The sequence below is a fragment of the Streptomyces sp. NPDC056987 genome, assembly GCF_042673865.1.
Taxonomy (GTDB): Bacteria; Actinomycetota; Actinomycetes; order Streptomycetales; family Streptomycetaceae; genus Streptomyces.
In genome coordinates, this window is record NZ_JBHURV010000022.1 from 1 (window position 1) to 56136 (window position 56136).

The window sequence follows — 56136 nt, forward strand, 5'->3', positions numbered from 1 at the left end:
CCCCGCCAACTGACCGGGCACCGCCCCTCCCCCGGGCGGCGCGGAGCCCGTTCAGCCGTGGCCGGCCGCCGGATCAGCCGGTCTGCACCTCGGAACGGTCGCCGCCCCACAGCGTGTGGAACGAGCCCTCGCGGTCCGTGCGCCGGTAGGTGTGCGCGCCGAAGAAGTCGCGCTGGCCCTGGGTCAGCGCGGCGGGCAGCCGCTCGGCGCGCAGCGCGTCGTAGTACGAGAGCGCCGCCGCGAAGCCCGGCGTGGGGACGCCCTGGTGCACGGCGGCGGCGACCACCGCGCGCCAGTCCTCCTGGGCCGCGCCGATCTCCTCGGCGAACTGCTTGTCGGAGAGGAGGCTCGGCAGGTCGGCCCGGGTGTCGTACGCCTCGCGGATCCGGTCGAGGAACGCGGCGCGGATGATGCACCCCTCACGCCAGATCGCCGAGATCGCACCGAGGTCGAGGTCCCAGCCGTACTCCGCGCTGCCCGCCTGGAGCTGGTGGAAGCCCTGCGTGTACGACACGATCTTCGACGCGTAGAGCGCCTGCTCGACCTGGTCCGCGAAGCGGGCCGCCTCGGCCTCGCCCAGCGGCGCCGCCGCCGGGCCCGGCAGCGTCTGCGACGCGTCCCGCAGCCCCGCGTGGCCGGAGAGCGAACGGGCGAAGACCGCCTCGGCGATGCCGGAGACCGGGACGCCCAGGTCGAGGGCGATCTGCACGGTCCAGCGGCCGGTGCCCTTCTGCTCGGCCTGGTCGGTCACGATGTCCACGAACGCCTTGCCGGTGGCCTCATCCGTATGGGCCAGCACCTCGGCCGTGATCTCGATCAGGTACGAGTCGAGGCGGCCGGTGTTCCACGACTTGAAGGTCTCCGCGATCTTCGCGGGGGAGTAGCCGGCGACGGCGCGCAGCAGGTGGTACGCCTCGGCGATGAGCTGCATGTCGGCGTACTCGATGCCGTTGTGCACCATCTTGACGAAGTGTCCCGCGCCGTCCGGGCCGATGTGGGTGCAGCAGGGCGTGCCGTCCTTCGCCTTGCCGGAGATCTTCTCCAGCAGCGGGCCGAGGGAGGCGTACGACTCCTTGGAGCCGCCCGGCATGATGCTCGGCCCGTGCAGGGCGCCCTCCTCGCCGCCGGAGATACCGACACCGACGAAGTGGATGCCGCGCTCGCGCAGCTCCTTCTCGCGCCGCCGGGTGTCCGCGAAGTGGGCGTTGCCGCCGTCGATGATGACGTCGCCCTCCTCCAGCAGCGGGGCGAACTCCTCGATGACGGCGTCCGTCGGGTCACCGGCCTTCACCATGATGACCAGCCGGCGCGGCCGCTCCAGGGCCGCGACGAACTCCTCCGCCGACTCCGCGGGGACGAACGAGCCCTCGTCACCGAACTCGTCCACCAGGGCACGGGTCTTCGACGCGGTGCGGTTGTGCAGCGCGACGGTGAATCCGTTGCGGGCGAAGTTCCGAGCGAGATTGCGGCCCATCACCGCGAGCCCCGTGACACCGATCTGGGCTGTACCACTCATGCGTGTGCTCCTGGATATCCGTCGAATTGTGCCGTGCCCCGACAGTAAAGACCCCCGCACCCGGGCGCGCCAAGAAAGACCTGCGGGTACCGGGCCGGCCGGACGGGGCCGCCGGGGAGGGATACGTACCGCCGAACACGGCCGTTCACCCCGTTCGGCGCCGCCCGCTCCTGCCCGCAAACGGGCTCCGTTTCCGGTGCCGACCACGGCCGCACCGGGCACCGAACGGGCACCGAAGTGACTCCATTCGGGCAGTGATCCGTGCAACACCGACCCCACCGGCCGGTCTGACCAGGGCAGACGCGGTTGGTCGAACGGGCAGACTCGGACTCACTCAACGCTGTGAAGAGCCTGGTCGCAGCGGGTTGCCTGCTTGTAAAAACGACGCACGAGCCCGAACGGGTGCTGAGCCGCAGTAAAAGCAGGGAAGTGTGTGGTCGTGGACACCGACGAGCGCCGACGAGAAATCCTTGAGATCGCCCGGAGCAACGGGTCAGTGGAGGTCACCGCACTGGCCGGGAGGCTCCAGGTCGCCAAGGAGACCGTACGGCGAGACCTGCACGCCCTGGAAGGACACGGACTGGTACGGCGCACCCACGGCGGCGCCTATCCCGTGGAGAGCGCCGGATTCGAGACGACCCTCGCGGTACGGACCACCCGGCTCGTACCCCAGAAGTCCCGGATCGCGGCGGCCGCCGCCGACCTGCTCGGTGACGCCGAGACGGTCTTCGTCGACGAGGGGTTCACCCCCCAGCTCGTCGCCGAGGCGCTGCCCCGCGACCGGCCGCTGACCGTGGTCACCGCCTCCCTCGCCGTGGCGACCGCCCTCGCGGACGCCGAGAAGATCGCCGTACTGCTGCTCGGCGGCCGGGTGCGCGGCTCCACCATGGCCACCGTCGACCACTGGACCACCCGGATGCTCTCCGAGTTCGTCATCGACCTCGCGTACGTCGGGGCCAACGGCATCTCGCGCGAGTACGGGCTCACCACCCCCGACCCCGCCGTCAGCGAGGTGAAGGCCCAGGCGATGCGGAGCGCCCGCCGCCGGGTCTTCGCCGGGATCCACACCAAGTTCGGCGCGGTGAGCTTCTGCCGCTTCGCCGAGGTCGGTGACTTCGAGTCCATCGTCACGGACTCCGGACTGCCCTCGGCCGAGGCCCAGCGGTACTCGCTGCTGGGACCGCAGGTCATCCGCGTCTGACGGCGGTCCCCCTCCGCCCGAACGGGCACGCCCGTCTTCTCCGTTCCGCCGACCGACCCGACCCCGCGCCCCGCAGGCCACCCCGGCGCACCGTCCCCTCGTCCCACCAACCCCCACTCACCACCCCGAATGATCAGGAGATCTCTCATGCCACTGCAACAACGACGTCGTGGAATCCGCATGCGTGTGGGCGCGAGTGTGGCCTTGACCGCGCTTCTCGCGGGGTGCAGTGGCGCGGGTGGCGGCTCCTCCGCCGGCGGCGACGACACGCTCAACGTGCTCATGGTGAACAACCCGCAGATGGTCGACCTGCAGAAGCTGACCGCGGACAACTTCACCAAGGAAACCGGCATCAAGGTGAACTTCACCGTCCTGCCGGAGAACGACGTCCGGGACAAGATCACCCAGGACTTCTCGAACCAGGCCGGCCAGTACGACGTCGCCACCATCAGCAACTTCGAGGTCCCGTTCTTCGCGAAGAACGGCTGGCTGCACTCGCTCGACGAGTACACCGAGAAGGACAAGGCGTTCGACCAGGGCGACATACTCAAGCCCCTCTCGGACTCCCTCACCGCGGAGGACGGCAAGCTCTACGGCCAGCCCTTCTACGGCGAGTCGTCCTTCCTGATGTACCGCAAGGACGTCTTCGAGGCGAAGAAACTGACGATGCCCGACAAGCCCACCTGGCAGCAGGTCGCGGACCTCGCCGCCAAGGCGGACGGCGCGGAGAAGGGCATGCGCGGCATCTGCCTGCGCGGGCTGCCCGGCTGGGGCGAGGTCATCGCGCCGCTGACGACCGTGGTCAACACCATGGGCGGCACCTGGTTCACCAAGGACTGGGAGGCCCAGCTCGACTCGCCCGAGTTCACCAAGGCCACGCAGTTCTACGTCGACCTGGTGCGCGAGCACGGCGAGGCGGGCGCCCCGCAGGCCGGTTACGCCGAGTGCCTCAACAACATGACGCAGGGCAAGTCGGCCATGTGGTACGACGCCACCGCCGGCGCCGGCTCGCTGGAGGCCAAGGGATCCCCGGTCAAGGGCAAGATCGGCTACGTGCCGGCCCCGGTCGACAAGACGGAGAGCTCCGGCTGGCTCTACACCTGGGCCTGGGGCATGCAGAAGGCGTCCAGCAAGACGGAGAGCGCCTGGAAGTTCATCTCCTGGGCGTCCAGCAAGGAGTACGAGACCCTCGCCGGTGAGAAGGCCGGCTGGTCGAACGTCCCGGCCGGCAAGCGCGCCTCGACGTACGAGAACCCGCAGTACCTGAAGGAAGCCGCCGCGTTCGCCGAGGTGACCAAGAACGCCATCGCCACGGCCAACCCGACCGACCCGGGCGTCCAGCCCCGTCCCACCGTCGGCATCCAGTTCGTCGACATCCCGGAGTTCACCGACCTCGGCACCAAGGTCTCGCAGGAGATCAGTGCCGCCATCGCCGGCAAGAAGACCGTGGCCGAAGCGCTGAAGAACTCGCAGGCGCTGGCCGAAAAGGTGGGCAAGGACCAGAAGTGAGTACCTCCGTCAGCACACCCCCACTCACCCCGGCCGGGGGGCCGCGGCCCGCCGCGTCGCACCAGGCCGGCCGGGGCGGCACCCGGGCCCGCGCGTGGGCCACCCGGGCACCGCTGCTGCCCGCCCTGGTCTTCCTCGTCGCGGTCACCCAACTGCCCTTCGTGGCAACCCTGTTGATCTCGCTCTTCGACTGGAACTCGCTCGCGCCCGACGAGCGCAGCTTCGCCGGACTCGCCAACTACGGCTCGGTGTTCACGGATGCGAGCCTGCGCGAATCGGTGTTCACCACCGTGCTGCTCACCGCGACCGTGGTGATCGCCAGCGTGGTCCTCGGGCTGCTCCTCGCGCTGCTCCTCGACCGCAAGTTCATCGGCCGCGGCTTTGTCCGCACCCTGCTGATCACACCGTTCCTGCTGGTCCCGGTCTCGGCCGCGCTCATGTGGAAGCACGTCCTCTACAACCCCGAGTACGGGCTCCTCAACGGCGGCTGGGCCTGGTTCACCGGGCTCTTCGGGGTGGAGAACCCCACCCAGCCCGACTGGATCTCCGACATGCCGCTGCTCGCGGTCGAGGCCGCGCTGATCTGGCAGTGGACGCCGTTCATGATGCTCATCCTGCTCGCCGGACTCCAGAGCAGGCCCGCCGAGATCATGGAGGCCGCCAAGCTGGACGGCGCGACCGGATGGCAGATGTTCGGCTACCTCACCCTGCCCCACCTGCGCCGCTACCTCGAACTGGGCATCCTGCTCGGCTCGATCTACATCGTGCAGAACTTCGACGCGGTGTTCACCCTCACCTCCGGGGGCCTCGGCACCGCCAACCTCCCGTACACCATCTACCAGACCTTCTACCAGGCTCACGAGTACGGACTGGCCTCGGCCGCCGGCGTCGTGGTCGTGATCGGCACCATCGTGATCGCGACCTTCGCCCTGCGCGTCGTCTCGTCCCTCTTCAGTGAGGAGGCGAACCGCGCATGAGCACCCTCTCCGTGACCGGCACCCGCGCGAGCGCCCGGCCGCACGTCGACAAGTACGCCCCCGCCGCCCGGCGGGCCAGGCGGCGCTCCGCCGGACTCGGCCTGCTGGCCTGGATCGTCGGCATCGTCTTCTGCCTGCCGGCGCTCTGGATGCTGCTGACCTCCTTCCACACGGAGGCCGACGCGGCGACCAACCCGCCCTCGCTCACCGCCGGACTCACCCTCGACAGCTACCGGGTGTTCTTCGGCGAGGGCGGCGGCGCGAGCCCCTGGCCGCCGCTGATCAACTCCGTGACCGCGTCGTTCTTCTCCACGCTCTTCGTGCTCCTGCTGGCCCTGCCGGCGGCGTACGCGCTCTCCATCAAGCGCGTGGAGAAGTGGACGGACGTCATGTTCTTCTTCCTCTCCACGAAGATGCTGCCGGTGGTGGCCGGGCTGCTGCCCGTCTACCTCTTCGCGAAGAACGTCGGCATGCTGGACAACATCTGGCTGCTGGTCATCCTCTACACCTCGATGAACCTGCCGATCGCGGTGTGGATGATGCAGTCCTTCCTCGCCGACGTGCCGGTCTCCATCATCGAGGCCGCGCAGGTGGACGGGGCCCGGCTGCCGACCGTCCTGCTGCGCGTGGTCGCGCCGGTCGCCGCGCCCGGGATCGCGGCGACGTCGCTGATCTGCTTCATCTTCAGTTGGAACGAACTGCTCTTCGCCCGGGTCCTCACCGGAGTGACGGCGCAGACCGCCCCCGTGTTCCTGACGGGCTTCGTCACCAGCCAGGGGCTCTTCCTCGCCCAACTGTGCGCGGCGTCCGTCGTTGTGTCCCTGCCGGTGCTCGCCGCAGGATTCGCCGCCCAGGACAAGCTGGTCCAGGGCCTTTCTCTTGGAGCTGTGAAGTAATGAGGGCAGCGATCGTCGAAGCCGTCGGCAAGGTCTCCGTCACGACGGTTCCCGACCCCACCCCCGGCCCTCGCGACGTGGTCGTCTCCGTCGCCGCATGCGGACTGTGCGGTACGGATCTGCACATCCTGCAAGGTGAGTTCGCGCCCACCCTGCCGATCGTTCCGGGACATGAGTTCGCCGGTGAGATCGTCGGGATCGGCACCGACGTCACCGAACTGGCGATCGGCGACAAGGTCGCCGTCGACCCGTCCCTGTACTGCAACGAATGCCGCTACTGCCGCACCGGACGGGGCAACCTGTGCGACCGGTGGAACGCGATCGGGGTCAGCAAGCCGGGCGGGGCCGCGGAGTTCGCCGTCGCGCCCGTGGCCAACTGCGTCAAACTGCCCGACCACGTCGACGTCAAGGACGCGGCGCTGATCGAGCCGCTCTCCTGCGCCGTACGCGGGTACGACGTGCTCAGGTCGACCCTCGGCGCCGAGGTGCTGATCTACGGCTCGGGCACCATGGGCCTGATGATGCTGGAGCTCGCCAAGCGCACCGGCGCCTCCTCCGTCGACATGCTCGACATCAACCCGGAGCGGCTGGCGACCGCCGGCAAGCTCGGCTGCTCGCGCTCCGGTTCCTCGGCCGACGAGTTCGACCGGCCCACCGGCTGGGACGTCGTCATCGACGCCACCGGCAACGCGGGCGCCATCCAGGACGGCCTGGGCCGGGTCGCCAAGGGCGGTACGTTCCTCCAGTTCGGGGTCGCCGACTACGCGACGACCGCTGTCATCGAGCCGTACCGGATCTACAACCAGGAGATCACCATCACCGGGTCCATGGCGGTGCTGCACAGCTACGAGCGGGCCGCCGCGCTCTTCGCCTCCGGGGTGCTCGACCCGGCCGTCTTCATCAGCGACCGGCTGCCGCTGGAGCAGTACCCGCAGGCCATCGAGAAGTTCAAGGCGGGCCAGGGACGCAAGATCGTGGTCCAGCCGTGACCGAGGTGGGCCCCGGCGCCGTGCTCGTGACGGGCGAGGCGCTCATCGACCTCGTCCCGGTGCCGGACGATCCGCAGACGTACCGGGCCCAGCCCGGCGGCGCGCCCGCCAACGTCGCGGCCGGCCTCGCCCGGCTCGGTACGCCGAGCTGGTTCGCCGGGGCGCTCGGCGGCGACGGCTTCGCCCGCGTGATCGAGCAGCGGCTGGTCTCCGCCGGTACGGAACTCGGCCTCTGCGCACGCTCGGAGCTGCCCACGACGCTCGCGGTCGCCGACCCGGGTCCGGACGGCACCGGCTACCACTTCCACATCGGCGACACGGCGACCTTCCGGCTGCCGGACCACTCCGCGCGGACCGACCGGTTCGCCGCCGTGTACGTGGGCGGGGTCGCCGCCGTCGTGGAGCCCGCGGCCGAGGCGGTCGCGGCCACCGCCCGCGCGGGCGCCGCGCGTTCGCTGCTGGTGGTGGACCCGAACGTGCGCGAGGACCGCACGATCGACCCGGAGCAGGCGGTCCGGCGGCTGCGCGAGCTGTGCGCGCTCGCCCATGTCGTCAAGGCGAGCGACGAGGACCTGGCCCGGCTCTGGCCCGGCACGGACCCCGACGAGAGCTGCCGGAAGCTGGCCGGGGAGGGGCGCCTCGTGGTGCTCACCCGGGGCGCCCGGGGCGCCACGGCGTTCGCGGGGGGCGCGGAGCCGGTCTCCGTGCCCGCCGTACCCGTCGAGGTGGTCAACACCATCGGCGCCGGTGACGCCTTCATGGCCGGCGTCCTCAACTGGCTGACCGCGCCCGGCGCGGACCGGTCCGGCGGCGTCGCCGGGCTCTCCCGCGACGAGGTGACGGAGATGCTGGGCTTCGCGTCCCGGGTGGCCGCCTCGGTCTGCGCCCAGACCGGTACGGAGCCGACGAGACCGCCGGACGCCTGACCCCCCGGGGGACTTCCTCCCCTGATCCCCTGGGGTTCCCTCCCGGACGGGGCGCGCGGGCACGTGCCCGGGTTCGGGCGGGCGAATTTCCCGCTCCCCGGGACACCACGGGCTCCGGGATGGCACGCTGTGTGCCGGTACGCGGCCGTCCGGCGACCGGGACGCGACGGTGAGCTCTTGTCACGGTCCTTGCCCAGCCTTTACGTTGGCCGCTGCGACGTGTCCTACAGCCAGTGGGGGAGCTACATCATGGCCGCAACCGGTCGGCACCGCAGATATCAGCCGAGCCGTATCAACCGTGCGTCGCTCACCGTCACGGCGGGCGGGGCGGGCATGGCCCTGCCGCTCCTCGCCGCGGCGACCGCGCAGGCGGCCCCGGTGGACGTCTGGGAGAAGGTCGCGGCCTGCGAGTCGACCAACAACTGGCAGATCAACACCGGTAACGGCTACTACGGCGGGCTCCAGTTCACCCAGTCCACCTGGGAGGCGTACGGCGGCACCCGCTACGCCCCGCGCGCCGATCTCGCCACCCGGGACCAGCAGATCGCCGTCGCCGAGAAGGTGCTCAAGGGCCAGGGCCCCGGCGCCTGGCCCGCCTGCTCGGTCCGGGCCGGACTGACCCGGGGCGGCGACGCGCCCGACATCACCCCGGCGCAGGGCACCGGCACCGTGGAGCGGGCCCAGGCCAAGAGCGCCCCCGCGCGGACCGGGACCACCGAGACGACCGGGACCACGGCGAAGGCCGAGCGGACGAAGGCCGCCTCGCCCACCTCCGTACCGACCCAGCGCGAGGGGTACACGGTCGCCCGGGGCGACTCGCTCTCGCGGATCGCCGTCGAGGAGTCCGTCAAGGGCGGCTGGCAGCGGCTGTACGAGGAGAACCGCCAGGTCATCGGCAGCGACCCCGACCTGATCTTCCCGGGGCAGAAGCTCGTGCTCCAGGCGCCCTCGAAGGGCACCGCCACCCGGCCGGAGAAGACGGCGCGGCCCGCCCCCGCCGAGAAGCCGAAGGCGACGGCCGAGCCCGAGCGCCGGGTGGAGAAGAAGCAGGAGAAGCCCCAGCAGGAACAGAAGCAGGAGCAGAAGAAGGAACAGGCGCCCAAGCAGGAGGAGAAGCGGCAGGTCAAGGCCGAAGCCCCGGCCGCCAAGCCGAAGACGGGCGGCATGTCCGCGCCGGTCGCCGCCTCCACCGGCACCCAGTACCGCCAGGCCGGCTCCTGGGCCAGCGGCTACCACACGGGTGTCGACTTCCCCGTCCCCACCGGCACCTCGGTGAAGGCGGTCGCCGCCGGCCGCGTGGTCTCCGCCGGGTGGGCCGGGTCCTACGGCTACCAGGTCGTCATCCGGCACACCGACGGCAAGTACAGCCAGTACGCGCACCTCTCCGCGCTCACCGTGCGCGAGGGCCAGAACGTCGGCGGCGGCCAGCGGATCGCCCGCTCAGGATCGACCGGTAACAGCACGGGACCGCATCTCCACTTCGAGATGCGCACGGGGCCCGGCTACGGCTCCGACATCGACCCCCTCGCCTACCTGCGCGCGGGCGGTGTCCGGCTCTGACCCCCGCTCCGGAGGCCGGGCCGCCGGGACCGATGACCCGGCGCCGCCCCGCGTCGCGGCCCGCGCGGCCCGCGACGCGGCGGCCGACCGCTCCACGGTGAGCAGGATCAGCCCGCCCGCCGCCACGGCACCCGAGGCCAGCGCCAGCGCCGTACCGAGCGTCCCGTACCGGAAGTCCTCGCCGAACAGCGTCAGTCCCACGGCCGCCGCCACCACCGGGTTCACGACCGTGACCGTGGCCAGCGGGGCGGCCAGCCCCGCGCCCCGGTAGGACGCCTGCGACAGCAGCAGCCCGCCCGCCGCGAGGACCGCGATCACCACCAGGCTCGACGCCTGCACGGTGGGCCGGTCCGCGGTCCAGTCCACGGCGACCGTCTTGGTGAAGACAGAGGCGATGCCGAACGCGATCCCGGCCGCGGCCGCCAGCAGCATGCTCCGTACGGCGGGCCGCCCCACGAGCTGCGCGGCCAGGAAGACCACCCCCACCGCGCCGAACGTCGCGGCGGCCAGGACCAGCCGCTCCGTGCCGTCCAGCGCGCGGGTGTCCGTCCCCTCCGTGAGGGCGAGCAGCCCCGCCAGCCCCACGGACGCCATGAGCGCGCCCCGCCACGCCGTGCGCCCGGCCCTGCGCCCCACGAAGAGCGCCGCCATGGGCAGCGCGAAGACGATGGTGAGCGCGCCGAGCGGCTGGACGACGCTGAGCGGCCCGTACGCCAGCGCGACGACGTGCAGCGCCGCCCCGAGCCCGTTGAGGGCCACCGCGGCCCACCACAGCCCGTGGTGCAGCGGTGCGTACGGGCGGGCGGGGGTGTCCGTCGCGACATGCTCCTGAAGGATGGCCCCGGACGCGTAGGCGACCGCGGAGACCAGCGACAGGAGAACGGACAGGGCGAGTGCACTCATGTCTTCACGATCTCTCGCCGGGGACGGCTCCCGCGTCGTCCTGTAGAGGTCAATCCGGCGTACTGCTGTAGTAGTACGAATCCGGGCCGGTTTCCACCCGTGGAGGGGTAGCCCCAGGTCAGCGCCGTGCTCGGGCCCCCTCCACGGGCGCCGCCCGAGCGGCCCGGATCCGGGCCCGCGCCGCCGCCCGTACCGGCCCTCACAGCGGAGCGTGACCGCCCGGGTGTGCCCGGTTCCGGCCGGGCGACGCAGCGGTCTTCCGCCCGGACGGTTTCCGGGTGACCATGACAGGGCCGCGCGGTCGCCGGGCGAGGACGGGGGTACGGCGTGAAGGTCGGTCTGCTCACCCGCGAATATCCGCCGGAGGTCTACGGCGGCGCGGGCGTCCACGTGGAGTTCCTGGCCGACGGGCTCCGCCCGCTGACCGACCTCGAAGTGCACTGCTGGACCGGGAGCGACGCCGCGTCGCTCCCCGCGCCGGGGACCGACGCCGGGACCGTGGTACGGCACCGGGCCGCCCCCGGTCTCGCGGACGCCAACGACGCCCTGCGCGCCTTCTCCGCGGACCTGTCGATGGCCGCCGCGCTCGGCGGCCGCGACCTGGTCCACTCGCACACCTGGTACGCCCACCTCGCCGGCCATCTCGCCAAGCTGCTCCACGGCGTCCCGCACGTGGTGACGGCGCACTCCCTCGAACCCCTGCGCCCCTGGAAGGCCGAGCAGCTCGGCGGCGGCTACGCGCTGTCCCGCTGGGCCGAGCGCACCGCCTTCGAGGCGGCGGACGCCGTCATCGCGGTCTCCCGGGGGATGCGCGCCGACCTCCTCGCGTGCTACCCCGCGCTCGACCCCGGGCGGGTGCGCGTCGTCCACAACGGCATCGACACCCGGCTCTACCGCCCCGACCCCGGCACCGGTGTCCTGGAGCGGATCGGCCTCGACCCGGAGCGACCGTATGTGCTCTTCGTCGGCCGGGTCACCCGCCAGAAGGGCGTCCCACACCTGCTGCGCGCGGCCCGCGCCCTCGACCCGCAGGCTCAGCTGGTGCTCTGCGCGGGCGCCCCGGACACCCCGGAGACCGGCGCCGAATTCCGCGCCCTGGTGGACGAGCTGGTCCGGACCCGGGACGGGGTGCACTGGATCCCCGACATGCTGCCGCGCCCCGAGGTGATCCAACTCCTCAGCCACGCGGCGGTGTTCGTCTGCCCCTCGGTGTACGAGCCGCTCGGCATCGTCAATCTGGAGGCGATGGCGTGCGGCACCGCCGTGGTCGCCTCGGCGGTCGGCGGCATCCCGGAGGTCGTCGACGACGGCGGTACGGGACTGCTCGTACCGTACGACGAACGCCACCCGGAGGACTTCGAGTCGGGGCTCACCGAAGCGGTCAACCGGGTGCTCGACGACCCCGAGTCGGCCGCCCGGATGGGGGCCGCCGGACGGCGGCGTGCCGTACGGGAGTTCGGCTGGGACCAGGTGGCCCGGCGTACGTACGACGTGTACCGGGAGCTTCTCAGGAACCGGTAGGAACCCAGTCATAGGGAGCGGCCATGCGTGGTGGACCTTCGGTGCTCGGGATCGTGCTGGCGGGCGGGGAGGGCAAGCGCCTGCTGCCGCTCACCGCGGACCGGGCCAAACCGGCGGTGACGTTCGGCGGTACGTACCGGCTCGTCGACTTCGTCCTGTCGAACCTGGTGAACGGCGACATCCTGCGCATGTGCGTGCTGACCCAGTACAAGTCGCACTCGCTGGACCGCCATGTCAGCACCACCTGGCGGATGTCGAGCCTGCTCGGCAACTATGTGACCCCGGTGCCCGCCCAGCAGCGGCTCGGGCCGCGCTGGTACCTGGGGAGCGCCGACGCGATCCTCCAGTCCCTCAACCTGGTCCACGACGAACGCCCCGACTACATCGCGGTGTTCGGCGCGGACCACGTCTACCGGATGGACCCGCGCCAGATGCTCGCCCAGCACGTGGAGAACGGCGCGGGCGTCACCGTCGCGGGCATCAGGGTGCCGCGTACGGAGGCGTCGTCGTTCGGGGTCATCACCCCGGGCGCCGACGGAGTCCAGGTCGAACGGTTCCTGGAGAAGCCGGCCGATCCGCCGGGGCTGCCGGGCGATCCCGAGCGGGTCTTCGCCTCGATGGGCAACTACCTCTTCACCACGAAGGTCCTCGTCGACGCGCTGCACCGGGACGCCGAGGACGAGAACTCCGTGCACGACATGGGCGGTTCCATCCTGCCGATGCTCACCGAGCGGGGCATGGCCCAGGTCTACGACTTCCAGGAGAACCACGTCCCCGGCGAGTCGGCGCGGGAGCACGGCTACTGGCGTGACGTCGGCACCCTCGACTCGTACTACGACGCGCACATGGACCTGATCTCGCCCGAGCCGGAGTTCGGCCTCGACAACCGCCGCTGGCCCATCTACACCCACCCCGGCCAGCTGCCCCCGGCGCGCTTCGTGGCGGGCGGCATCGCCACCGACTCCATCGTGAGCCCCGGCTGTGTGATCCGGGGCCAGGTGAGCCGGTCGGTGCTCTCCCCGGGCGTGGTGGTGGCCGAGGGCGCGATGGTGCAGGGCTCGGTGCTGCACGACAACGTACGGGTGGGACGCGGGGCGGTGGTGCGCGGCTCCATACTCGACAAGAACGTGGACGTGCCGCCCGGGGCGACGATCGGCGTCAACCCCGGGCGCGACCAGGAGCTGTACACCGTCTCGAAGAACGGCGTCATCGCCCTGGGCAAGGGGCAGCCGGTGGTCTGACCCGGCCGGCGGCGCCCTGCGTCACAGCATCCGGCGCCGCCTCCCCAGCCAGGTCTGGGCGATCACCACGACCGCCAGGAAGGCGCCGCTGACGACCTGCTGGTAGGCGGAGTCCAGCGAACCGATCTGGTTGATGACGTTCTGGATGACCTTCAGCAGCAGCACCCCGACGAGCGAGCCGCTGAGGAAGCCGAAGCCGCCGGTGAGCAGGGTGCCCCCGATGACGACGGCGGAGATCGCCTCCAGCTCCATCCCCGTACCGAGAATGGTCACCCCGGAGACCAGCCAGGCCGCGTTGAGCGCCCCGGCGAGCCCCGCGCAGAGCCCCGAGAGGGTGTAGACGGCGATCTTCGTACGGGCCACCGGGGCGCCCATCAGCGCCGCCGCGTCCTCGTTGCCGCCGACCGCGTACACGTACTGGCCGAAGCGGCTGCGGCGCAGCACCACCGCGCCCAGCACGAAGAGCGCCGCCGTGATCCACACCGGCAGGCCGATCCCGAACAGGCTGTCCTGGCCGAGCCGGGCGAAGAAGGACGTCCCGTCCACCAGATAGGTGTTCGCGCCCTCGTCGGTGACCGACAGCAGCACCCCGCGCGCCAGCAGCATCGCGGCCAGCGTCACGATGAACGGGGCCAGCCGCGCCCGCGCGATCAGCAGACCGTTGACCAGGCCGATCAGCCCGCACACCGCGAGCGGCAGCAGCAGCGCCACCGCCGTGCCGTACCGCGAGCCCCAGGCCGCGAGCACCCCGCCGAGCGCGAAGAGCGAACCCACCGACAGATCGATCCCGCCGGTGATGATCACGAAGGTCATGCCGAGGGCGACGACGGCGAGGAACGCCGACGAGACCGCCATGTTGGCCAGGTTGTCGCCGGTCGCGAAGGTGTCGAAGCCGACGGAGGCGGCGACGGCCACCACGGCGAGCGTGACCAGCGCCCCATGCTGCTGGGCGAAGGCGCTGAGCCGCTCGGCCCGGCTCGCGCCGGGGGCCTCCGCCTCGTCCGCGGGGGAGTGGGCCTCCCTGGTCTCCACCGTGGTCACCGCTTCCCCCGTTCCCGTGCCGCGTAGACCGCGAGCACGATCACCACGGCCTGGGCGATCTGGGTCCAGGACGGCGGCAGGTCGTGTTTGATGAGTGTGGCGGTGAGGAGCTGGATGAGTACGGCGCCCGCCACGGTCCCGCCGATCCGGATCCGGCCACCGCTCAGCGGCGTACCGCCCACCACCACGGCGGTGATGGCCGACAGCTCCATCAGGGTCCCGAGCGAGGTCGGGTCGCTCGCCTGGAGCCGGGCGGTGGCCAGCACCCCCGCGACCGCGGCCAGCACACCCGAGGCGACGTAGACGAGAATCAGCACCCGGCGCACCGGCAGCCCCGCGAGCCGGGCCGCCGGCCGGCTGTCCCCGATCGCGAGGAGCTGCCGGCCGAACGTGGTGCGCCGTACGGTGAAGCCCACCGCCAGCGCCAGCGCGCCGGCGATCAGCACCAGGTACGGGACGCCCAGCAGATCGCCGGAGCCCAGCGCGGCGAGCCCCGGGTCCCGGACGTCCTTGAGCTGCGGGAGCAGGACCAGCGCGAGACCCCGCCCGGCGACCATCAGCGCGAGCGTCGCCACGATGGGCTGCACCCCGATGAACGCGACCAGCGACCCGTTGGCGAGCCCCACGGCCGCCCCGCCCACCACGGCGGCGAGCAGCGCGATCCACGGCCCGTACCCGAGGTAGAGGGAGAGCAGGGAGGTGGCGAGCGCCATCACCGCGCCGACGGAGAGGTCCACGCCCTCGCTGCCGATGGCCAGCGCCATGCCGAGCGCCACGATGATGACGGGCGCCACCTGCACGGCCTGGGTACGGAAGTTCTCGGCCGACAGGAAGTGCGGGGTGAGCAGGACATTGGCGACCAGCAGGACGGCCACGCCCGCGTAGACGCCGTACTCCTGGAGGAGCGTCAGCAGGCGCCCCCGGTCGGCCCGGTTCAGGGGCAGGCGCCGCAGCGCCGCGAGATCAGTCATGCGGGGACCCTCCGTCCTCCCCGGGTGCGGAACCGGCCACGATGGCGCCCAGCAGCCGGTCCTCGGTCACCTCGGCACCCGTCAGCTCCGCCACCACCGCACCGTCCTTGAGGACCACGACCCGGTCGGAGCCCTCGATCAGCTCCTCCATGTCGGAGGAGATCAGCACCACCCCGAGCCCCTCGCCCGCGAGTTCGTCGATCAGCGCCTGCACCTCGGCCTTGGCGCCGACGTCGATGCCGCGCGTGGGCTCGTCCAGGAGCAGCACCTTGGGCCGCATCGCCAGCCAGCGGGCGAGCAGCACCTTCTGCTGATTGCCCCCGGACAGCTCACCGACCTTCTGGTGGGGACCCGCCGCCTTGATGCGCAGCCGCTTCATGAAGGTGTCGACCAGCCGGTCGATCCTGGCGTCGTCGACCAGCCCGAAGCGGGCCAGCCCCGGCAGCGCGGCCAGCGCGATGTTCTCCCGTACGGAGAGCCCGGGGACGATCCCCTCGGCCTTGCGGTCCTCGGGCAGCAGGCTGATGCCCGCCCGGATCGCGGCGGGCGTGGACCCGGTCCGTACGGGCGCCCCCGCCACGACCACCCGGCCCGAGTCGGGCGGCAGCGCGCCCGCGACGGCCTTCACGGTCTCGCTGCGGCCGGAGCCGAGCAGCCCGCCGAGCCCCACCACCTCGCCGGGCCGCACCCGTACCGACACCCCGTGGAGTACTTGACGCAACGTCAGGTCATTTGCCTCCAGCACCGGTTCGCCGCCCGTGTCGTGCCCGCCGGAGAATTTGGTAAGCCCCTCGCCGCGCACCTCGCCCATCTCGCGCCCCAGCATCAGCGAGACCAGCCGCAGCCGCTCCAGCCCGGCGATGGGGCCCGCGTGGACCCGGCGGCCGTCGCGCAGCACGGTGACGGTGTCGCAGATCTCGTACAGCTCGTCGAGCCGGTGACTGACGTAGATCACCGCGATCCCGCGCTCCGTGAGCATCCTGATCACCCCGAACAGGGTGCGGACCTCGCGTGGTTCGAGCGACGAGGTGGGCTCGTCCATGACGACGACCCGCGCGTCGACCGAGACCGCCCGCGCCAGCGCCACCATCTGCTGGGCGCCGACCCCCAGCGAGCGCAGCGGCCGGCGGACGTCGACGCGCAGCCCGAGACCGCGCAGCGCCTCGTCCGCGGCCCGGTGCATCCGCCCGAAGTCGATCAGTCCGAGGCGGCCGCGCGGCTCGCGCCCCAGGAAGAGATTGCGGGCCACACTCATCAGGGGGACGAGGTTGACCTCCTGGTAGATGGTGGAGATCCCGGCGTGCTGCGCCTCCAGCGGGGTGGCGAACCGTACCGGCTCGCCCCGCAGGAGGATCTCGCCCGCGTCGGGCCGGTACACCCCCGTGAGTACCTTGATGAGCGTGGACTTGCCCGCGCCGTTCTCGCCGATCAGCGCGTGGACCTCGCCGGGGCCGACGGTGAGGTCCACCCCGTCGAGCGCCCGCGCGCCGGGGAAGGACTTGGTCAGCCCGGTGACCGACAGCAGCGGCGGCCGTACGGCGTTCTCCGGCGCCTCTTGTACCTCTTGCGGCTCCGGTGCTCTCTGTGGCTCCGGCGTTTCCGGCGGCACGTCAGTAGGCCTTGCCGAGATCGGCCTTCGCGTTCTCGGGGGTGTAGGCGCTGTCCTGGATGACGACGTCCTGCGAGACCTTCTCGCCCCGGGTGAAGGTGTCGAGCGTCTCGAAGGCCAGCGGCCCGAAGCGCGGATTCGACTCGATGACACCGGAGATCCAGCCGTCCACGATGCCGCGCACCGCGTTGCGCGTGCCGTCGACCGTCACGATCTTGACGTCGCCCGCCTTCTTGCCCGCGCTCTTGAGGGCGTTGACGGCGCCGAGGCCCATCTCGTCGTTCTCGGCGTAGATCCCGGTGATGTCCGGGTTGGACTGGATGAGCTGCTCGGTGACCTGCTGGCCCTTCTCCCGGGCGAACTCGCCGGTCTGTTCGAACGCCACCTGGAGCCCCGGGGCCTCGGCGGCGATCCGGTCCTTGAACCCCTTGGTGCGTTCCGTGGTGACGTTGTTCCCGGCGGTGCCGAGCAGAATGGCGACCTTGCCCTTGCCGCCGGTGGCCTCGATCATCCGGTCCGCCGCGCGCTTGCCCTGCTCGATGAAGTCCGAGCCGATGAAGCTCACGTAGTCCTTGCAGGCCGTCGCGTTGATCTTCCGGTCGATGGTGACGATCGGGATCTTCTTCGCCGCCGCCGAACGCAGCACCGGGCCCCAGCCGTCCGAGTTGAGCGGGGCGATGACCAGCAGGTCCGCGCCCTTGGCGATCAGGTCCTGGACATCGCTGATCTGCTTGGAGAACTGCGACTGGGCGTTGGCCGTGAGGAGCTTCACCCCCCGGTCGGCCGCCTCCGCCTCGATGGAGGCAGTCTCCGCGATCCGGAAGGGGTTGGCCTCCTTCTCGGACTGGGAGAAGCCGACGGTCGCGCCCGAGAGGTCCAGCTTCTCGCCGCCGAACTGTTCGAGGGTGCAGGTCTTGTCGGCCCCGGCGCCGGGGGAGGCGACCACCTGGTCGCCGCCTCCGGCGGCGGTCGCCGTCGCGCTGTCACCGGCGGCGTCCTCCTCCGACTTGGCGCAGCCCGTCAGGGCGAGTGCGGCGACGAGGCTCGCGGCGAGGACGGTCGTGGTGGTGGAGCGGGCGGAGGACTTCATGGCGGAACCCCATCTCGGCACGGCCCCGGCGCGCGAACACCGCCCGGGAGATCGGCTCGTACGGTCTGCTGGTCTGCACGGTCTGCTGCGCTCGTTCGGAAGGGTTTTTACATCGTTGTACGGATCCTGTAAACCCTTCGCGCGAGAACGGCGCCACCCGGGCCCGCTACCGCTCCGTACGGGCACATCACGCTCTGCCCAGCGTGGACTCTCGCTCCACCAGCCGGAATTCGGCCCGCAGTTCCCGCGCCCGCGGGCCGTCGCCGACCTCGTCACCGGCGCCTTCCCTGGCTCCCTCCAGCCGCTCCACGAGCGAGCGCACCGCGAGCCGGGCGATGGTGTGCTTCGCGGGGGAGACCGTGGTCAGGGTGACCGTCCCGTACCGGCCCTCCGCGACATCGTCGAAGCCCACCACCGCCACGTCCTCCGGAACCCGCAGCCCCCGCTCGGAGAGCACCCGCATCGCGCCGATGGCGATCAGGTCGTTGTACGCGAAGACCGCGTCCGGCAGCTCCCCCGAGTCCAGCAGCCGGGCCATCGCCGCCGCCCCGTCGGCGTGTGCCCAGCCGCCCGTCGGCGCGACCAGCGCGTCCGGCGCGGGCACCCCCGCCGCCGTCAGCTCCGCCCGCCAGCCGCGCAGCCGCAGCTGCGAGGGCTCGTTGAACCGGTCGGTGCGGGCCCCGAGGAACGCGATCCGCGACCGGCCGAGCGCGAGCAGATGGCGTACGGCCGTCCTGGCCGCCGCGACGTTGTCGATCGCGATGTGGTCGTACGGCAGGTCGTACTCCCGCTCGCCGAGCAGCACCAGCGGCGCGTCCTGGTCCCGGCCGCGCAGGTCCTCCGCCTCCAGCTCGATCGGGCTCAGGATCAGCCCGTCGATCACCCGCGCCCGGAACCCCTGGCTGACCAGGATCTCCCGCTCCCGGCTGCCCCCGGTGTGGTCGAGCAGCACGGTGTACTCGTGCTCGGCGGCGGCGTCGATGACCGCGCCCGCCAGCTCCGCGAAGTACGGGTTGCCCAGCTCGGGCACGGCCAGCGCGAGGATGCCGGTGCGGCCCTTGCGGAGGTGTCTGGCCGTCAAGTTCGGTACGTACCCCAGCTCGTCGATGGCCCGCTGCACGCGGGACCGCATCGACGGTGTGACGTGCCGGTAGTTGTTGACCACGTTCGACACGGTCTTGATCGAGACGCCCGCGCGCTCCGCGACGTCCTTGAGGCTGACGGTCACCGATACCTTCTCCCCGGGTCTGGACAGTGCAGGATTTGGCGTGCTGTCATGCCAACTGCCGTTCCTTCCAACGTTGTACAGACTGACGCAACGAGCCGCCACCCTCTCTTCGCAAGGAGGATTCGTGCGCATCCGAAGAAAACTGGCCCTCCTGCTCGCCGCCGTCCTCGGCGTCGCCGGACTCACCGCGGCGCCCGCCGCCTCGGCCGCGGACGACCCGGTCGAGGTGCATGGACTCAAGGGTGAGTACTACACCCAGTCCGCTCCCGGCGCCTTCGATTTCCACGAGCTGAAGGCCACCGTGTTCGACCCGGCCATCGACTTCGCCAATCTGGAGCCGCGGCTGGCCGCCACCACCGGACGCTCCGACGACGTCTCCGTGCGCTGGACCGGGAAGGTCGTCCCGGCCACCTCCGGCGCGCACACGTTCTCGATGACCGGTGACAACGGCTTCCGGCTCTGGGTCGACGGCCGCCTCGCCATCGACCACTGGGTCGACGACTGGGACAAGGAACAGACCGCCCAGCCCGTCGACCTGACGAAGGGTCAGGCCTACGACATCAAGGTGGAGTACTTCGAGCACTACGGTGGCTCGAACCTGCGCCTGCGGTGGACCGAGCCCGGCGGTACCAAGGTGCCCGTCCCCGCCTCCGCCTTCCGGCTGCCCGACGGCTTCGCGTACGACGGCGCCCTCGCCGCCACCGTCCTGCCCGACGGCCGCAGCCTGCGCCTGGACTTCGCGCAGCAGCTCGCCGCCCCGCCCGCCGGTCTGGCCGGCCACCTCAGCGCGGTCATCGGCGGCGCCCAGTGGCCGCTCGGCACCGTCAAGAAGGACCCGAAGGACGCCCGGCGGCTGCTGGTCACCCTCAAGGAACCGGTCGTCGGCCAGGGCGGCAGCGCCGATGTGCGCTACGACGGGGCCGGCGGCCTCGCCGCCCGCGAGGGCAAGCCCGTCGACGCCTTCTGGAGCAGCGGGCCCAACACCTCCGAGTACCAGCTCTCCACCCCCTGGGCCAAGGAGGTCGGGCCGCGCAACGCCCTGCCCGAGTACCCCAGGCCGCAGCTGACCCGCGGCGACTGGCAGAACCTCAACGGGCAGTGGCAGTTCGCCGCCGCGACGAAGGGCGAGAGCCCGCCGGTCGGCAAGAACCTCCGCGAGAAGATCCTCGTCCCGTACCCCGTGGAGTCCCAGCTCTCCGGGGTCGAACGGCACGAGGACCGGATGTGGTACCGCCGTACCTTCACCGTGCCGTCCGACTGGCAGGTGGGCCAGGGCAAGCGGCTCAACCTCAACTTCGACGCCGTGGACTGGCAGGCCGAGGTCTACGTCAACGGCACCAAGGTCACCGAGCACAAGGGCGGTTACGACCGCTTCACCGCCGATGTCACCGACGCGCTGAAGCCCGGCCGCACCCAGGAACTGATCGTCGGCGTCTACGACCCCACCGACTCCAGGGACGGCGAGAACCCGCCGATGGGCAAGCAGCGCCTGGACCCCAGCGGCATCTGGTACACGCCGTCCTCCGGGATCTGGCAGACGGTGTGGATGGAGCCGGTCGCGGCCGACCACATCGGCTCCCTGAAGCTCACCCCCGACGTCGCCGGTGAGAAGCTCGCCGTCGAGGTGCGCGGCATCCGGGACGGGGTCCCGGTCACGGCCACCGCGTACGACGGCCGGCGCAAGGTCGGCAGTGTCACGGGCCGCAGCGGCACCGCGCTCAGCGTGCCCGTCCGCGACCCGCGCCTCTGGTCGCCGGACGATCCCCACCTCTACCGGCTGGAGGTGACGGCCGGCAAGGACCGCGTCGGCAGCTACTTCGGGATGCGCTCGCTCACGGTCGAGAAGGTCGACGGCACCCCCAGGACCGTCCTCAACGGCAAGCCCACCTTCCTGATGGCCACCCTCGACCAGGGCTTCTGGCCGGACGGGCTGCACACCGCGCCGACCGACGAGGCCCTCGCCTACGACCTCAAGGCGCACAAGAAGCTCGGCTACAACTCGGTGCGCAAGCACATCAAGGTCGAGCCCGACCGGTGGTTCTACTGGGCGGACCGGCTCGGGCTGCTGGTCTGGCAGGACATGCCCGCGATGAACACCATCAACCCGAACGCGGCGTCCCGTACCCAGTACGAGCACGAGATGAAGCGGATGATCGACCAGCACAGCAGCAGTCCCTCGGTGATCATGTGGGTCACCTTCAACGAGGGCTGGGGCCAGTACGACCAGGCGCGCGTCGCCGACCAGGCCAAGTCCTGGGACCCGAGCCGGCTGATCAACAACATGAGCGGGGTGAACTGCTGCGGCGCGGTCGACGGCCGTAACGGGGACATCGCCGACGCCCACGGCTATCCGAGCGCCCAGTTGCCCGCGCCGGACGGGAAACGGGCTCTGGTCAGCGGTGAGTACGGCGGCCTCGGCCTCGCCGTGCCCGGCCACGCCTGGCCGGTGCAGCACACCTACGTGGGGGTGGACCAGGCCGCGTACACCGACTCGTACCTGGCCGAACTCGCCAAGGTGCGCGCACTCGCCTGCCAGGGGAGCAACGGCGCGGTCTACACCCAGATCACCGATGTGGAGGGCGAGCTGAACGGTCTGCTCACCTACGACCGCAAGGTGCTGAAGCCCGACGCCGAGCGGGTCAGGGCGGCGCACGAGTCGCTGATCCGCGACGCCGAGAACCCGGCCGCCATGGAGTGCACCTCCTGACGGCCTGACGTCCTGACCTCCTGACGTCCGAGGGACGCCGGAGACGGCCCCGGTCCGCCCCCGCCAGGGGCGGGCCGGGGCCTCCGCGCGCCCGGCGGCTCAGCCGCGGTGCGAACCCCGGGTGGCCGGGTGTCCGGGGCGCCGGAATAGCCTGCCACCTGTCCGCATTACACGGTGGTGTTGCCCCAGGGGGCGACCGACCCACTGGTTCAGATGGAGGATCCGCGCCCATGCCGTACGCCGCCGCGCCGGACGGCCCCGTGCCGCCGCACCCGCTCGACAACCCCGCGCGCGCGGCGCTCACGGGGCCGCACGCGCACCTCGCCGAGCGGTACGGCAGGCTGCTGCGCTACCCGGCCGACATGGCGCCGTGGCTGGCGCTGCCCGACGACCCGGGCGAGAGCGACTGGGCCGACGCCGCCGTGTTCGCCGGGCCCGGCGGCTCCCTCGCGACCGCCGGGTTCGCGGGGCCGCCGCCCGCCGGCTGGGAGATCACCTTCCACGCCGACGGCGTCCAGATGGTCGCCACCGGACTCCCCGGCGGGCGGGACACCGGCGGGGACGCGATCGTGCCCCTCGGCCCCGCCGACGTGCCGGAGATCCTCGACCTGGTCGAGCGCACCCGGCCCGGGCCCTTCCTGGCCCGTACCGTCGAGCTCGGCACCTATCTGGGCATCCGCCGGGGCGGCGCGCTCGTCGCGATGGCGGGGGAGCGGATGCACCCGCCCGGCTGGACCGAGATCAGCGCCGTCTGCACCGACCCGGAATTCCGCGGCCGGGGACTGGCGGCCCGGCTCGTCCTGGCCGTCGCCGACGGGATCCGGGCCCGTGGCGAGACGCCCTTCCTGCATGCCGCAGCCGACAACACCGGCGCCGTACGGCTCTACGAGTCGCTCGGATTCGAGGTGCGCCGGGCCACGCGGTTCCTCGGCGTGCGCGCACCGGTCGGGGCGCCGGTCGGGACCGGATAAAATGATGGGATTTTGTTGGCACCCGTGCCGTCGGTACTCTCCTGACCTGCGGTGACGATCTCGGCAGCCAGCGGACCCAGTGATCAGTGAGCAGTGTTCGACGAATGGCAGCGACAATGACGGTGACAGAGGACAGCCCGGCCCGCGGCGAGAGCCCGGCGACCCCGGCCGACCGGGCCGCGACCGGCATCCCGGAGCCCCGGGACGGCAGCCCGGAGTCCGGTCCCGACAGCCCCGAGCCCGGTCCCGGCGGTCCGGAGTCCGGTCCCGGCATCGACCCCGAGCGGATGGCCGTCTGCCTGAGCGTGCTGGACGAACTCGACCGGCTGGACGTCGACCACCCCGACGCCATCGCGGTCCGGCGCGCCACCGCCGGGATCTACCGGACGGTGAAGCAGCGCCGCCGCCAGGAGCGCAGGGCCGCCAAGACCGCCCACGACAAGGCCGTCACCGAGGCCACCGCCACCGGCTCCGCCGAGCGCATCGACGACGAGACCCAGGGACTGCTGCCGTCGTCCTCGGCCGCCGGCGAGATCGCGGGCATCCTCCAGCGCCCCCGCTCCTGCTACATCTGCAAGGCCCGCTACACCGAGGTCGACGCGTTCTACCACCAGCTCTGCCAGTCGTGCGCGGCGGAGAACCGGGCCCGCCGCGACGCCCGTACGGACCTGACCGGCCGCCGCGCGCTGCTCACCGGCGGCCGGGCCAAGATCGGCATGTACATCGCGCTGCGGCTGCTGCGCGACGGCGCCCACACCACCATCACCACCCGGTTCCCCGCCGACGCGGTCCGCCGTTTCAAGGCCATGCCGGACAGCGACGACTGGATCCACCGGCTCAAGATCGTCGGCATCGACCTGCGGGACCCGGCGCAGGTGGTCGCCCTCGCCGACTCCGTCGCCGCCGAGGGCCCGCTGGACATCCTGATCAACAACGCCGCGCAGACGGTGCGCCGCTCCCCGCAGGCGTACAGCGAGCTGCTCGCGGCCGAGTCCGCGCCCCTGCCCGCGGGCGAGCTGCCCGCCTCGCAGGTCATCGGAGCGTTCGGCAGCGGTTCCCAGGCCGTGCTCTCCGCCGGCGGCGCCGAGGCCCTGAGCGCGTCCGACGTCACCGGGCTCGCGCTGGTCGGCGGCTCGGCCACGCTCGCCAGGATCGAGGCCGGTACGGCGATCGACGCCGGCGGGCTCGTACCCGACCTGCACGACACCAACAGCTGGGTGCAGACGGTCTCCGAGGTCGACGCGGTCGAGCTGCTCGAAGTGCAACTGTGCAACTCCACCGCGCCGTTCATCCTCATCAGCAGGCTGCGCCCGGCGATGGCACGGGCCGCCGCGGCCCGCGCGTACGTCGTCAACGTCTCCGCGATGGAAGGGGTGTTCAGCCGTGGCTACAAGGGCGCGGGACACCCGCACACGAACATGGCCAAGGCCGCGCTGAACATGCTCACCCGCACCAGCGCGCAGGAGATGTTCGAGTCCGACCAGATCCTGATGACGGCCGTCGACACCGGCTGGATCACCGACGAGCGCCCGCATCCGGACAAGATGCGCCTCGCCGACGAGGGCTTCCACGCCCCGCTCGACCTGATCGACGGCGCCGCCCGGGTGTACGACCCGATCGTGCGGGGCGAGAGCGGCGAGGATCTGTACGGCTGCTTCCTCAAGGACTACGCGCCCGCCAACTGGTGACGCCCCGGGCGACCGGAACGGGGCCGGTTGGCCGGAAGTTCACCCGAAAGCCATCCCTATAGAGCGGGCCGGCGCTCATCTGGTTACCCTGGTGCGCACGGACGGCCGAGCGGGGGACACACCATCCCCATGGCCGTGCTGGGACAGGCCCCCTACCACGGCCGCGGTCCCGTCCGACAACACGACGCCACCGCGACGGAGCCACCCTGTCCCAGAGTTACCCGACACAGAGGAGTGCGCGGTGACACCAGATCTGAAGCAGCACGAACCACAACGTCCGGCGGAGTCCGCCGAGCGGAGCCGCAGGCCCGAGAAGATCGGCAACCTGGAGGTGTGGGCCAGATCGGCCCCGATCCGCCTCGCGGGCTACGAGGACGACCTCGCCGAGCCGCACATCCTGCCCGGGGTCGACTGACCGGTCCGCGGAGCGCTCCCGTACCCCCTGTATTCCGGGGTACGGGACCGCACGCCGGACGGCCCGCGCGGCGACGGCTACCCGCCTGCCGCGATCCGGGCCAGGTTGCGGCCCAGCCACCGGGCGTACGCGCGCTGGAGCACCGGCACCAGCGGGCCCGCGAGCCGCGTGTACCAACGCGCCGGACGGCTGAAGGCCCTGACGGTGAACCAGACGGAGCCGTCCTCCCCCAGCTCGACCACGAAGGACTCCTCGCCGCACTCCGGATGCCCGGTCAGGGTGCCGTATGCGAAGCCGGCGCGGTCCTTCTCGTACACGCTCCACACCACCTCGCACGGGACGCCGATCCGCAGCGGTCCCACGCCCAGCGAGACGCGGACGCCGGTGCCCCGCTCCGCCCGGGCCGTGGTGGCCGTGACACGGGCGCCCGCCCGCCGGTGCAGGGCCCAGGTGGTGACGGCCGCGCCCGCCGTCTCGAACGCCGGGCGGCCCCGGCCGATCCTGGTCCGGTGGTGGAGATGGTGGTAGCCGTCCGGCAGCGGTCCGAGCCGGGTCGCGCCCACCTCGCGGTAGGTGAAGGTGCCACCGTTCATACGCCGGTCTCCTTGAGTCGTCGCCAGGACAGGATCGAGCAGAGTGCGAAGCCGAGGGCGTTGCCGAGGCCGTGCGTGGCCGCCATCCAGGTGAGGGTGGGGTGCGGGAGCCCGGTGGCCTCGCCGAGCGCCCAGCTCAGGGCGAGGACCATGGTCGCCGCCAGCACGCCGGACGAGACGGCGAGCAGGGCGCGCGTGAACCGGTCCCGTGCGCCGGGCCTGATGTCGCGCCAGGTCAGCACCGCGACCGTCCACATGCCCGCGGTCAGGATCACCGCCCCCGCCAGCTCGATCGCCTCGCCGGTGAAGTAGCCGGTCAGGACGGTCAGGGTGCCGAGCGGAACGCTCAGCGCCGCGAACCGGCCCGCGGGACCCGGCACCGCGCGGCAGACCAGACCGGCCGTCAGCGCCGCGGCGAACCCGGCGAAGTGGAAGTGCGCGACCGTCAGCCGCAGGATCGTCGGCCCGAAGCCGAACAGTTGATGTCCCCACCGCTCGGCGACCAGGGCGACCGCCGCGATCGACGGGGTCGCCAGCGCGGTGAGTGCCGCTACCTCGGCGGGGCCGGGGACGAGGGGCCGGTTCCGCGCGACCCGCACGACAGCCCCCAGGGCCATCAGTGCCAGGGCGAAGGCGGCGAGGGCGTAGCAGGCGGCGAGTGCGGCGGCCGGGGCGCCGCGGGGCAGCCAGAGGGAGACGGCGCCCAGCAGGCCCGGCAGGGGCCACCGGCGGCGTAGCGCGCGCAGAGCGGTGGTGCCGGGCCGCTCCGGCGTCTCCAGCAGACGCAGGCCCAGCGGCACGATCACCGTCATGCCCACCGTCACGATCAGGCTGACCAGCACGGACATCCCCGCCACCCCCAGACTTGAACGCGTTCAAATACCCGCCGCATGAGCGTAAGTTGTTCATTGAACGCGTTCAAGTCTCGGGTGCGTCGCGACCGTCCGGCTTGCGGGGTGCACAGAGTTCGGGCAAGACATAGGGGGATATTCACGGAGGAAGAGGCGGGAGATTGTGGTGCGCTCAGCCATCGGTCGACGGGGTGCCGTGCTCGCGGTGCTGTCCGTGGGCGTTCTGATCACTGCGGGCTGCGGGTGGAGTGGTGGCCAAGGCGGTGATGGCCAGGGCGGTGGTGGCCGAGGCGGCGATGCTGTCCGTGGTGCCGGCGAGAGCGTGCCGAGCGCCGAGGATCTGCACTTCCAGCCCGTCGCGGCCCCGGGGCCCGACCCCTTCACCTCCTCGACCGCGGCCCCGCCCGTTCCGGCGGCGCCGGCGGAGCGGAAACCGGGGAGCGCCGGGAGTCCGGGCGCCCCGCGGGGCCCCCGCGACGGGGACGCGCGGGGGGCGGCCACGGGCGCCCGGACACCGCGCGCCCTGCCCGGCTCCACCCCCGGCCTCTACGGCGGTTCCCCGTCGGCCAGTTGCGATGTGGAGCGGCAGGTCGCCCTGCTCGCCGGGGACCCGGCGAAGGCCCGCGCCTTCGCGCAGGGCGCCGCGCTCGGCCGGCGCTCCGTCCCCGACTTCCTGCGCGGGCTGACCCCCGTCGTGGTGCGGGCCGACGTCCGGGTCACGGCCCACGGCTACCGCGGCGGAACGGCCACCGACTTCCAGTCCGTGCTCCAGACGGGCACCGCCGTCATGGTCGACGAGTACGGCATGCCCAGGGTGCGCTGCGCCGGGGGCAGCCCGCTGGGCGCGCCGATCGCCGCCCAGGGCTCCGTGAGCTACCGGGGAGAGCCCTGGCGGGGGTACGCCGCCGACCGGGTCGTCGTCATCACCCGCGCCCCGCGTCCGCTCGACGCCCTGGTCATCGTGGACCTGCTCGACCGTGCCTGGGTCGAGCGGCGGATCGGTACCGACGGCGGTGAGGACAAGGCCCCCGGGACGCCGCCCCCGTACGCCCCGGACGCGGACATCACCGATCCCGAGGCGGTGAAGGCGCCGGGAGTGGTCGTTCCGGACGCCGCCCCCGGGGGCGGGCGGTCCGCGCCCCCGGGCCCCGCCGTGCCGTCGGGCGCCCCGGCTCGCGAGGGCCGGCCGGCCGTACCGGAGCAGTCGCCGCTCCCCGCCGACGAGGTGGTGCCCCTGCCGGAGGACGCCCCCGGTGGCGGGCCGGGCGGGCTGCCCGGCGACGACCTCGCCCCGCCCGTGGACGACCTGTTCCCGCCGGAGCCGGACGGACCGGTCCTGCCGGACGAGCCGGCCCCGTCCGACGGCCCGGTCCTGCCCGACGGGCCGGCCGGCACCGGCGCCGCCACCTTCCGGGGCTGACCGGGCCGACCGGGCGGCCGGGCGGCCGTGCGGACCGGGCGGCCGGGCGGCCGTGCGGACCGGGCGGCCGGGCGGCCCGGCACCGACGCTTTCCAGGGGCGGCCGGGCTGATCGGGCTGATCGGGCCGACGGTCCCGCCGTACGGTCCCGGGTTCCCGGGATCACTCGAAGAATCCGACAAATGATGACAGAGTGTCCACATGGTTGAACGGGCAGCGGGTCCCCTGTCGCTCCCCGACGACTGGCCCGCCCACGCCGACACCAGCCTCTCCCTCAACCGGATGGGCACCTTCGACTGGGACCTCGACGCCGGGCGGCTCCACCTCGACGCCCCGGCCCTCGACGTCTTCGACCTCTGCGCCGGCGAGTACGACGGCCGCCCCGAGCAGTTGGAGGTCCGGGTTCCGCCCGCCGAGTCCATCCGGCTGGACGAACTGGTGGCCAGGGCGCTGCGGGACGGCAGCGAGGCGTTCGGTGCCTACTTCCGGGTCCGGCGCCGGGACGGAAGCCTGCGCTGGACCCACACCCAGGGCGTCATCCGCCGCGACGCCGCCGGGCGGGCCCGCCGGGTGATCGGTCTCGTCCGCGACGCGGCGCAGGAGCTCGCCGACTCGGCCGCGCGTCACGAGCTGGGCGTCCTGCGCCGGGTGGGCGCCGACGTGGTCGAGGGCACCACCGCCGCGCTCGCCCACGCCAGGACCGTCCAGGACGTCATCGACGTCCTCAAGCAGTCCCACGGTCTCGCCCACCTCGGTGCCGGCAGCCTGGTCATGGGGCTGGTCGACGCGGGCCGCATCCATCTCGTCGCCGAGGGCCCCGAGGGCTCGTACGTACCGGGCACCCGGGTCACCCGTACCGACGAGGCGTACCCGATGAGCGAGGTGGTGCGCACCTTGATGCCCCGCTTCATCGAATCGGCCCAGGAGTTCGCGGAGAGCTACCCCATGCTCTGGCCGTACATCAACGACCTCGGGATCAACGCGGCCGCCTATCTGCCGCTGATCGCCCAGGCGCGGCCCATCGGGGCGCTCGGGCTGCTCTACCGCGACAAGAGCGGCTTCACCGCCGAGGACCGCAACCTCCTCGTCGCGCTCGGCAGCAGCATCGCCCAGAGCCTCCAGCGCGCGGTGCTCTTCGAGCAGGAGCACGACCTCGCGGAGGGGCTCCAGCAGGCGATGCTGCCGCGCCGGATCCCCGCCGTGCCGGGGGCCGAGATCGCCGTGCGCTACCGCTCCGCGCGGCTCGGCCGGGACATCGGCGGCGACTGGTACGACGTGATCCCGCTCCCCGGCGGCCGGGTCGGGACCGTCATCGGGGACGTCCAGGGCCATGACACCCACGCCGCCGCCGTGATGGGGCAGCTCAGGATCGTGCTGCGGGCGTACGCGGCCGAGGGGCACGAGCCGGCCACGGTGATGGCCCGTGCCTCGATCTTCCTCTACGAGCTGGACACCGAACGCTTCGCGACCTGCACCTACGCCGAGGCCGACCTGACCACCGGGGTCGTCCAGCTGGTCCGGGCCGGCCATGTCGACCCGCTGCTCAGGGACACCGACGGAACCTGCCGCAGGCTGCCGCTGCCCGGCGGGATGCCGCTCGGGCTCTCCGCCGCCTTCGGCGGGCTCGACTACCCGGTCGAGACCGTCGAACTGGACCCCGGACAGACCCTGCTGCTCTACACCGACGGCCTCGTGGAGCAGCCGGGCACCGATCTCGACGACGGGATGCGGGCGCTGGCCACGCTGGTACGGGACGGGCCGCGCGATCTCCAGCACCTCGCCGACCGGCTCTGCGAGGTCGTGGACGCGCGCGGCGGCGAGGACGACGTGGCGGTCCTGCTGCTGCGCCGCGGCGGCACCCGCGCCCCGCGCTCCGGCGGCAGGCTCTACCAGCAGGTCGCGCAGGGCGACGCCGAGGGGCTGGCCACCGCGCGCCACATGATCCGGGCCGCGGTCACCGCGTGGGGCGCGGGGGAACGCTCCGACGCGATCGAACTGGCCGCCGACGAGCTGATCACCAACGCCCTGCTGCACACCGGCGGCGGCGCCGCCGTGGTCGTCCGGGTGGTGCCGCGCCCGGAGGGGCGGGGGCCGGGGCGGCCGGGGGCGGAGCCGCCGGACACCGGGCGGCCGGTGCCCGGGCGGTCCGGGGCGGGGGCGGGCCGCCGGCTGCGGGTGGAGGTCGAGGACGGGTCCAGCGCGCTGCCGCACCGCCGAGACCCCGGGGAGTCCGGGGTCTCGGGGCGCGGGCTGCTGCTCGTGGACGAACTGGCGGACGACTGGGGTGTGGAGTCACGCGGCAGCGGCAAGTGCGTATGGTGCGAATTCGTCGTCCCGGACCGGCCCGCGCGCTGAGCGGGGCCCGCCACGGCGGATATGTCCGTCGCCGTATGTCCGTCGCGTATGTCTGTCGCGCCGGATGGACCGGCCTCGCCGGATAGATCGGACAGGTCGGGCCGGAAAAATCTCCCCAGGCTGCCTCAGAGGTGTTGACGTCCTCAGTCATCCGATGAATATTCGGGGGGTGATCGACGACGGACCGACGTCGACGGACGGATGCCGGCACACGGGCGCCGCCACACGCACGTCGGCCGGCACACGGGAGGCGGCAGCGGCATGCGGCACACCACGCTCGGGACCAGCGGTACGGTCCGGGTGACCGGACTGTCCTTCGGGGCCGCCGGGATCGGCAATCTCTACACCCCGGTCGGCGCCGGGCAGGCTCGGGAAGCCGTCGACGCCGCCTGGGACGCGCGCATCCGGTACTTCGACACCGCGCCCCACTACGGCCTCGGCCTCTCCGAACGGCGGCTCGGCGAGGCGCTGCGGGAGCGGCCGCGGAGCGCGTACACGCTCTCCACCAAGGTCGGCCGGATCCTCGAACCCGTCCCCGGTGACGCCGCCACCGAGCGCGACGACCTCGCCCACGGCTTCGCCGTACCGGCCACGCACCGCAGGGTGTGGGACTTCAGCGCCGACGGCGTACGCCGCTCGATCGAGGACAGCCTGACCCGGCTCGGGCTGGACCGGATCGACATCGTCTACCTGCACGACCCCGACGACCACGCCGAGGAAGCCTTCACCCAGGCCTACCCCGCGCTGGAGCGGCTGCGCGCCGAGGGCACCGTCGGCGCCATCGGCGCCGGCATGAACCAGACCGCGATGCTCACCCGTTTCCTGTGCGACACCGACACCGATGTGGTGCTCTGCGCGGGCCGCTTCACCCTGCTCGACCAGTCGGCGCTCTCCGAACTGCTCCCCGAGGCCTCGGCACGCGGCCGGAGCGTCGTGGTCGGCGGGGTCTTCAACTCCGGGCTGCTCGCCGACCCGCGCCCCGGCGCGACCTACGACTACGCCGCCGCCCCGCCGGCCCTGGTCGAACGGGCGCTGCGCATGGACACCGTCACCCGGCGGTACGGTGTCCCGCTGCGCGCCGCCGCCCTCCACTACCCCCTGCGTCATCCCGCCGTCGCCAGTGTCCTGGTCGGCACCCGGTCGGCCGCGGAGGTACGGGACGCGGCCGGACTCGCCGGCCTGACCCTCCCCGACGACCTCTGGGCCGAACTGCGCGCCGAGGGACTGCTGACCGAGAACGGAGCCCCCGCATGAGAGTCGCCCTGCACACCAAGGTCCGCGCCGACCGGATCGAGGCGTACGAGGAGGCCCACCGCGAGGTGCCCGCCGAACTCACCGCCGCCATCCGCGCCGCGGGCGCCACCTCCTGGACGATCTGGCGCAGCGGAACCGACCTCTTCCACCTGCTGGAGTGCGCGGACTACGCGGCCCTGCTCGCCGCCCTGGACCGGCTCCCGGTCAACATCGCCTGGCAGGCCCGGATGGCCGAACTGCTCGACGTGGTGCACGACTACTCCGAGGGCGGCGCGGACGCCGGACTGCCCGTGGTCTGGGAGCTGTGACGCCGATGCCGCCCGCCACCGTCGTCGACGCCCACCACCATGTCTGGGACCTGTCCGTACGCCCCCAGGAGTGGATGACCGGCAGCCGGATGGACCCCATCCGCCGGAACTTCACCCTGGACGAGCTCGCCGCCGAGGCGGCCGCCGCCGGGGTGGGCGCCACCGTCCTCGTCCAGACCGTCGCCGTCGCCGCCGAGACCCCCGAGTTCCTGGCCCTCGCCGAGGGCAGCGAACTCGTCGCGGGCGTCGTCGGCTGGACCGACCTCACCGCGCCCGGCGTCGCCGACGCCCTCGCCGTGCTGCGGGCCGGACCCGGCGGCGGGAAACTCGCCGCCGTCCGCCACCCGGTGGAGGGCGAGGCCGACCCGGCGTGGCTGCTCCGCCCCGAGGTGCTGCGCGGACTGGCGGCCGTCGGGGCCGCGGGGCTCGCGTACGACCTGCTGGTGCGCCCGCACCAGCTGCCCGCCGCGACGGAGGCCGCCCGGCTCCTCCCGGACCTCACCTTCGTCCTCGACCATCTCGGGAAGCCGCCCGTCGCCGAGGGCCGTACCGACCCCTGGGAGGGGCACTTCCGGGCGCTGGCCGCCCTGCCCAACACCGTCTGCAAGCTTTCCGGGATGGTCACGGAGGCGGAGTGGGACTCCTGGACGCCCGAGGACCTGCGTCCGTACGCCGCCGTCGCGCTCGACGCCTTCGGGCCCGAGCGGCTGATGTTCGGCTCCGACTGGCCGGTGAGCCGGCTGGCCGCGTCGTACGGAGAGGTCCTCGACGCGGCGCGCACGGTCACCGACGGGCTCGGCGCGGCCGAGCGCGATGCCGTCTTCGGGGGCACCGCGCGGCGCGTCTACCGCCTCTGAGCGGCCCTACACGCGCTGGACCGGGTCCGTCTCCTCCCCGGCGGCCGCCCGCAGGAAGGCGTCCGCCACCTCGGCGGGGAACCGGCCGAGGCCGAGCAGCCCGGTGACCGAACCGGTGCCCAGCGCGTGCCACGTGCCGGCCCGTCGCAGCATCGGGTGATCGCCGCCGGAGAGGAGCACGGCACACGCCTCGGCGCCCGCGTCCCGGGCGCGGGCGGCCAGCGCCACACTCTCCCGGGGGTCCGTCGTACGGTCGCGGTCGCCGTGCAGCAGTACGACCCGGCGGCCCGCCAGCTGCCCCACCGGCTCGCCCGGCGGGCACCACGGGGCGAGCCCCACCACGCCGACGACCTGCTCGTGCCCGGCGGCGGCCAGCGCGGCGCGCCCGCCCATCGAGTGCCCCACGAGCACCACGGGCACCGGTCCGACCAGCTGCTCCAGCTCGTCCAGCGCCCGCCGGGCGTCCCGGGCGGCGTCGGCGCGCGTTCCGTTCCACCCCCGGTGGCGGTAGCGGACCCGGCCCACCACCACGTCGTGCCCCTCGGTGGCGCGGAGCACCGCGCGGGTGAACGGCAGCATCCGCGCCCCCGGCAGATTGAGCCGGGTGGGCGGGCGCTCGCTCTCCGAGCGTCCGCCGTGCAGCACCAGGACGACGGCGCGGGGGCGCGCGGCGGTCCGGTCGAGGACGAGGGCGGGCCGGACGGCGGCTCGCCGGTCTCGTACGGGCACGTGGGGCCTTCCTTCCTGCGGGCGGGGACCCTCCGCCGCGGACGGCCCCTTCCCCGGTGATTCGGATCCGGGGCGGCCCCGGACGCCTCGCGGCCCACCGATGTGCCGCGGATCACCCGTACAACGGGGAGCGGCCCGCCGGGCGTTCCCCGCGGCCCTGCGGCACGCTGGAAACATGCCGGAACTGCCCGAGGTCGAAGCGCTGCGCGCGTTTCTCGACAGCCGCCTGGTCGGCAAGGAGATCGTCCGGGTCCTGCCGCTGACGGTCAACGTCCTCAAGACCTACGATCCGCCGCTCTCGGCGCTCGAAGGCACCACGGTCACCGCCGTCGCCCGCCACGGAAAGTATCTCGACATCGTCACCGCGGGCGCAGGCACAGGCGCGGGCGGCGCGCGGGGGACGCGTGACGCCGGCGGGCTGCATCTCGCCGTCCACCTGGCCCGCGCGGGCTGGCTGCGCTGGAAGGACTCGTTCTCCGGCGCCCCACCCCGCCCCGGCAAGGGGCCGCTCGCCTGGCGCACCGTGCTCGCCGAGGGGGACGGCTTCGACCTGACCGAGGCGGGCACCGCCAAGCGCCTCGCCGTCCACCTCGTCCGGGACCCCGCCGACGTCCCCGGCATCGCCCGGCTCGGCCCCGATCCGCTCGACGCCGCCTTCGACCGCGCCGCGTTCGCCCGGCTGCTCGCCGGGGAGCGCCGCCAGATCAAGGGCGCCCTGCGCGACCAGCGGCTCATCGCCGGCATCGGCAACGCCTACAGCGACGAGATCCTGCACGCCGCGCGGATGTCCCCGTTCAAACCGGTGAAGAACCTCTCCGAGGACGAGATCACCGGGCTGTACGAGGCGCTGCGCACCACCCTCGGCGACGCCGTCGAGCGCTCGCGCGGGGTCGCCGCAGGCGGGCTCAAGGCGGAGAAGAAGACCGGTCTGCGGGTGCACGGCCGTACCGGCGAGGCGTGCCCCGTCTGCGGGGACACCATCAGGGAGGTCTCCTTCAGCGATTCCTCGCTCCAGTACTGCCTCACCTGCCAGACGGGCGGCCGGCCGCTCGCCGACCGGAGGATGTCCCGGCTGCTCAAATAGCCCGGCCCCGCGGCCGCCGCTGATCCGCCTCAGCCGCGATCCGCCTCAGTCGCCGATCCCCGTCAGCCGCCGATCCCCGTCAGCCGCCGCCGATCCGCGCCAGGACGCGGCCGTCCCCGGACCTGATCTCGAAGTGGTGGATCTCGTCGGGACGCATCGACGCGCCGCCGCGGGTGATCAGCCGCCCGCCGTCCTCCGCGCGGGACCCCCAGCTCGTCACCGTCTCGCTGGAGCCGTCCATGCCCACGGCAATGAGCGCGCAGACCCCGGAGGCGGTGGGCCGCACCAGTTCGAGACCGATGTTCGTACCCCAGTCGGTGGCCGCCGTCGTCACCACCGCGGCCATCCCCGTCGTGTGGTCCGACGCCGTCCACTGCGCCGTCGCCGCGGGCCCCGCGCTCGTCGACCGGGTCAACCCGAGGACGGTGAGCGGACCCCCCATCACCAGCGCCGCCGCCACGGCCACCAGCGCGAGCCGCCGCCTGCGGCTGCGGCGCCGGCCCTCCGCCGTACGCCCGAGCAGCCGCGCCAGCATCTCCGGTCCCGCGACGACGACCGGCGCCATCCCGGCCGGGGTCTGCCGGGCGTAGAGGTCGAGCTGTGTCTTCACCCCGCCGAAGTCACCCAGCGACAGGGTGCACTGCGGGCACTCCATGAGGTGATCCTCGAAGCGAAAGGCGTCCGCGGCGTCGAGCACGCCCAGTGCATAGGCGCCGACATCGCGATGGAGGTCCAAGGTCCGCATGTTGTCTGTTACGCAGTGGAGCGCCGAATCATTCAAGGAAAGCCTGACCTAACCCCTACACTCCGGCGTCATGCTGCGTGTACTGGCTGTGGACGACGAAGAACCGGCCCTGGAGGAGCTTCTTTACCTGCTCAGGGCCGATCCGCGGATCCGGCGGGCCGAGGGCGCCACCAGCGCGACCGAGGCGCTGCGCAGGATCGGCGCGGCCCTCGAAGCCGGGCCCGACGACTCCGCCGCCGTCGATGTCGTCTTCCTCGACATCCACATGGCCGGGCTGAGCGGACTCGACGTCGCCCGGCTCCTCGCGGGGTTCGCCGAACCCCCGCTGATCGTCTTCGTCACCGCCCACGAGGGCTTCGCGGTCCAGGCGTTCGACCTGAAGGCCGTCGACTACGTCCTCAAGCCCGTCCGCAGGGAACGGCTGGCGGAGGCCGTGCGGCGGGTCGACGGGCTGGTGGGGGAGCGTACACCGGCCGCCGCCCCCGCGGCCGACCAGATCGCGGTCGAACTGGGCGGGGTGATCCGCTTCGTCGCCGTCGACGACATCGCCTACGCCGAGGCCCAGGGCGACTACGCCCGGCTGCACACCGGCACCGGCAGCCACCTCGTACGGATCCCGCTGACCACGCTGGAGGAGCGCTGGCGGGCGCGGGGGTTCGTACGGATCCACCGCCGCCATCTCGTCGCGCTGGCCAGGATCGACGAGATGCGGCTGGACGCGGGCGCGATGAGCGTCCGCGTCGGCGACGCGGAGCTGGCCGTCAGCCGCCGCCACGCCCGCGCCCTGAGGGATCTGCTGATGCGGCAGACCGGTCGCTGACCAGGGCCTTCCCCTCGGATCGTCGGGCTGCGTACACTCCGGGCGCGAGCCGCCGCGGGACCGGGGGCCCGGCACGGAGCGTACGGCGGCACGGAACGTACGGCCGTCCGGCACGGAGCGTACGAAGGCACGGCGGGGGAGGAGACACCATGGCAGGGGAGCCCGCGGCGCCGCGCCGCGAGACCGTCACCGGGGAGCCCCGGCGCGTACGGCCCCTGCCGCGCTACCGCGCCCAGGCGGAGATAGCCGAGCAGACCGCGCTCGGCGACGCGTACGTCCGCTCCCTGATGCGCAGTCAACTACGGGCCGGGCTCACCGCGTTCGCGGTACTGGCCCTCGTGGCGGGCACCCTGCCCCTCGCCTTCGCCACGCTGCGCGACGCCACCGCCGTCTGGGTCGTGCTGGGCTTCGCCGCGTATCCGCTGCTCACCCTGCTCGCCTGGTGGTACGTGCGGCGCGCCGAGCGCAACGAACGCGACTTCGCCCGGCTGGTGAAGGGCCGGCCCGCCCCGTGAGCCAGAGCCATCCCGCCGTGGCGATCGCCGTCGTCGTCCTCGCCACCGTCCTCGTCGGCGGCTTCGGGCTGCGGATCTCCCGTACCACCTCCGACTTCTACGTCGCCTCCCGCTCGGTCGGTCCCGCCCTCAACGCCGCCGCGATCAGCGGCGAGTACCTCTCCGCCGCCTCCTTCCTCGGGGTCGCGGGGCTGGTGCTGCTGCACGGCCCCGACATGCTCTGGTACCCGGTCGGCTACACCGCCGGCTACCTCGTGCTGCTCGTCTTCGTCGCCGCCCCGCTGCGCCGCTCGGGCGCGTACACGCTGCCGGACTTCGCGGAGGGGCGGCTGGAGTCACGGGCGGTGCGGCGGCTGGTGAGCGTCTTCGTGGTCGGCGCGGGCTGGCTCTACCTCGTGCCCCAACTCCAGGGCGCCGGGCTGACGTTGAAGATCCTCACCGGTGCGCCCGGCTGGTTCGGCGGGGTGCTCGTCTCCCTCGTCGTGGTGGTGGCCGTCGCGGCGGGCGGGATGCGCAGCATCACCTTCGTGCAGGCGTTCCAGTACTGGCTCAAGCTCACCGCGCTCCTCGTCCCCGCGATCTTCCTGCTGCTGGCCTGGCAGGGCGACGGCCGCCCGCCCGTGGACCTCGATCTGACGGGCGACCTCGCCGGCCGCGCCGACCACCCGCTCTACGCCACCTACGGGCTGATCGTGGCCACCTTCCTCGGCACGATGGGGCTGCCCCATGTCGTCGTCCGCTTCTACACCAGCCCCAACGGGCGGGCCGCCCGCCGCACCACGGTGGTGGTTCTCGCGCTGATCGGCGCGTTCTACCTGCTGCCGCCCGTGTACGGCGCGCTGGGCCGGCTGTACGTGCCGGGACTGCCGGGCGGCGCGGACGCCGACGCCGCCGTTCTGCTGCTGCCGGAGCGCGCGATCGGCGGGCTCGGCGGCGATCTGCTGGGCGCGCTGGTCGCGGGCGGGGCGTTCGCCGCGTTCCTGTCGACCGCCTCCGGACTGACGACGGCCGTCGCGGGGGTGCTCACCCAGGACGTCCTCCCCTCGCGCGGGGTACGGGACTTCCGGCTGGCGACCCCGCTCGCCATGGCCGTCCCCCTCGGCGGCTCGCTGCTGGTCAGCGGGATCCCCGTGGCGGACTCCGTCGGGATGGCCTTCGCGGTCTCCGCGTCGTCGTTCTGCCCGCTGCTCGTGCTCGGGATCTGGTGGCGGCGGCTCACCCCGCCCGGCGCGATCGCCGGGCTGCTGCTGGGCGGCGGTCTCTCGTTCGCGGCTACGGTGATCACGGTGAGCGGTACGGTACGGTCCGGCTGGCCGCACGCGCTGCTGGCCTGGCCCGCCGTGTGGTCCGTACCGGTCGGCTTCCTCGCGATGATCCTGGTCTCGCTGGCCACCCGGAGCCGGATACCGCCCGGCACCAACGCCGCCATGACCCGCTTCCACCTCCCGGAGACCCTGATGGCGGGCGGCCGGGACAGCGCGGGGGGCGTCCGATGAGCGGAGCCGCCCTCGCCGTACTGATCGTGCTCGGCCCGCTGCTCCTCGCGGGCGGCTTCGTCCTCGGGCGCCGTACCGCGCGCCCCGAACGGACCAGCGACGTCGGCACCCCCGTCGAGCACGCCACCTTCGAGACCCTGCACACCGCCTCGCTCGCCGCGCCCCCGCTCCGGGCCGGACTCACCGAGGAGAGCGCGGGCAAGGCCGCCCACCGGCTGCGCTCCCTGCTCGGCACCGACGCGCTCTGTCTCACCGACCGGGAGGGCGTCCTCGCCTGGGACGGGCTCGGCGGGCACCACGCGGGGCGGGCGATGGAGCGGGTCGAGGGGCTGCTCGCCAGCGGGCGCGGCACGGCCTTCACGGACGGCTGCGACGATCTCGACTGCCCGCTGCGCTGGGGCGTGGCCGCCCCGCTGACCGTGGACAACCGCGTGCTCGGCACCCTGATCGCCTACGCGCCGCGCGAGTCCGCGGTGCTCGCGCGGGCGGCCGGGGAGGTGGCCCGCTGGGTCTCCGTGCAGCTCGAACTCGCCGAGCTGGACCGCTCCCGCACCCGGCTGATCGAGGCGGAGATCAAGGCGCTGCGGGCGCAGATCTCCCCGCACTTCATCTTCAACTCGCTGGCCGCCATCGCCTCGTTCGTCCGCACCGACCCGGAGCGGGCCCGTGAACTCCTGCTGGAGTTCGCGGACTTCACCCGCTACTCGTTCCGCAGGCGCGGTGAGTTCACCACCCTCGCCGACGAGCTCCACTCGATCGACCAGTATCTGGCGCTGGTCCGGGCCCGGTTCGGTGAACGGCTCTCGGTCACACTGCAGATCGCCCCCGAAGTGCTGCCGGTGGCACTGCCGTTCCTCTGTCTCCAGCCCCTGGTCGAGAACGCCGTCAAGCACGGTCTCGAAGGGGCCGTCACCACGAGCCGTATCACCATCAGCGCGCTCGACGCGGGCGCCGAGGCGGAGGTGGTGATCGAGGACGACGGCGTCGGAATGGAGCCGGACCGGCTGCGCCGGATCCTGCGCGGCGAGGGCGACGCCTCCACCGGTATCGGGCTGCTCAACGTGGACGAACGGCTGCGCCAGGTCTACGGCGACGAGTACGGCCTGGTCATCGAGACCGGCGTCGGCGCGGGCACGAAGATCACGGTACGGGTGCCCAAGTACCGCGCCGGAGTGCACGGCACCTGACCGGGCGCCGGTCCCGCCGGGCGCGCTCGGCACCGGCCCGCCGGATCGGAGGAGACGGCAGGAGCAGAGGAGACGGCCGGGTCAGAAGAGATGGATCGCGAGATGGCCGAGCGGCAGCCCGAGCTGCCAGGCCGGCGTCCACACCTGCGGACCCTCCTCCTCTCCCGCGCACCCGTGGGCGGCCCCGTCGGCGAACCCGCCGGGGAGTCCGTCGGCGAACTCCCCGCAGCCGGCCGCCGGTTCCGCCGCGGCCCCGCCCCCGCGCCACGCCGTCCCGGTGCCGCGCGGCGGGCCCACCGCGTCGAGGTCCGGCGCCAGCAGTTCCGTCTCCTCCAGCCAGCGCCAGGCCTCACCGGCCAGCGCCAGATCCGGGTCCCGGACCTCGGAGGGCGACTCGAAGTCGGCCGCCTCCAGCAGGTCCAGGCGCCCGCACACCCACTCCCGCCAGGAGGTCCCGTACGCCGTCAGTGAGCGCCATTCCTCCATCCTGGCCACGACCCGCGGGCCGCCCACCGAACTGTCCGAGAGAAAGATGGTCAGGGCGAGCGCGTCCCGGCCCGCCCGGTACTCCAGCGTCGTGGGCGGCATCAGATCACCGGTGCGCAGCAGTTCGTCGGCGATGTACTCGGCGTACATCCAAGCCATGGGCACCAGAAGGCCACCGCTGCCTGCCCCTTCGGTACATTCCGGACGCATTGCTTTTCCGCCTTCCTTTCTTCCCCCGAAGCGTGCTTAAGGGAGCATTGAACCGGCGGAGACCGCCCCGCGTGGCCAGAAGGGCAGGATCCGGCGGCGGACGGGAGCGGATTGTGACGGGTGAGGCCGAGAGTGACGCGCCCGGCGATGGAGCGGACGATTCCGGTCCGCATGTGCGGTCGCTTCTGGGCGCCTATGTGCTGGAGGCGCTCGGCCCGGCGGAGGACCGCCGGGTCGCGGGCCACCTCGCGCGGTGTGACGCGTGTGGCGCCGCCTACCTGGAGGTGGCCGACGTACCGTCGCTGCTCGCGCTGCTGGACGAGGAGGACCTGCGGTAGCCGGGCAGCTCGCGGGAGAGCGCCCGCAGGGCGTAGTACGAGCGGGACTTGACCGTGCCGGGCGGGATGCCGAGCGCCCGCGCCGCCTCGTTCACGCTCAGTCCGCGGAAGTAGATCTGGGCGAGCACCGCGCGGTGCTCGCGGCTCAGCGTCCGCACCGCCTGGCGTACGTCCAGCGCCGCGACCGTGCTCTCGGTGCGGTCCTCGGGGTCGGCGGTGGCGGCGAGGATCCCGTCGCTGACCTCCGGGGGGCGCGCGAGGCGTGATCTGCGCGCGTCGATCGCGAGCCTGCGGGCGACGGTGAAGAGCCACGGCCGCATCGACTCGAAGGGCCCTTCGAACGCCTCGGGGTGGAGCCAGGCCCGTACCAGCGTCTCCTGGAGCAGATCCTCGGCGCGCTGCCGGTCGCCGTAGGTCAGTCCCAGCAGGAAGTTGAGCAGGGCGGGGCCGTGGTCGCGCTGAAGCTCCGCCAGCGCCCGTTCGTCGGTCGTCTCCGTGGCGGTGGTCATCGTTGACCGCCCTTCCCGTCGGGGTCGCTGTCCTGCGGTGATTCGCTGCCGCCTGCCGTATCCGAACGCATGGCGGCGCCGAGGGACAGGGCGCGTACCGAGATCTGCGACGAGCGGTCGCTCACTGCGGCGAGTGGTGCGGTGAACGGTCGCCCGGTGGCGTTCGGGCCCTTTCGGGTGTGCTGTCGGCTTGGTTCATTGACATGCGCTTATATGAATATATGGATTTATCGGGATGAAATTCCCTCTTATCCCCTCTTCTGTCCGTATCGCTCCAGCGACCGCGACATGGACCGTGACACCGAAACCGGAGCCTCCCCGATGACCCAGCGCATGCGACAGGGAGCCGTGGCCGCCGCCGCGCTGCTCCTCGGCACCATGGCGGCCTGCAGCGCCCCCGGCCGGCCGGCCGTCCCCCACGGGCCGCCGGGGCACGGCGCCACGTCCCCCTCGGGCGCGGCCGGCTCCGGCCCGCAGCGCGGCTTCACCCTCGTCGCCTCGGGCGACGTCCTGCCGCACGACTCCGTGATCGCCTGGGGCAACGAGGCCTCGGACGACGGCGACGGATACGACTTCCGGCCCATGCTCGCCGGGGTGAGACCGGTCGTCTCCGGGGCCGGTCTGGCGATCTGCCACATGGAGACCGTGTACGGCGAGGAGGACGGACCGTTCTCCGGTTACCCGGCCTTCGTCTCCCCGCCCCAGATCGCCGCGGGCCTGCGCGCGACCGGCTACGACTCCTGCTCCACCGCCTCGAACCACACCCTGGACGACGGCGCCGACGGCGTACGCCGCACCCTCGACGCCTTCGACAAGGCCGGGCTGAAGCACACGGGCTCGGCGCGCTCCGCCGCCGAGGCCCGCCGCCCGGCCCTGCTGACCGCGAGCGGCGGCGCCCGGGTCGCCCAGCTCGCGTACACCTTCGGCACCAACGACCAGCCGTTCCCCGAAGGGCAGCCCTGGGCCGTCAACCTCATCGAGCAGCGCCGGATCGTCGCCGACGCGCGCGCCGCCCGCGCGGCGGGCGCCGACATCGTCGTGGTCAGTCTGCACTGGGGCACCGAATGGCAGACCGAGCCCGACGACGACCAGCTCGATCTCGGCCGGAAGCTCACCGCCTCCCGCACCGGCGGCCGCCCCGACATCGACCTGATCCTCGGCACCCACGCGCATGTCCCGCAGGCGTACGAGAAGGTCAACGGGACCTGGATCATCTACGGGATGGGCGACCAGATCGCCGGCACGATGGCCAACGACGACGGCGACCAGGACGGACGCGGCAACCAGGGCTCGATCGGCAGATTCACCTTCGCGCCGCCCGCCGCGCCGGGGCAGCGCTGGCGGGTCGAGAAGGCCGAGTTCGTCCCGCAGCTCATGGATCTCACCTCCGGGCGCGTCGTCAGCCTGCCACGCGCCCTGCGCGACGACCCCGACCGCGACGACTACCGGGAGGCCAGGTCGTCCATCACCGAGGCGGTGCTGAGCCGCGGCGCCGCCGCCGACGGGCTCACCGAGGGCGACGACTGACGCCCCGCTACGGGACGACCGTCACGGGCCGGCGCCCCGCTACGGAACGACCGTCACCGGCCAGCGTCCCGCCTTGACCAGCCGTACCGCCACCGAACCGACGAACCGGTGCCCCGCCGACTCCGACGCGCCGACCACCACCGCGTCCGCCGTCAGCTCGTCGGCCGCGGTGACCAGGCCGTTGTACGGGTCCCCGTGGAAGGTGTGGAACTCCCAGCGGACGTCCCAGCTGTCCTTGACCCGCTCCACCGACGCGCGGATCTCCGCCACCAGCTCCTCGGCGATCTCCCCGGTCGTCCCGGTGACCGGGGCGCCGAGGGCGGCGCCCGCCGTCAGCACGGGCTGTACGTAGACGATCGCCAGCAGCGCGTTCTGCCGCCGGGCGAGACCACCGGCGTACGCGGCGGCGCGGAACGAGGACTGGGAACCGTCCACACCGACGACGATCACCTTCGGACCGTCGGTGCCGCGTTCGAATTTGGTTGGCTGCTGAGTCACGGCACGCAGGGTATCCGCTCCCGACGGGCACCCCGACGCCGGTCTGCCTAGAGTCTGATCATGAGGGTCGGCAGGCGGAGACAGGAGCGGCCACCGGAGCGGGGGCCGGACCGCGGGCCGCGCCGCGGGACGGAGCGGGCGCGGCGGACCGCAGCCGCCCCCGGCCGTCTCCTGAGCCGCGTGCCCGCCGCCCTCGCGGCCCTCTTCGTCGGGCTCGGCGTGTACTGCGCGGCCATCGCGCTCATCCTCCCGCTGCGCCGGCTGCTCGCCCCCGTCACCCGCTTCCTCGACACCGTGGTCGTCCCGCTCAGCGACAACCTCGCCTACGCGGTCTTCCTGCTGCTCCTGGCCGCGGCCGTCGGCGCCAGGAAGAAGGTCGCCTGGTGGCTGGTGATCGTCTATCTGGGACTGCTCGTCCTCGGCGACCTGCTGCTGGTGACCGCCGCCGAATGGGAGTGGCTGCCCAACCTCCTGCTCTGCGCCGTCGCGATCTCCGTGCTGCTCCTGGCGCGCCGCCACTTCTACGCGGAGACCCGCCACGGCTCCGTCCTCAGGGCACTGCTCGTCCTGGTCCTCGGGCTGGCTGCCGGGGTACTGGCCGGCTGGGGACTGGTCACGGCCTTCCCCGGCACCCTCGCGGGCAGCCAGCACCTGCTGTGGGCCGCCAACCGGGTGCTCGGCGGACTGGTCTCCGAGGGCGTCTTCGACGGCCGTCCGCCCCACCCGGTCTCCTTCGTCCTCGGCCTGTTCGGCGCGGTCGCCCTGCTCACCGCGGCCGCGACCCTCTTCCGCTCGCAGCGCATCGAGTCCGCCCTGCACGGGGACGAGGAACCCCGGATCCGCGCCCTGCTCGGGGCGTACGGAGCCCAGGACTCGCTGGGCTACTTCGCCACCCGCCGCGACAAGGCCGTCGTCTTCTCGCCGAACGGCCGGGCCGCCGTCACCTACCGCGTCGAGACCGGTGTCGCCCTCGCCAGCGGCGACCCGGTGGGCGACCGCGCGGCCTGGGCCCCCGCCATCGAGGCCTGGCTCGACCTCGCCCGGCGCTACGCCTGGGCCCCGGCGGTCATGGGCGCCTCCGAGGACGGCGCCACCGCCTACGCCCGCGCCGGGCTCGGCGCCATCCAGCTCGGCGACGAGGCGATCCTCCTGCCCGACCGGTTCGACCTGGCCGGGCCCGAGATGCGGGTCGTCCGGCAGGCCGTCGGCCGGGTCCGCAGGACCGGCGCCACCGTCCGGATCCGCCGGCACTCGGCGCTCACGCGGCCGGAGTTGGACCAGATCATCGACCGCGCCGACGCCTGGCGCGACACCGACACCGAACGCGGCTTCTCCATGGCGCTCGACCGGCTCGGCGACCCCGGGGACGGGGAGTGCCTGCTCGTCGAGGCACGGGACGCCGAGGGCACCCTGATCGCCCTGCTCTCCCTCGTCCCCTGGGGCCCCGACGGCGTCTCCCTCGACCTGATGCGACGCGACCGCGACGCCCCGAACGGCGTCATGGAGTTCATGGTCGCCGAGCTGTGCGACCAGGCCCGCTCGCTCGGCGTCCGCCGGATCTCCCTCAACTTCGCCGTCTTCCGCGCCGCCTTCGAGGAGGGCGCCCGGATCGGCGCGGGCCCCGTGCTGCGGTTCTGGCGCAGGCTGCTGCTCTTCTTCTCCCGCTGGTGGCAGCTCGAAGCCCTGTACCGCTCCAACGTCAAGTACCGGCCACGGTGGTTCCCCCGCTTCCTCTGCTACGGCGACGCCGGTTCCCTCGCCCGGATCGCCCTCGCCTCCGGTATCGCCGAGGGTTTCGTCACCGTCCCCGGCCTGCGGGCCACCCGGGGCCGGTGGCGCGCCCGTACCCGCGTCGCGGGACCGGCCACCACCGCTGGGCTGCCCGCCATCGAGGCGCTGCGGCTGCCGGAGCCGGGCACCGTGACCGCCGCGCGGGAGCGCCGGGCGCCCGAGCAGATACGGATCCGCCACCGCAAGGCGGAACGGCTGCGCGCGGCGGGCACGGATCCCTACCCCGTCGGCGTGGCGCCCCCCACCGCCACCCTGGCGGGGATCAGGGCCGCGCACCCCGCGCCGCCCGCCGGCTCCCGTACCGGCGAACGGGCCACCGTCGCCGGCCGGGTGATGGCGCTGCGCGACTTCGGCGGTGTCGTCTTCGCCGTCCTGCGCGACTGGTCCGGCGACCTCCAGCTCGTCCTGGCCCGCGACACGGCCGGCGCGGCGTCCCTGCGCCGCTTCACCGCCGACATCGACCTGGGGGACCAGCTCACCGCCACCGGGGAGATCGGCGCCAGCGACCTCGGCGAGCTCTCCGTCTTCGTCACCGAGTGGCGGCTCACCGGCCTCTGCCTGCGCCCGCTGCCCGACAAACGGCACGGCCTCACCGACCCCGAGGCCCGGGTCCGCCTGCGCGCGCTCGACCTGATGGTCACGCCCGGCGCCCGTACGGTCGTCCGCGTCCGCTCCACCGTCGTCCGGGCGCTGCGACAGGGGCTGCTGGACCGCGGCTATCTGGAGGTCGAGACGCCGGTGCTCCAGCGGGTGCACGGCGGCGCCAACGCCCGGCCGTTCACCACCCACAGCAACGCCTACGACCTCGACCTCACCCTGCGGATCGCGCCCGAGCTCTATCTCAAACGGCTCTGCGTCGGCGGCCTGGAGAAGGTCTTCGAACTGGGCCGCACCTTCCGCAACGAGGGCGTCTCCGCCAAGCACAATCCCGAGTTCACCATGGTGGAGGCGTACCAGGCGTACGCCGACTACGAGGTGATGCTCGATCTGGCCCGTGAGCTGATCCAGGGCGCGGCGACCGCCGCCTTCGGCGCGCCGGTCGCCCGCAGGAAGGGACCCGACGGCCGGACCGCCGAGGTGGACCTGTCGGGGCGCTGGCCGGTCAGAACGGTGTACGGGGCCCTGTCCGAAGCGCTCGGCGAGGAGATCGGCGCCGGTACCGGCGAGGCGGCGCTGCGGAGGCTGTGCGACCGGTCGGGCGTGCCGCACACCCCGGACGACACGCGGGGCGAGGTCGTGCTGGAGATGTACGAGCGGCTGGTGGAGGAGAGGACCGGGGAGCCCGTCTTCTACAAGGACTTCCCGGCCGACGTCTCGCCGCTCGCCCGGGGCCACCGGGCCGACCCGCGGCTCGCCGAGCGGTGGGACCTCGTCGCGTACGGCACCGAACTGGGCACCGCCTACTCCGAGCTGACCGACCCGGAGGAGCAGCGGCGGCGGCTCACCGAGCAGTCCCTGCGCGCCGCGGGCGGCGACCCCGAGGCGATGGAGCTCGACGAGGACTTCCTGGCGGCGCTGGAGTACGCGATGCCGCCCACCGGCGGTCTGGGGCTGGGGGTGGACCGGATCGTCATGTTTCTCACCGGGCTGACCATCCGTGAGACACTGCCGTTCCCGCTGGTGCGCGGGGGGTGAGTTCCGCTCCGCCCCTCATCCCATCGGGTGCTTTCCCCGGGATAACCGGTGTTGGTGAACGGCGTGGCCGATCCGCCGTATGAACCATTGGTCATGAAAAAGGATCAGATGATTCTGGGGCGCCGTGGGATGCTCCGGCTCGCCGCCTGTCTCGGTGTCGCGGTCACCGCCCGGCTGCTCAGCACCGGAGAGGCCGGCACACCAGGCCGCCCCGCCGGGCCGCCGCCTCCGGCCGGCCCGGACCTGCCGGCACCGGGCGCCGCGGGGCCGGGCGCCGTAGGGCCAGGTGCCGCGGGGGCGCCGGCCGCCGTCGGTCTGCGGCCCTCCACGTACCGGCTCCAGCCCCTGACCGAGGGCGGGCGGACCGGGGTCGGCAGACCCCTGCCCCCCGTGCGCCACAGGCCCTTCCTGGAACTGCCCGATCTGGGCCGCACCATGGTGCTCACCTTCGACGACGGGCCCGACCCCGCGTACACCCCGGGCATCCTGCGCACCCTGCGCGACCACGATGTCCGCGCGATGTTCTTCGTCTGCGGCGAGATGGCCGACGTCCACCGCGATCTGCTGCGGGAGATCGCCGACGACGGCCATGTCATCGGCAACCACTCCTGGTCGCATCCGCAGATGACCAAGCTCACCCGCTCCGGGATCCGCGGGGAACTGGAGCGCACCAGCGAGGTGGTGGAGGAGACCGTCGGGGCCACGCCGCTCTGGTACCGCGCGCCGTACGGTGCCTGGAACCGGCACTCCTTCGAACTCGGCGCGGAAATGGGCATGGAACCGCTGGCCTGGACCGTCGACACCCTCGACTGGACCACGCCGGGCACCGGCACGATCGTGCGCAGGGTGCTGGACGGCGCGGGCCCGGGTGTCGTCATCCTCTCGCACGACGCGGGCGGCGACCGCTCGCAGAGCGTGGCGGCGCTGCGCCGCTATCTGCCCAGGCTGCTGGACGGGGGCTACCGCATCGCGGTGCCGCACCGCTGAGCCGGGAGGAGGGGGAGGCGAGCGGAGAGGAGCGGAGGGGAGTGGTGGACGGGAGGAGGGGTACGGGGCCGGTCCCGGGGTGGGGCCGGCCCCGTACCGTCAGCGCGTGCCGACCATCCGGGCGAAGACGACGACGTTGCCGTCGTACCCCCCGGCCCTGGAGTAGCCGCCGCCGCAGGTGATCACCCGCAGCTCGGGGTGGCCGGTGTCGCCGTAGACCCGCGAACCCGGGAAGTCGTTCTTGGCGAAGACCTCGACCCCGTACACCTCGAACACCGCGGTCGTGCCGTCGTACCGGTCGACCTCCACATGCCGGCCCTTCGCCAGGGCCCCCAGCCCGTAGAAGACGGTGGGACCCGCCTGGTTGTCGACATGGCCGACCACCACGGCGGTGCCGCGCTGCCCCGGTGACACCCCGTTCTGGTACCAGCCGGCCAGATTGGGGTCCTGCGGCGGCGGGGCGGCGATCCAGCCGTCCGGGTCGAGACCCACGTCCATCACCGGGGCGTCCACCTTGATCGCCTCGATGCGGATCCGGGACATCGGGGCGTACGGCAGGGGCTTGACGTCCGGCACGGCGGAAATGGCGAGCGCGGCCGGGTCGGGCCTGCTGACCGGCGCCGCCGCGGACGCCGGCTGCGGCGGCCCCAGCGGTGCGTCCACCCCGTTGCGCATCAGGGCGATCCCCGTGAGCATGACGAGAGCCAGTACGCCCCACGGCGAGCGCTTCCTCGACTCCGGGGCGTGATGGTCCTGGCCCATAATTCTCCCTTCGTGGGCGACCTGGAGGCACGGTAAGGGCGGAGCGGCCGACCGGCGATCAGGAGCGGGCGAACGGGTGAGGCCCGCGCCGGGAATACCCCGGGCGGGTCAGCGCACCGCCCCAACCGAGTAATGCGGCCGACAAAATTTCTGACGGTCCGTGACCTGCGGCTCGGCCCTGCGGAGCGGCCCTTCCGACGGCGTGTCGCGGTACCTGTGCACGCGCGGTCGAAATGCGCGTTTCCGGTTGCCCGGTGAGGGTTCGTCATGGAAGGCGTTCTCGTCGAATTTCCCGGAGCGCCGCTTTGGGGCGTCTTCCGCTGGAGGTTCAACGATGCGTGCTTCACGCGCTCTCGCGGTGACCGCGACCGCCTGCGCGGCCGTGGCGCTCTCCGCCCCGCTGGCCGGCGCCACCAATGGCCCCCGCGAAGTCTCCGTCGACCCGTTCGAGGTGCACCGGGGCGGCACGCTCCACATCCGTGTGGAGGGCTGCGGCCATGGAGGCACGGTCACGTCCAACGCCTTTTCCCGGGTCGAACTGTCCGTCAATTCCTCGGGGCACTCCTCGGCCCGCGCCAGGATCCATGACTTCACCACGCCCGGCCACTACAACCTGGCCGTCCGGTGCAGTGACGACCCGCGCACCGTCACGCATCAGTTCCGGGTGGTGGAGGGGCGCGGGGCGCTCGGCGGGCTCGGGGGTTCCGTCGGTCCCAGTTCCACGGAGATGGCGCTGGGGGGTGGGCTGGTCGCCGTGGGCGCCGTCGGTGGGTCGGTGTTCCTCGCCCGCCGTCGCCGGGCGCTCGCCGCGGGCGTCTGACCGGGCCCTCCCGGCGGTCCGCCACGGCCAGGGCCGCCCCGTCGGGCCGGGAAGAGCCCGAACGCCCGTCGCCCCGAGCCGGAGAGCGGCTCGGGGCGACGGGCGTTCACGGGGCGGACGGTGCGCGATTCGAGGGGCGGACGGCGCTCGAAGGGACGACGGCGGGGAACACCGTCAGTGGGCGCGGCCCTCCGTCCGGCGGCGTACGGTCCAGGCGCTCCCGGCCGCGGCGGCCACCACGAGCGCCGTGCCCGTGGCGAGTTCACCCGAGCCGACCCCGCCGACGCTGCCGCCCAGACCGCCGCGTACCCCGGCGGGCGCGACGCTGGTGGCGGCCACCGTCGGTGCCCGGGTCGGTGCGCGGGTCGGCGCCCGGGTCGGTGCGCCGGTCGGGGTGCTCGCCGCCCTCGCGATGGTGAGGTTGGTACGGCCGGTCGTGCCGTTGCAGGTGAAGGAGACCTGGTACACCGCGCCCCGCTTCGCGTCCCAGTCCACGGTGGCGGCGGCCGTACGGCCCGAGGGGACGGTCACGGTGTCGAAGACGGCGGAGGACACGGTGGCGGAGGACGCGCAGTTGGTCACGCCGAGGGTCACCCTGCCGCCGGGGGCGACGGTGGAGGGGGTGACCGTGAAGCCGAACGGCGTGGCCCCGCCGTGCACGGCCGCCGCCGCGGTGGGCGCCGTCGCGGCGAGTGCGGCCACTCCCAGCAGAGCGGTGGTAGTGGCACGTATCGCGCGCATGATGAGCCTCCGGGTCCCCGAGGAGCAGCAGTGGAACCTATTTCCACAGAAGCCGTACATGCGCCTCGATGCCGGAAACGCTAGGCGTGGCCTATCACGGCCGCGATCGCTGACGGGCGAACGGGGCACGGCCGTCCCCCGGGCGGACGACGGCCGTGCCCCGCCCGCCGCCGGTCAGCCGCCGGTGCCCGGGAAGAGATCGAGGAAGGGGGCCGTGGTCGCCCCGATGCCGCGTCCGTACGGGGCGTCGAAGTCCCAGATGAGGAAGAGGAGGAAGGCGATCAGCACGCTGAAGACCCCCGCAAGCAGCAGTTCGCGGAACGAGCGGCGGATCCCCAGGACGAAGATCATTCCGACGGTGACCACGGCGCCGATGATGAGGCCGAACCAGACCACCCCCGGCATCGTGTCCCCCGCGTTCTGCCCGCGGGCGCCCCGGGCGTCGTCGGCGGCGGCCACCTGGTCGACCAGCGGCTGGTAGGCCTGCCCCTCCAGGTCGGTCCGGGGCGCGTACCGGGTGACGTCGGTGCGCAGTCGGTCGAAGAGCTGGGTGCCCTTCGTGCTGAGCGTCTCGTGCTCGGACATGTGCGGCCACTCGGTGCGCACGACGTACGAGACGTACGCGTCGACGTCGCCGCGGATCTGCTCGCGTACCGCCGTGGGGTAGACCTGTACGCGCTGCCGGATCTCGTGGAGTGCCTGGGCCTCCTGGCGCACGGACTCCTGGGCGGCGCCCCTGGCCTCCCAGACCCCGGCGATCGCGAGCCCGAGGACGATGGCGTAGACCACGCCGATCATCATCGTCATGTAGTCCATGACGCCGGGGGTCTCGCTGGGGTCGTCGTCCTCGTCGACGTCCCGGTTGTTGAAGATGACGATGGTGAGGACGACCGCGCAGGCGGCGGCCATCGCGATGCCCAGGACGAGCCAGTCCGACATGGGACCTCCGTGGATCAGCGGGAACGGGGGCGGGAGCGGGGTCGCAGCACGGCCGCGGCGAGCACGGCGGGAGCCGTGATCAGGAGCATCCGGACGACGGGCGAACTGCCGCCGGGTGGCTGGGGACGAGTCGCCGGGTGGTAGGCGGGCAGGGCCACGGCGGTCGGTGACGGTGCGGCCGTCGGGGTCGGCTTGGGACTCGGCGACGGGGCGGGCGGGGGCGGGGGTGGTTCCGGTGTGACCACCGCCGGCGCCGGTGCGACGGCCACCGGCCGGGGGCGGGGCGCCGCGGCGGGCGGCGGTGCCGGTGCCGGCCGGGGCGGCCGTGGCGTCGGCCGGACGACGGGCGGCGGCTTCGGCGTGACCACCACGGGAGGTGGCGGCGGCGTCGGCCGGGGAGGCGGGGAGGGCGGCGGCGGTGGCGGTGGTGGCGGGGGAGGAGGCGGCGGGGGAGTGGGCGGCGGCGGTGGTTTCGGCGGTGGCTCGGGTGGCGGGGGCGGTGGCGGCTTCGGCCGGCAGTCGCCGCCGCCCGCGACGGCCACCGCCCACCCCGTGCCGCCCTGACCGGCCGAGGCGTAGGCGCAACTGTCCGCCGCGGCGGGCGCCGGGGCGGCGGCCGACAGCGAGATGAGAGCGGCGGCCGCGAGCAGCCGTCCGACGAGCGATCCATGCACGGGCAGGAGCTTGTTCCCCATCGGGCCCCGGCACGCCGGAAGTTGGTCGGATTCCCCCGGATAGGGGGTATTTGGCGGCGCCAAGAACACGTCTCGAAAGTTTTTTCCGGCCGCGTTGAACAAGAGGGTGCCTCCGCTCCGTACTTAGGACCATGAGCAGCGCATCTGAGCGCCTCAACCAGCCCATGGATAACGGGAGTTGACATGAACACCTGGCGGAACGCCTCGCTCGCGGCCACCGCGGCGGCCGTACTGGCCCTGACGACGGCGTGCGGTCAGGAACAGGGAACCAACACCAACGGACAGTCCGTCGGCGCCGCGAACCCGGCCGGCGCCGCGGGCAGCGGGAGCGGATACGAGGCGGCACCCGGCGCCGGTGCGCCGGGGGCTGCCGGTGCCGGTGCCGGTACGGCGGCAGCCGCCAAGCCCGCGGGCCAGCTCGCCGTGTGGGACAGCAAGAAGCTGGGCAAGGTCCTCACCGACAGTGAGGGCTTCACGCTCTACCGCTTCGACAAGGACACGCCGGAGCCGCCGAAGTCCAACTGCGAGGGCGACTGCGCCAAGACCTGGCCCGTCGTGGCCGCGGGCGACGCCAAGGCCGCCGCCGGGACCGACGCCTCCCTGCTCGGCGAGATCACCAGGACCGACGGGACCAAGCAGCTCACCGTCGACGGCTGGCCGATGTACCGGTACGTCAAGGACACCAGCCCCGGCGACGCCAACGGCCAGAACGTGGGTGGCACCTGGTTCGCGTCCGCCCCCGACGGCAAGAAGGCCTCCCCGGCGGCGGCCGAGGGCGGCTCCGGTTCCGCCGAGGAGCCCTCGGGGGACCTCGCCGGCCTCTCGGTCCGCAAGGACCCGAAGCTCGGCGACATCGTGGTGGACAAGAACGGCATGACGGTCTACCGGTTCACGAAGGACACCGCGTGGCCCATGAAGACCGCCTGCACCGGCGCCTGCCTCGACAAGTGGCCGGTGGTCGCCCCCGTCGCCAAGAACGACGTCGACGGTGTCACCACGAAGGGTTTCGTCACCTTCGACCGGCCCGACGGAATCAAGCAGCAGACCCTCAACTGCTCGCCCATCTATACCTTCGCCAATGACAAGAAGCCCGGTGACACCAATGGTCAGGGCGTCGGCGGCACCTGGTTCGCCGTATCTCCCGACAATGAGCTGGTCGGAGCGTCCGAGTAGTCCCCACGCCGCGCCTCCGGCCCCATGGTCCGCCGCCACACTCCTCGGTGTGGCGGCGGACCACATGCACATGCCGACTGTATGTGACCAAGAACGGATCGCTAATTTCCGTTTGGGCTCGCTCTCTTGGCGGTCGATCAGTAGCCTCGGCTCGAACAACCGGCCGCTGTCAGGCCGCACTCCGTGGCGACTTGTTGGAGACATCGATGGAGCGTCCCGCCTGGGCCCCGCAGGGCATCGACCTTTCGGTGCCGAGCGTTTCCCGTATGTATGACTACTATCTGGGCGGTTCGCACAATTTCGAGGTGGACCGGGAGGCCGCTCGCCGGGCGATGGAGTTCATGCCGGGACTTCCCAAGATCATGAAAGCGAACCGCGCGTTCATGCGCCGCACGGTGGAATTCGCCTCGGCGCAGGGCATCAGCCAGTTCCTCGACATCGGATCGGGTATTCCGGCCGCCGGTCATGTGCACGAGGTCGCCGCCGCGCTCGACCCGGACGCCACCGTGCTCTATGTCGATCACGACCCGGTCGCCGTGGCCCACAGCAGGGCCGTTCTCGAAGGCAACCCCAACGCCGACGTCGTCAACGCCGACCTCCGCGAGCCCGGCAAGATCCTGCGCAGCCAGGAGGCGGCGGCACTGCTCGACCTGGAGCGGCCCGTGGCGGTGCTGCTCAACTTCGTCCTCCACTTCGTCGAGGACAAGGACCAGCCCTACCGGGCGGTGGCCGAGCTGCGGGACGCGCTCGCCCCCGGCAGCCTCCTCACCATCACCCACGCCTCGTACGACGGCGTCCCGGTCCCCCAGGAGGACACGGAGGCCTCCGTCGCCGTCTACTCGGACATCCGCAATCCGCTGGTGATGCGCTCCCGCGAGCAGATAGCCCGGTTCTTCGACGGCTTCGAACTGGTCGAGCCCGGCGTGGTCTCCATGCCTGACTGGCGCCCCGCCGACCCCGCCGACCAGGAGGATCCGTACGCCTATTCGGGCTTCGCCGGAGTGGGACGTACGGCGTGAGCGTGCCGGAAGAGGCCGCGGGCCCGGCGGACCCGGACGGCCTGGAGGACCGGCTCAGACGGTTCGCGACGATCTGGAGCCGCGCGATCTTCCCGGCGACGGCCACACCGCTCACCCGCGCCGAGTTCGAGGAGTGCCTGCTGCCGCTGGCCCGCCTGCTGCGCGACGCCCTGCACGCGCGCTCCTTCGACACCACGCCCGGCGGAACCGTCGGCGCCGGCCTGGTCGCCGCGCACTGCACCGACCCCGAGGCCCTGAACCGCACGCTCGGCGTCATCGACTCGTACCTGATCCTCTACTGCGGTACGGACGCACTCCCCGCGGAGGACAGCCGCGCCCGGTGCGCCCGCCTCCAGCACACGCTGGCCGCCGCGTACGCCCAGGCGCTGCGCGAGCGCACCCTCGCCGAGCAGGAGGCCATCGCGCGCTCCGCGCTCGCGGCGCGCAGCGACGCGGAGGACGCGCTCCACGCCACGCAGACCCGCTTCCACGCGGTGTTCGAGGGCGCGGCCATCGGCATCGGCATCGGTGACCTCGACGGCAACGTACTGGAGGTCAACGACACCCTCACCCAGATGTTCGGCGGGCTCGAACACCATGTCCGCAGCCGGAACATCAGCGAATGGGTCCACCCCGAGGACTCGCCCCATGTGTGGCGGATGTACAGCGAACTGGTGCGCGGGGAACGCGAACACTTCCGGGTCGAGAAGGCGTTCTACCGCAATGACGGCACCGTGCTCTGGACCAATCTGACGCTCTCGCTGCTCCGGGACGCCGAAGGCGCCCCGCAGTACCAGCTGGCGCTGATGGAGGACACCACCGAGCGGCGGCTGCTCAATCTGCGGCTGCGGTACGAGGCCACCCACGACGCGCTGACCGGACTGCCCAACCGGACGCTGTTCTTCGAGCGGCTGGAGAAGACGCTCGCCGCGGGCGACGACGCGCGCTTCGGCCTCTGCTACCTCGATCTCGACGGCTTCAAGGCGATCAACGACAGCCTCGGCCACTCCTCGGGCGACCGGCTGCTGGTCGAGGTCGCGGACCGGCTCCAGTCGTGCGCCACCGCGCAGGGCGAGATGGTGGCCAGGATCGGCGGCGACGAGTTCGTGGCGCTGACCACCGGGCCCGGCACCGAGGGCAAGGTGACCGACCTCGCCTCCCGGATCCTCAATGTGCTGGCCACGCCGATCCGGCTGGAAGGCCGGGAGTTCACCGTGCGCGGCTCCATCGGCATCGTGGAGGGGCCGTCGGCCGGGCGGAGCCCCGCCGAGGTGCTGCGCAGCGCGGACATCACGATGTACCGGGCCAAGGCGGCGGGCGGCAACCGCTACGAGGTGGCCGATCCGGAGGCCGACGCCCGCGCCATCACCCGGCACGGGCTGACCACGGCGCTGCCGACGGCCCTGGAGCGCGGCGAGTTCTTCATCGAGTACCAGCCGCTGGTCGATCTCGACGACGGCACCGTGCACGGCGCGGAGGCGCTGGTGCGCTGGTCCCACCCGCAGCACGGCGTGCTCGGCCCCGACCGGTTCATCCCGCTCGCCGAGCACACCGGGCTGATCGTGCCCCTCGGCCGCTGGGTGCTGGAACAGTCCGTACGGCAGGCCCGGTTCTGGCAGCAGGAGCTGCCGGAGGGCGCGCTCGGCGGACCGCTGCGGATCAATGTGAACCTCTCCCCGGCCCAGCTCCACCACCCCGGACTCGTCGCCGACACGGTCGAGGTGCTGGAACGGATCGGGCTCCCGCCGGGCTCGCTCTGCCTGGAGGTCACGGAGTCGGCGCTGATCGGCGCCGACGAGGATCTGCTCAAGCCGCTGCGCCAGCTCGCCGAGATGGGCGTGGACATCGCGCTCGACGACTTCGGCACGGGCTACTCGAACCTGGCGAACCTGCGCAGGCTGCCGGTGAGCGTGCTCAAGCTGGATCGTTCCTTCACCCAGGGAATGCAGCAGCATCCCGCCGACCCGGTCGATCTGAAGATCGTCGAGGGGATCGTCTCCCTGGCGCACAGCCTGGAGCTGGCCGTGACGGTGGAGGGCGTGGAGACCGGGGCACAGGCGGAGCAGTTGCGCCGGCTGGGCTGCGACACGGCACAGGGCTGGTACTACGCCAGGCCGGGGCCGCCCGAGCAGCTGCACACGCTGTCGCTGGCGGACGCCGTCTGACCGGAGCGGTCCGCCACCGGGGCGGGCGGTCGGACGGCCGGGCGCGGTTTGGCGGCCGGGCGGGCGGTCCGGCGGGGTCCGGCGGGCGCCGTCGGCCTCAGGGCCGCGTCGCCCGCCCCGCCGTCGCGACGGTCGCGCCCTGGGTGGCCAGCAGCACCTTCTGGAGTTCGCGGGCGGCGCGCGGCGGGGCGACATCGCTGCGGTGGGCGAGCGCGATCGTACGGCGCAGCCCCGGCCTGGCCAGGGCCGTGACCCGCAGGTCGCGCGCCCGCGCCGCCACCATGCTCGGCACCACCGCCAGGCCGAGCCCGGCCCGTACGAAACCGAGCACAGCGTCCATCTCACCACCCTCCACGGTGAACGACGGCTCGAACCCGGCGGCCCGGCAGGCGGCCACGGTCAGCTCCCGCAGGTCGTAGCCGTGCCGGAACATCACCAGCGGCCGGCCCTCCAGATCGGCGATCCGCACCGGGCGGCCGGGGGCCGGGAGGCCCGGCGAGGAGACCACCACCAGGTCCTCCTGGAGCAGCTCGACCGTGGTCAGCGCGGGGGACGCGGCCGGGAGCGGCATCACCACCAGCGCCAGGTCGAGCGCCCCGCGCGCCAGCTCCCGTACCAGATCGTGCGAACCGCTCTCCTCGATCAGCAGCTCGATGCCCGGATGAAGGT

The 56136-nt window shown here is 72.8% G+C and carries 50 protein-coding genes (1 of these 50 only partly in view); 32 read left to right on the forward strand and 18 right to left on the reverse strand.

The window, feature by feature from the left end:
* Nucleotides 1-73: 73 nt before the first annotated feature.
* A complete protein-coding gene (gene gndA, locus ACFTZC_RS24110; protein WP_382892959.1) occupies nucleotides 74-1516 on the reverse strand; it encodes an NADP-dependent phosphogluconate dehydrogenase in 1443 nt (480 codons plus the stop codon).
* Nucleotides 1517-1955: 439 nt separating this feature from the next.
* On the opposite strand from gndA, the gene ACFTZC_RS24115 reads away from it, so the two are divergent.
* The 7 genes from ACFTZC_RS24115 (at nucleotide 1956) to ACFTZC_RS24145 (ending at nucleotide 9574) form a co-directional block, all read left to right on the forward strand.
* Nucleotides 1956-2717 carry a DeoR/GlpR family DNA-binding transcription regulator gene (locus ACFTZC_RS24115; RefSeq protein ID WP_382892962.1) on the forward strand — a complete coding sequence of 254 codons (762 nt, stop codon included), beginning with the start codon at nucleotides 1956-1958 and terminating at the stop codon, nucleotides 2715-2717.
* A 147-nt stretch (nucleotides 2718-2864) separates the two neighbouring features.
* Entirely contained in the window at nucleotides 2865-4226 is a 1362-nt protein-coding gene (locus tag ACFTZC_RS24120; protein WP_382892964.1) for an ABC transporter substrate-binding protein, read from the forward strand.
* On the forward strand, nucleotides 4223-5203 hold the full coding sequence (locus tag ACFTZC_RS24125) for a carbohydrate ABC transporter permease (protein WP_382892966.1): 981 nt from the start codon (nucleotides 4223-4225) through the stop codon (nucleotides 5201-5203). The genes ACFTZC_RS24120 and ACFTZC_RS24125 overlap by 4 nt, the downstream gene beginning before the upstream one ends.
* Complete coding sequence (locus ACFTZC_RS24130) at nucleotides 5200-6099, forward strand: carbohydrate ABC transporter permease (RefSeq protein WP_382892968.1); 900 nt, start codon at nucleotides 5200-5202, stop codon at nucleotides 6097-6099. The genes ACFTZC_RS24125 and ACFTZC_RS24130 overlap by 4 nt, the downstream gene beginning before the upstream one ends.
* Complete coding sequence (locus tag ACFTZC_RS24135) at nucleotides 6099-7088, forward strand: zinc-dependent alcohol dehydrogenase family protein (protein WP_365812567.1); 990 nt, start codon at nucleotides 6099-6101, stop codon at nucleotides 7086-7088. Before ACFTZC_RS24130 ends, ACFTZC_RS24135 begins: the two co-directional genes overlap by 1 nt.
* Complete coding sequence (locus tag ACFTZC_RS24140; protein ID WP_382892970.1) at nucleotides 7085-8014, forward strand: PfkB family carbohydrate kinase; 930 nt, start codon at nucleotides 7085-7087, stop codon at nucleotides 8012-8014. Before ACFTZC_RS24135 ends, ACFTZC_RS24140 begins: the two co-directional genes overlap by 4 nt.
* A gap of 249 nt (nucleotides 8015-8263) precedes the next feature.
* On the forward strand, nucleotides 8264-9574 hold the full coding sequence (locus ACFTZC_RS24145; protein ID WP_382892972.1) for a transglycosylase family protein: 1311 nt from the start codon (nucleotides 8264-8266) through the stop codon (nucleotides 9572-9574).
* Here the strand turns inward: ACFTZC_RS24145 and ACFTZC_RS24150 are convergent.
* Nucleotides 9455-10477, reverse strand: a complete 1023-nt coding sequence (locus tag ACFTZC_RS24150; RefSeq protein WP_382892974.1) for a DMT family transporter — start codon at nucleotides 10475-10477, stop codon at nucleotides 9455-9457. The two genes, ACFTZC_RS24145 and ACFTZC_RS24150, sit on opposite strands and share 120 nt — an antisense overlap.
* Nucleotides 10478-10804: 327 nt before the next feature.
* Between ACFTZC_RS24150 and glgA the strand changes: the two genes are divergently transcribed.
* Nucleotides 10805-11998, forward strand: a complete 1194-nt coding sequence (glgA, locus tag ACFTZC_RS24155) for a glycogen synthase (RefSeq protein WP_382892976.1) — start codon at nucleotides 10805-10807, stop codon at nucleotides 11996-11998.
* 23 nt (nucleotides 11999-12021) lie between these two features.
* A complete protein-coding gene (glgC, locus tag ACFTZC_RS24160; RefSeq protein WP_382892978.1) occupies nucleotides 12022-13239 on the forward strand; it encodes a glucose-1-phosphate adenylyltransferase in 1218 nt (405 codons plus the stop codon).
* Between the two features lie 21 nt (nucleotides 13240-13260).
* On the opposite strand, the gene ACFTZC_RS24165 is transcribed toward glgC, so the two are convergent.
* The 5 genes from ACFTZC_RS24165 to ACFTZC_RS24185 form a co-directional block, all read right to left on the reverse strand.
* On the reverse strand, nucleotides 13261-14271 hold the full coding sequence (locus ACFTZC_RS24165) for an ABC transporter permease (protein WP_382893214.1): 1011 nt from the start codon (nucleotides 14269-14271) through the stop codon (nucleotides 13261-13263).
* Nucleotides 14272-14276: 5 nt separating this feature from the next.
* Nucleotides 14277-15251 carry an ABC transporter permease gene (locus ACFTZC_RS24170; RefSeq protein ID WP_382892980.1) on the reverse strand — a complete coding sequence of 325 codons (975 nt, stop codon included), beginning with the start codon at nucleotides 15249-15251 and terminating at the stop codon, nucleotides 14277-14279.
* The gene (locus ACFTZC_RS24175) at nucleotides 15244-16776 is read right to left on the reverse strand and encodes a sugar ABC transporter ATP-binding protein (protein WP_382893216.1); all 1533 of its coding nucleotides are present in this window, start codon (nucleotides 16774-16776) and stop codon (nucleotides 15244-15246) included. Before ACFTZC_RS24175 ends, ACFTZC_RS24170 begins: the two co-directional genes overlap by 8 nt.
* An 85-nt stretch (nucleotides 16777-16861) precedes the next feature.
* Nucleotides 16862-17950 carry an ABC transporter substrate-binding protein gene (locus ACFTZC_RS24180; protein WP_382892983.1) on the reverse strand — a complete coding sequence of 363 codons (1089 nt, stop codon included), beginning with the start codon at nucleotides 17948-17950 and terminating at the stop codon, nucleotides 16862-16864.
* Between the two features lie 187 nt (nucleotides 17951-18137).
* The gene (locus tag ACFTZC_RS24185; protein ID WP_382892985.1) at nucleotides 18138-19178 is read right to left on the reverse strand and encodes a LacI family DNA-binding transcriptional regulator; all 1041 of its coding nucleotides are present in this window, start codon (nucleotides 19176-19178) and stop codon (nucleotides 18138-18140) included.
* 124 nt (nucleotides 19179-19302) lie between these two features.
* Here ACFTZC_RS24185 and ACFTZC_RS24190 point away from each other — a divergent pair, with 124 nt between their 5' ends.
* The 4 genes from ACFTZC_RS24190 to ACFTZC_RS24205 all read left to right on the forward strand — a co-directional run bounded on the left by ACFTZC_RS24190 (nucleotide 19303) and on the right by ACFTZC_RS24205 (nucleotide 24959).
* Entirely contained in the window at nucleotides 19303-21885 is a 2583-nt protein-coding gene (locus tag ACFTZC_RS24190) for a PA14 domain-containing protein (RefSeq protein ID WP_382892986.1), read from the forward strand.
* A 230-nt stretch (nucleotides 21886-22115) separates the two neighbouring features.
* Nucleotides 22116-22856, forward strand: a complete 741-nt coding sequence (locus ACFTZC_RS24195; protein ID WP_382892988.1) for a GNAT family N-acetyltransferase — start codon at nucleotides 22116-22118, stop codon at nucleotides 22854-22856.
* A gap of 287 nt (nucleotides 22857-23143) precedes the next feature.
* A complete protein-coding gene (locus ACFTZC_RS24200) occupies nucleotides 23144-24544 on the forward strand; it encodes an SDR family NAD(P)-dependent oxidoreductase (protein WP_382893218.1) in 1401 nt (466 codons plus the stop codon).
* Between the two features lie 241 nt (nucleotides 24545-24785).
* Nucleotides 24786-24959 carry a hypothetical protein gene (locus tag ACFTZC_RS24205; RefSeq protein WP_382892990.1) on the forward strand — a complete coding sequence of 58 codons (174 nt, stop codon included), beginning with the start codon at nucleotides 24786-24788 and terminating at the stop codon, nucleotides 24957-24959.
* Nucleotides 24960-25036: 77 nt separating this feature from the next.
* On the opposite strand, the gene ACFTZC_RS24210 is transcribed toward ACFTZC_RS24205, so the two are convergent.
* Together ACFTZC_RS24210 and ACFTZC_RS24215 are read right to left on the reverse strand one after the other, a co-directional pair.
* The gene (locus ACFTZC_RS24210; RefSeq protein ID WP_382892992.1) at nucleotides 25037-25552 is read right to left on the reverse strand and encodes a DUF1990 family protein; all 516 of its coding nucleotides are present in this window, start codon (nucleotides 25550-25552) and stop codon (nucleotides 25037-25039) included.
* Nucleotides 25549-26400 carry a YndJ family protein gene (locus ACFTZC_RS24215; protein ID WP_382892994.1) on the reverse strand — a complete coding sequence of 284 codons (852 nt, stop codon included), beginning with the start codon at nucleotides 26398-26400 and terminating at the stop codon, nucleotides 25549-25551. Before ACFTZC_RS24215 ends, ACFTZC_RS24210 begins: the two co-directional genes overlap by 4 nt.
* Before the next feature lie 325 nt (nucleotides 26401-26725).
* On the opposite strand from ACFTZC_RS24215, the gene ACFTZC_RS24220 reads away from it, so the two are divergent.
* The 5 genes from ACFTZC_RS24220 to ACFTZC_RS24240 all read left to right on the forward strand — a co-directional run bounded on the left by ACFTZC_RS24220 (nucleotide 26726) and on the right by ACFTZC_RS24240 (nucleotide 32596).
* Nucleotides 26726-27823, forward strand: a complete 1098-nt coding sequence (locus ACFTZC_RS24220; protein ID WP_382892995.1) for a DUF6777 domain-containing protein — start codon at nucleotides 26726-26728, stop codon at nucleotides 27821-27823.
* 200 nt (nucleotides 27824-28023) lie between these two features.
* The gene (locus tag ACFTZC_RS24225) at nucleotides 28024-30177 is read left to right on the forward strand and encodes a SpoIIE family protein phosphatase (RefSeq protein ID WP_382892997.1); all 2154 of its coding nucleotides are present in this window, start codon (nucleotides 28024-28026) and stop codon (nucleotides 30175-30177) included.
* 261 nt (nucleotides 30178-30438) lie between these two features.
* The gene (locus ACFTZC_RS24230) at nucleotides 30439-31431 is read left to right on the forward strand and encodes an aldo/keto reductase (RefSeq protein ID WP_382892999.1); all 993 of its coding nucleotides are present in this window, start codon (nucleotides 30439-30441) and stop codon (nucleotides 31429-31431) included.
* The gene (locus tag ACFTZC_RS24235) at nucleotides 31428-31739 is read left to right on the forward strand and encodes an L-rhamnose mutarotase (RefSeq protein ID WP_382893001.1); all 312 of its coding nucleotides are present in this window, start codon (nucleotides 31428-31430) and stop codon (nucleotides 31737-31739) included. Before ACFTZC_RS24230 ends, ACFTZC_RS24235 begins: the two co-directional genes overlap by 4 nt.
* A 5-nt stretch (nucleotides 31740-31744) precedes the next feature.
* Entirely contained in the window at nucleotides 31745-32596 is an 852-nt protein-coding gene (locus ACFTZC_RS24240) for an amidohydrolase family protein (RefSeq protein WP_382893003.1), read from the forward strand.
* Between the two features lie 6 nt (nucleotides 32597-32602).
* Here ACFTZC_RS24240 and ACFTZC_RS24245 read toward each other — a convergent pair whose 3' ends face one another.
* The gene (locus tag ACFTZC_RS24245; RefSeq protein ID WP_382893005.1) at nucleotides 32603-33325 is read right to left on the reverse strand and encodes an alpha/beta fold hydrolase; all 723 of its coding nucleotides are present in this window, start codon (nucleotides 33323-33325) and stop codon (nucleotides 32603-32605) included.
* Nucleotides 33326-33500: 175 nt separating this feature from the next.
* Between ACFTZC_RS24245 and ACFTZC_RS24250 the strand changes: the two genes are divergently transcribed.
* Complete coding sequence (locus ACFTZC_RS24250; RefSeq protein WP_382893007.1) at nucleotides 33501-34409, forward strand: Fpg/Nei family DNA glycosylase; 909 nt, start codon at nucleotides 33501-33503, stop codon at nucleotides 34407-34409.
* Between the two features lie 79 nt (nucleotides 34410-34488).
* Here ACFTZC_RS24250 and ACFTZC_RS24255 read toward each other — a convergent pair whose 3' ends face one another.
* On the reverse strand, nucleotides 34489-35145 hold the full coding sequence (locus ACFTZC_RS24255; protein WP_382893008.1) for a zf-HC2 domain-containing protein: 657 nt from the start codon (nucleotides 35143-35145) through the stop codon (nucleotides 34489-34491).
* A gap of 79 nt (nucleotides 35146-35224) precedes the next feature.
* Between ACFTZC_RS24255 and ACFTZC_RS24260 the strand changes: the two genes are divergently transcribed.
* The 4 genes from ACFTZC_RS24260 to ACFTZC_RS24275 all read left to right on the forward strand — a co-directional run bounded on the left by ACFTZC_RS24260 (nucleotide 35225) and on the right by ACFTZC_RS24275 (nucleotide 39172).
* On the forward strand, nucleotides 35225-35974 hold the full coding sequence (locus tag ACFTZC_RS24260) for a LytR/AlgR family response regulator transcription factor (protein WP_382893010.1): 750 nt from the start codon (nucleotides 35225-35227) through the stop codon (nucleotides 35972-35974).
* A 149-nt stretch (nucleotides 35975-36123) separates the two neighbouring features.
* Nucleotides 36124-36489: a hypothetical protein gene (locus ACFTZC_RS24265; RefSeq protein ID WP_365812524.1), complete on the forward strand. Its 366-nt coding sequence runs from the start codon at nucleotides 36124-36126 to the stop codon at nucleotides 36487-36489.
* Nucleotides 36486-37985, forward strand: a complete 1500-nt coding sequence (locus ACFTZC_RS24270; RefSeq protein ID WP_382893012.1) for a cation acetate symporter — start codon at nucleotides 36486-36488, stop codon at nucleotides 37983-37985. The genes ACFTZC_RS24265 and ACFTZC_RS24270 overlap by 4 nt, the downstream gene beginning before the upstream one ends.
* On the forward strand, nucleotides 37982-39172 hold the full coding sequence (locus ACFTZC_RS24275) for a sensor histidine kinase (protein ID WP_382893014.1): 1191 nt from the start codon (nucleotides 37982-37984) through the stop codon (nucleotides 39170-39172). The genes ACFTZC_RS24270 and ACFTZC_RS24275 overlap by 4 nt, the downstream gene beginning before the upstream one ends.
* A gap of 81 nt (nucleotides 39173-39253) precedes the next feature.
* On the opposite strand, the gene ACFTZC_RS24280 is transcribed toward ACFTZC_RS24275, so the two are convergent.
* Nucleotides 39254-39868 carry a hypothetical protein gene (locus ACFTZC_RS24280; RefSeq protein ID WP_382893016.1) on the reverse strand — a complete coding sequence of 205 codons (615 nt, stop codon included), beginning with the start codon at nucleotides 39866-39868 and terminating at the stop codon, nucleotides 39254-39256.
* Nucleotides 39869-40041: 173 nt separating this feature from the next.
* On the opposite strand from ACFTZC_RS24280, the gene ACFTZC_RS24285 reads away from it, so the two are divergent.
* Complete coding sequence (locus ACFTZC_RS24285) at nucleotides 40042-40206, forward strand: zf-HC2 domain-containing protein (RefSeq protein ID WP_382893018.1); 165 nt, start codon at nucleotides 40042-40044, stop codon at nucleotides 40204-40206.
* Here the strand turns inward: ACFTZC_RS24285 and ACFTZC_RS24290 are convergent.
* The gene (locus ACFTZC_RS24290) at nucleotides 40143-40715 is read right to left on the reverse strand and encodes a sigma-70 family RNA polymerase sigma factor (RefSeq protein WP_382893019.1); all 573 of its coding nucleotides are present in this window, start codon (nucleotides 40713-40715) and stop codon (nucleotides 40143-40145) included. The genes ACFTZC_RS24285 and ACFTZC_RS24290 overlap by 64 nt on opposite strands.
* A 321-nt stretch (nucleotides 40716-41036) precedes the next feature.
* Between ACFTZC_RS24290 and ACFTZC_RS24295 the strand changes: the two genes are divergently transcribed.
* Nucleotides 41037-42242 (forward strand): CapA family protein, encoded by a 1206-nt coding sequence (locus ACFTZC_RS24295; RefSeq protein WP_382893021.1) that lies wholly within the window; start codon nucleotides 41037-41039, stop codon nucleotides 42240-42242.
* Between the two features lie 39 nt (nucleotides 42243-42281).
* Here the strand turns inward: ACFTZC_RS24295 and ACFTZC_RS24300 are convergent, their stop codons facing one another.
* A complete protein-coding gene (locus ACFTZC_RS24300; protein ID WP_382893023.1) occupies nucleotides 42282-42740 on the reverse strand; it encodes a universal stress protein in 459 nt (152 codons plus the stop codon).
* Nucleotides 42741-42800: 60 nt separating this feature from the next.
* On the opposite strand from ACFTZC_RS24300, the gene lysX reads away from it, so the two are divergent.
* Together lysX and ACFTZC_RS24310 are read left to right on the forward strand one after the other, a co-directional pair.
* Nucleotides 42801-46166, forward strand: coding sequence for a bifunctional lysylphosphatidylglycerol synthetase/lysine--tRNA ligase LysX (gene lysX / locus ACFTZC_RS24305; protein ID WP_382893026.1), 3366 nt, complete (start codon nucleotides 42801-42803; stop codon nucleotides 46164-46166).
* Between the two features lie 93 nt (nucleotides 46167-46259).
* Nucleotides 46260-47153, forward strand: a complete 894-nt coding sequence (locus ACFTZC_RS24310) for a polysaccharide deacetylase family protein (protein WP_382893029.1) — start codon at nucleotides 46260-46262, stop codon at nucleotides 47151-47153.
* Nucleotides 47154-47252: 99 nt separating this feature from the next.
* Here ACFTZC_RS24310 and ACFTZC_RS24315 read toward each other — a convergent pair whose 3' ends face one another.
* Nucleotides 47253-47915 carry a class F sortase gene (locus ACFTZC_RS24315; protein ID WP_382893031.1) on the reverse strand — a complete coding sequence of 221 codons (663 nt, stop codon included), beginning with the start codon at nucleotides 47913-47915 and terminating at the stop codon, nucleotides 47253-47255.
* 334 nt (nucleotides 47916-48249) lie between these two features.
* Between ACFTZC_RS24315 and ACFTZC_RS24320 the strand changes: the two genes are divergently transcribed.
* The gene (locus tag ACFTZC_RS24320) at nucleotides 48250-48735 is read left to right on the forward strand and encodes a hypothetical protein (protein WP_382893032.1); all 486 of its coding nucleotides are present in this window, start codon (nucleotides 48250-48252) and stop codon (nucleotides 48733-48735) included.
* Between the two features lie 174 nt (nucleotides 48736-48909).
* On the opposite strand, the gene ACFTZC_RS24325 is transcribed toward ACFTZC_RS24320, so the two are convergent.
* Together ACFTZC_RS24325 and ACFTZC_RS24330 are read right to left on the reverse strand one after the other, a co-directional pair.
* Complete coding sequence (locus ACFTZC_RS24325; RefSeq protein WP_382893034.1) at nucleotides 48910-49476, reverse strand: hypothetical protein; 567 nt, start codon at nucleotides 49474-49476, stop codon at nucleotides 48910-48912.
* Between the two features lie 174 nt (nucleotides 49477-49650).
* Complete coding sequence (locus ACFTZC_RS24330) at nucleotides 49651-50415, reverse strand: hypothetical protein (RefSeq protein WP_382893037.1); 765 nt, start codon at nucleotides 50413-50415, stop codon at nucleotides 49651-49653.
* Nucleotides 50416-50652: 237 nt separating this feature from the next.
* On the opposite strand from ACFTZC_RS24330, the gene ACFTZC_RS24335 reads away from it, so the two are divergent.
* The 4 genes from ACFTZC_RS24335 (at nucleotide 50653) to ACFTZC_RS24350 (ending at nucleotide 55467) form a co-directional block, all read left to right on the forward strand.
* A complete protein-coding gene (locus tag ACFTZC_RS24335; protein WP_382893039.1) occupies nucleotides 50653-50979 on the forward strand; it encodes a hypothetical protein in 327 nt (108 codons plus the stop codon).
* 314 nt (nucleotides 50980-51293) lie between these two features.
* The gene (locus tag ACFTZC_RS24340; protein ID WP_382893041.1) at nucleotides 51294-52283 is read left to right on the forward strand and encodes an SCO0930 family lipoprotein; all 990 of its coding nucleotides are present in this window, start codon (nucleotides 51294-51296) and stop codon (nucleotides 52281-52283) included.
* Nucleotides 52284-52489: 206 nt separating this feature from the next.
* Nucleotides 52490-53302, forward strand: a complete 813-nt coding sequence (locus ACFTZC_RS24345) for an SAM-dependent methyltransferase (protein WP_382893043.1) — start codon at nucleotides 52490-52492, stop codon at nucleotides 53300-53302.
* A complete protein-coding gene (locus ACFTZC_RS24350; RefSeq protein ID WP_382893045.1) occupies nucleotides 53299-55467 on the forward strand; it encodes a putative bifunctional diguanylate cyclase/phosphodiesterase in 2169 nt (722 codons plus the stop codon). The genes ACFTZC_RS24345 and ACFTZC_RS24350 overlap by 4 nt, the downstream gene beginning before the upstream one ends.
* A 97-nt stretch (nucleotides 55468-55564) precedes the next feature.
* Here the strand turns inward: ACFTZC_RS24350 and ACFTZC_RS24355 are convergent, their stop codons facing one another.
* A protein-coding gene (locus ACFTZC_RS24355; RefSeq protein WP_382893048.1) for a LysR family transcriptional regulator crosses the window boundary here: on the reverse strand, nucleotides 55565-56136 show its 3' portion. It continues 343 nt past the right edge of the window; only the last 572 of its 915 coding nucleotides appear in the window; its start codon lies beyond the right edge, outside the window — the gene reads right to left on this strand; its stop codon occupies nucleotides 55565-55567.

Excerpts from the sequence above, each read along its gene's own strand:
- gndA (WP_382892959.1), bottom strand. The coding sequence starts at position 1,516 with ATGAGTGGTACAGCCCAGATCGGTGTCACGGGGCTCGCGGTGATGGGC.
- ACFTZC_RS24120 (WP_382892964.1), top strand. The coding sequence starts at position 2,865 with ATGCCACTGCAACAACGACGTCGTGGAATCCGCATGCGTGTGGGCGCG.
- ACFTZC_RS24130 (WP_382892968.1), top strand. The coding sequence starts at position 5,200 with ATGAGCACCCTCTCCGTGACCGGCACCCGCGCGAGCGCCCGGCCGCAC.
- ACFTZC_RS24135 (WP_365812567.1), top strand. The coding sequence starts at position 6,099 with ATGAGGGCAGCGATCGTCGAAGCCGTCGGCAAGGTCTCCGTCACGACG.
- ACFTZC_RS24145 (WP_382892972.1), top strand. The coding sequence starts at position 8,264 with ATGGCCGCAACCGGTCGGCACCGCAGATATCAGCCGAGCCGTATCAAC.
- ACFTZC_RS24150 (WP_382892974.1), bottom strand. The coding sequence starts at position 10,477 with ATGAGTGCACTCGCCCTGTCCGTTCTCCTGTCGCTGGTCTCCGCGGTC.
- glgC (WP_382892978.1), top strand. The coding sequence starts at position 12,022 with ATGCGTGGTGGACCTTCGGTGCTCGGGATCGTGCTGGCGGGCGGGGAG.
- ACFTZC_RS24170 (WP_382892980.1), bottom strand. The coding sequence starts at position 15,251 with ATGACTGATCTCGCGGCGCTGCGGCGCCTGCCCCTGAACCGGGCCGAC.
- ACFTZC_RS24180 (WP_382892983.1), bottom strand. The coding sequence starts at position 17,950 with ATGAAGTCCTCCGCCCGCTCCACCACCACGACCGTCCTCGCCGCGAGC.
- ACFTZC_RS24195 (WP_382892988.1), top strand. The coding sequence starts at position 22,116 with ATGCCGTACGCCGCCGCGCCGGACGGCCCCGTGCCGCCGCACCCGCTC.
- ACFTZC_RS24200 (WP_382893218.1), top strand. The coding sequence starts at position 23,144 with ATGGCCGTCTGCCTGAGCGTGCTGGACGAACTCGACCGGCTGGACGTC.
- ACFTZC_RS24210 (WP_382892992.1), bottom strand. The coding sequence starts at position 25,552 with ATGAACGGTGGCACCTTCACCTACCGCGAGGTGGGCGCGACCCGGCTC.
- ACFTZC_RS24215 (WP_382892994.1), bottom strand. The coding sequence starts at position 26,400 with ATGTCCGTGCTGGTCAGCCTGATCGTGACGGTGGGCATGACGGTGATC.
- ACFTZC_RS24225 (WP_382892997.1), top strand. The coding sequence starts at position 28,024 with ATGGTTGAACGGGCAGCGGGTCCCCTGTCGCTCCCCGACGACTGGCCC.
- ACFTZC_RS24230 (WP_382892999.1), top strand. The coding sequence starts at position 30,439 with ATGCGGCACACCACGCTCGGGACCAGCGGTACGGTCCGGGTGACCGGA.
- ACFTZC_RS24235 (WP_382893001.1), top strand. The coding sequence starts at position 31,428 with ATGAGAGTCGCCCTGCACACCAAGGTCCGCGCCGACCGGATCGAGGCG.
- ACFTZC_RS24240 (WP_382893003.1), top strand. The coding sequence starts at position 31,745 with ATGCCGCCCGCCACCGTCGTCGACGCCCACCACCATGTCTGGGACCTG.
- ACFTZC_RS24250 (WP_382893007.1), top strand. The coding sequence starts at position 33,501 with ATGCCGGAACTGCCCGAGGTCGAAGCGCTGCGCGCGTTTCTCGACAGC.
- ACFTZC_RS24260 (WP_382893010.1), top strand. The coding sequence starts at position 35,225 with ATGCTGCGTGTACTGGCTGTGGACGACGAAGAACCGGCCCTGGAGGAG.
- ACFTZC_RS24265 (WP_365812524.1), top strand. The coding sequence starts at position 36,124 with ATGGCAGGGGAGCCCGCGGCGCCGCGCCGCGAGACCGTCACCGGGGAG.
- ACFTZC_RS24275 (WP_382893014.1), top strand. The coding sequence starts at position 37,982 with ATGAGCGGAGCCGCCCTCGCCGTACTGATCGTGCTCGGCCCGCTGCTC.
- ACFTZC_RS24280 (WP_382893016.1), bottom strand. The coding sequence starts at position 39,868 with ATGCGTCCGGAATGTACCGAAGGGGCAGGCAGCGGTGGCCTTCTGGTG.
- ACFTZC_RS24290 (WP_382893019.1), bottom strand. The coding sequence starts at position 40,715 with ATGACCACCGCCACGGAGACGACCGACGAACGGGCGCTGGCGGAGCTT.
- ACFTZC_RS24295 (WP_382893021.1), top strand. The coding sequence starts at position 41,037 with ATGACCCAGCGCATGCGACAGGGAGCCGTGGCCGCCGCCGCGCTGCTC.
- lysX (WP_382893026.1), top strand. The coding sequence starts at position 42,801 with ATGAGGGTCGGCAGGCGGAGACAGGAGCGGCCACCGGAGCGGGGGCCG.
- ACFTZC_RS24310 (WP_382893029.1), top strand. The coding sequence starts at position 46,260 with ATGAAAAAGGATCAGATGATTCTGGGGCGCCGTGGGATGCTCCGGCTC.
- ACFTZC_RS24315 (WP_382893031.1), bottom strand. The coding sequence starts at position 47,915 with ATGGGCCAGGACCATCACGCCCCGGAGTCGAGGAAGCGCTCGCCGTGG.
- ACFTZC_RS24320 (WP_382893032.1), top strand. The coding sequence starts at position 48,250 with ATGCGTGCTTCACGCGCTCTCGCGGTGACCGCGACCGCCTGCGCGGCC.
- ACFTZC_RS24325 (WP_382893034.1), bottom strand. The coding sequence starts at position 49,476 with ATGCGCGCGATACGTGCCACTACCACCGCTCTGCTGGGAGTGGCCGCA.
- ACFTZC_RS24330 (WP_382893037.1), bottom strand. The coding sequence starts at position 50,415 with ATGTCGGACTGGCTCGTCCTGGGCATCGCGATGGCCGCCGCCTGCGCG.
- ACFTZC_RS24340 (WP_382893041.1), top strand. The coding sequence starts at position 51,294 with ATGAACACCTGGCGGAACGCCTCGCTCGCGGCCACCGCGGCGGCCGTA.
- ACFTZC_RS24345 (WP_382893043.1), top strand. The coding sequence starts at position 52,490 with ATGGAGCGTCCCGCCTGGGCCCCGCAGGGCATCGACCTTTCGGTGCCG.